The 56647-nt window shown below is 68.5% G+C and carries 56 protein-coding genes and 1 rRNA gene (1 of these 57 cut by a window edge); 37 read left to right on the top strand and 20 right to left on the bottom strand.

Annotation, left to right across the window (positions count from 1 at the left end):
* From GT755_RS37925 to GT755_RS37910, 5 genes are all read left to right on the top strand, one after another.
* On the top strand, window positions 1-342 hold the 3' portion of the coding sequence (locus tag GT755_RS37925; protein WP_161484375.1) for a B3/B4 domain-containing protein. 300 nt of this gene lie to the left of the window's left edge; the window shows 342 of its 642 coding nt (coding positions 301-642); its start codon lies beyond the left edge, outside the window; the stop codon is at window positions 340-342.
* Window positions 343-561: 219 nt separating this feature from the next.
* Entirely contained in the window at window positions 562-4233 is a 3672-nt protein-coding gene (locus GT755_RS37920; RefSeq protein ID WP_161484382.1) for a multifunctional oxoglutarate decarboxylase/oxoglutarate dehydrogenase thiamine pyrophosphate-binding subunit/dihydrolipoyllysine-residue succinyltransferase subunit, read from the top strand.
* Window positions 4234-4297: 64 nt separating this feature from the next.
* On the top strand, window positions 4298-4474 hold the full coding sequence (locus tag GT755_RS39020; protein WP_170990908.1) for a DUF6104 family protein: 177 nt from the start codon (window positions 4298-4300) through the stop codon (window positions 4472-4474).
* Between the two features lie 73 nt (window positions 4475-4547).
* Window positions 4548-5345, top strand: coding sequence for a DUF4097 family beta strand repeat-containing protein (locus GT755_RS37915; RefSeq protein ID WP_161484374.1), 798 nt, complete (start codon window positions 4548-4550; stop codon window positions 5343-5345).
* A complete protein-coding gene (locus GT755_RS37910; RefSeq protein WP_161484373.1) occupies window positions 5342-6100 on the top strand; it encodes a PadR family transcriptional regulator in 759 nt (252 codons plus the stop codon). Before GT755_RS37915 ends, GT755_RS37910 begins: the two co-directional genes overlap by 4 nt.
* 180 nt (window positions 6101-6280) lie before the next feature.
* Here the strand turns inward: GT755_RS37910 and GT755_RS37905 are convergent, their stop codons facing one another.
* Entirely contained in the window at window positions 6281-7243 is a 963-nt protein-coding gene (locus tag GT755_RS37905; RefSeq protein ID WP_161484372.1) for a zinc-binding dehydrogenase, read from the bottom strand.
* A 263-nt stretch (window positions 7244-7506) separates the two neighbouring features.
* Here GT755_RS37905 and GT755_RS37900 point away from each other — a divergent pair, with 263 nt between their 5' ends.
* The 10 genes from GT755_RS37900 (at window position 7507) to GT755_RS37855 (ending at window position 21493) form a co-directional block, all read left to right on the top strand.
* A complete protein-coding gene (locus GT755_RS37900) occupies window positions 7507-8616 on the top strand; it encodes a trypsin-like serine peptidase (RefSeq protein ID WP_161484371.1) in 1110 nt (369 codons plus the stop codon).
* A 226-nt stretch (window positions 8617-8842) separates the two neighbouring features.
* Complete coding sequence (locus tag GT755_RS37895; RefSeq protein WP_161484370.1) at window positions 8843-9955, top strand: trypsin-like serine peptidase; 1113 nt, start codon at window positions 8843-8845, stop codon at window positions 9953-9955.
* Between the two features lie 91 nt (window positions 9956-10046).
* Window positions 10047-11240 (top strand): trypsin-like serine peptidase, encoded by a 1194-nt coding sequence (locus tag GT755_RS37890; protein ID WP_161484369.1) that lies wholly within the window; start codon window positions 10047-10049, stop codon window positions 11238-11240.
* 255 nt (window positions 11241-11495) lie between these two features.
* Window positions 11496-12695: a trypsin-like serine peptidase gene (locus tag GT755_RS37885; RefSeq protein ID WP_161484368.1), complete on the top strand. Its 1200-nt coding sequence runs from the start codon at window positions 11496-11498 to the stop codon at window positions 12693-12695.
* Between the two features lie 367 nt (window positions 12696-13062).
* A complete protein-coding gene (locus GT755_RS39015; protein WP_202611021.1) occupies window positions 13063-14301 on the top strand; it encodes a trypsin-like serine peptidase in 1239 nt (412 codons plus the stop codon).
* A 400-nt stretch (window positions 14302-14701) separates the two neighbouring features.
* On the top strand, window positions 14702-15874 hold the full coding sequence (locus tag GT755_RS37875; protein ID WP_161484367.1) for a trypsin-like serine peptidase: 1173 nt from the start codon (window positions 14702-14704) through the stop codon (window positions 15872-15874).
* A 363-nt stretch (window positions 15875-16237) separates the two neighbouring features.
* A complete protein-coding gene (locus tag GT755_RS37870) occupies window positions 16238-17458 on the top strand; it encodes a trypsin-like serine peptidase (protein ID WP_161484366.1) in 1221 nt (406 codons plus the stop codon).
* 326 nt (window positions 17459-17784) lie between these two features.
* Window positions 17785-18996: a trypsin-like serine peptidase gene (locus GT755_RS37865; protein WP_161484365.1), complete on the top strand. Its 1212-nt coding sequence runs from the start codon at window positions 17785-17787 to the stop codon at window positions 18994-18996.
* Window positions 18997-19160: 164 nt separating this feature from the next.
* Entirely contained in the window at window positions 19161-20246 is a 1086-nt protein-coding gene (locus tag GT755_RS37860; protein WP_161484364.1) for a trypsin-like serine peptidase, read from the top strand.
* A gap of 107 nt (window positions 20247-20353) precedes the next feature.
* Complete coding sequence (locus tag GT755_RS37855; protein WP_161484363.1) at window positions 20354-21493, top strand: trypsin-like serine peptidase; 1140 nt, start codon at window positions 20354-20356, stop codon at window positions 21491-21493.
* Window positions 21494-21551: 58 nt separating this feature from the next.
* Here GT755_RS37855 and GT755_RS37850 read toward each other — a convergent pair whose 3' ends face one another.
* Window positions 21552-22727 carry an NAD(P)-dependent malic enzyme gene (locus tag GT755_RS37850; protein ID WP_161484362.1) on the bottom strand — a complete coding sequence of 392 codons (1176 nt, stop codon included), beginning with the start codon at window positions 22725-22727 and terminating at the stop codon, window positions 21552-21554.
* A gap of 269 nt (window positions 22728-22996) precedes the next feature.
* Between GT755_RS37850 and GT755_RS37845 the strand changes: the two genes are divergently transcribed.
* Window positions 22997-23542, top strand: coding sequence for a CGNR zinc finger domain-containing protein (locus GT755_RS37845; protein ID WP_161484361.1), 546 nt, complete (start codon window positions 22997-22999; stop codon window positions 23540-23542).
* Here the strand turns inward: GT755_RS37845 and GT755_RS37840 are convergent.
* Complete coding sequence (locus GT755_RS37840; RefSeq protein ID WP_161484360.1) at window positions 23497-23811, bottom strand: S24 family peptidase; 315 nt, start codon at window positions 23809-23811, stop codon at window positions 23497-23499. The two genes, GT755_RS37845 and GT755_RS37840, sit on opposite strands and share 46 nt — an antisense overlap.
* A gap of 57 nt (window positions 23812-23868) precedes the next feature.
* Between GT755_RS37840 and sodN the strand changes: the two genes are divergently transcribed.
* The 3 genes from sodN (at window position 23869) to GT755_RS37825 (ending at window position 25629) form a co-directional block, all read left to right on the top strand.
* Window positions 23869-24255, top strand: a complete 387-nt coding sequence (sodN, locus tag GT755_RS37835) for a superoxide dismutase, Ni (protein WP_030456454.1) — start codon at window positions 23869-23871, stop codon at window positions 24253-24255.
* Between the two features lie 157 nt (window positions 24256-24412).
* Window positions 24413-24832 carry an ATP-binding protein gene (locus GT755_RS37830; protein ID WP_030456453.1) on the top strand — a complete coding sequence of 140 codons (420 nt, stop codon included), beginning with the start codon at window positions 24413-24415 and terminating at the stop codon, window positions 24830-24832.
* A gap of 17 nt (window positions 24833-24849) precedes the next feature.
* Complete coding sequence (locus GT755_RS37825) at window positions 24850-25629, top strand: RNA polymerase sigma factor SigF (protein WP_030456452.1); 780 nt, start codon at window positions 24850-24852, stop codon at window positions 25627-25629.
* A 52-nt stretch (window positions 25630-25681) separates the two neighbouring features.
* Here GT755_RS37825 and GT755_RS37820 read toward each other — a convergent pair whose 3' ends face one another.
* On the bottom strand, window positions 25682-26062 hold the full coding sequence (locus tag GT755_RS37820; protein ID WP_328794759.1) for a hypothetical protein: 381 nt from the start codon (window positions 26060-26062) through the stop codon (window positions 25682-25684).
* Window positions 26063-26097: 35 nt separating this feature from the next.
* On the opposite strand from GT755_RS37820, the gene GT755_RS37815 reads away from it, so the two are divergent.
* On the top strand, window positions 26098-27051 hold the full coding sequence (locus GT755_RS37815) for a diacylglycerol/lipid kinase family protein (protein WP_161484358.1): 954 nt from the start codon (window positions 26098-26100) through the stop codon (window positions 27049-27051).
* A gap of 275 nt (window positions 27052-27326) precedes the next feature.
* The gene (locus tag GT755_RS37810; RefSeq protein ID WP_030456449.1) at window positions 27327-27581 is read left to right on the top strand and encodes a WhiB family transcriptional regulator; all 255 of its coding nucleotides are present in this window, start codon (window positions 27327-27329) and stop codon (window positions 27579-27581) included.
* A gap of 53 nt (window positions 27582-27634) precedes the next feature.
* On the opposite strand, the gene GT755_RS37805 is transcribed toward GT755_RS37810, so the two are convergent.
* Window positions 27635-29113, bottom strand: coding sequence for a PAS domain-containing sensor histidine kinase (locus GT755_RS37805; RefSeq protein ID WP_161484357.1), 1479 nt, complete (start codon window positions 29111-29113; stop codon window positions 27635-27637).
* 100 nt (window positions 29114-29213) lie between these two features.
* Here GT755_RS37805 and GT755_RS37800 point away from each other — a divergent pair, with 100 nt between their 5' ends.
* The 5 genes from GT755_RS37800 to GT755_RS37780 all read left to right on the top strand — a co-directional run bounded on the left by GT755_RS37800 (window position 29214) and on the right by GT755_RS37780 (window position 34519).
* Window positions 29214-30365, top strand: coding sequence for an 8-amino-7-oxononanoate synthase (locus tag GT755_RS37800; protein ID WP_161484356.1), 1152 nt, complete (start codon window positions 29214-29216; stop codon window positions 30363-30365).
* Window positions 30362-31087, top strand: coding sequence for a GntR family transcriptional regulator (locus GT755_RS37795; protein WP_030456446.1), 726 nt, complete (start codon window positions 30362-30364; stop codon window positions 31085-31087). The genes GT755_RS37800 and GT755_RS37795 overlap by 4 nt, the downstream gene beginning before the upstream one ends.
* Before the next feature lie 10 nt (window positions 31088-31097).
* Window positions 31098-31820 (top strand): dethiobiotin synthase, encoded by a 723-nt coding sequence (gene bioD, locus GT755_RS37790; RefSeq protein ID WP_161484355.1) that lies wholly within the window; start codon window positions 31098-31100, stop codon window positions 31818-31820.
* On the top strand, window positions 31817-32809 hold the full coding sequence (bioB, locus tag GT755_RS37785) for a biotin synthase BioB (RefSeq protein WP_161484354.1): 993 nt from the start codon (window positions 31817-31819) through the stop codon (window positions 32807-32809). Before bioD ends, bioB begins: the two co-directional genes overlap by 4 nt.
* A 75-nt stretch (window positions 32810-32884) precedes the next feature.
* Entirely contained in the window at window positions 32885-34519 is a 1635-nt protein-coding gene (locus GT755_RS37780) for an acetolactate synthase (protein WP_161484353.1), read from the top strand.
* A 40-nt stretch (window positions 34520-34559) separates the two neighbouring features.
* Here the strand turns inward: GT755_RS37780 and GT755_RS39010 are convergent, their stop codons facing one another.
* Complete coding sequence (locus GT755_RS39010) at window positions 34560-36182, bottom strand: serine/threonine protein kinase (protein WP_202611019.1); 1623 nt, start codon at window positions 36180-36182, stop codon at window positions 34560-34562.
* 139 nt (window positions 36183-36321) lie between these two features.
* Complete coding sequence (gene bsaP, locus GT755_RS41745; protein WP_062357937.1) at window positions 36322-36504, bottom strand: biotin synthase auxiliary protein BsaP; 183 nt, start codon at window positions 36502-36504, stop codon at window positions 36322-36324.
* Between the two features lie 47 nt (window positions 36505-36551).
* On the opposite strand from bsaP, the gene GT755_RS37765 reads away from it, so the two are divergent.
* Window positions 36552-36935: a thioesterase family protein gene (locus tag GT755_RS37765; protein WP_161484351.1), complete on the top strand. Its 384-nt coding sequence runs from the start codon at window positions 36552-36554 to the stop codon at window positions 36933-36935.
* Here the strand turns inward: GT755_RS37765 and GT755_RS37760 are convergent.
* The 7 genes from GT755_RS37760 to GT755_RS37730 all read right to left on the bottom strand — a co-directional run bounded on the left by GT755_RS37760 (window position 36925) and on the right by GT755_RS37730 (window position 43103).
* Window positions 36925-37134 (bottom strand): biotin/lipoyl-binding carrier protein, encoded by a 210-nt coding sequence (locus tag GT755_RS37760; protein ID WP_156046122.1) that lies wholly within the window; start codon window positions 37132-37134, stop codon window positions 36925-36927. The genes GT755_RS37765 and GT755_RS37760 overlap by 11 nt on opposite strands.
* Before the next feature lie 33 nt (window positions 37135-37167).
* Complete coding sequence (locus GT755_RS37755; protein WP_161484350.1) at window positions 37168-38499, bottom strand: acetyl-CoA carboxylase biotin carboxylase subunit; 1332 nt, start codon at window positions 38497-38499, stop codon at window positions 37168-37170.
* 88 nt (window positions 38500-38587) lie between these two features.
* Window positions 38588-39853 (bottom strand): HD-GYP domain-containing protein, encoded by a 1266-nt coding sequence (locus GT755_RS37750; protein ID WP_161484349.1) that lies wholly within the window; start codon window positions 39851-39853, stop codon window positions 38588-38590.
* Entirely contained in the window at window positions 39850-41193 is a 1344-nt protein-coding gene (locus tag GT755_RS37745; protein WP_456319076.1) for an HD-GYP domain-containing protein, read from the bottom strand. Before GT755_RS37745 ends, GT755_RS37750 begins: the two co-directional genes overlap by 4 nt.
* A 122-nt stretch (window positions 41194-41315) precedes the next feature.
* Complete coding sequence (locus GT755_RS37740; protein WP_161484348.1) at window positions 41316-42224, bottom strand: NAD-dependent epimerase/dehydratase family protein; 909 nt, start codon at window positions 42222-42224, stop codon at window positions 41316-41318.
* Between the two features lie 10 nt (window positions 42225-42234).
* Entirely contained in the window at window positions 42235-42501 is a 267-nt protein-coding gene (gene rsrA / locus GT755_RS37735) for a mycothiol system anti-sigma-R factor (RefSeq protein ID WP_030456435.1), read from the bottom strand.
* Window positions 42498-43103 carry a sigma-70 family RNA polymerase sigma factor gene (locus GT755_RS37730; protein WP_061297191.1) on the bottom strand — a complete coding sequence of 202 codons (606 nt, stop codon included), beginning with the start codon at window positions 43101-43103 and terminating at the stop codon, window positions 42498-42500. The genes rsrA and GT755_RS37730 overlap by 4 nt, the downstream gene beginning before the upstream one ends.
* 224 nt (window positions 43104-43327) lie before the next feature.
* On the opposite strand from GT755_RS37730, the gene GT755_RS37725 reads away from it, so the two are divergent.
* The gene (locus GT755_RS37725) at window positions 43328-44071 is read left to right on the top strand and encodes a class I SAM-dependent methyltransferase (protein WP_161484347.1); all 744 of its coding nucleotides are present in this window, start codon (window positions 43328-43330) and stop codon (window positions 44069-44071) included.
* Here GT755_RS37725 and GT755_RS37720 read toward each other — a convergent pair whose 3' ends face one another.
* Both GT755_RS37720 and GT755_RS37715 read right to left on the bottom strand, forming a co-directional pair.
* On the bottom strand, window positions 44072-44377 hold the full coding sequence (locus GT755_RS37720; RefSeq protein WP_285587846.1) for a TraR/DksA family transcriptional regulator: 306 nt from the start codon (window positions 44375-44377) through the stop codon (window positions 44072-44074).
* A 102-nt stretch (window positions 44378-44479) separates the two neighbouring features.
* The gene (locus GT755_RS37715; protein WP_161484346.1) at window positions 44480-45208 is read right to left on the bottom strand and encodes an SOS response-associated peptidase; all 729 of its coding nucleotides are present in this window, start codon (window positions 45206-45208) and stop codon (window positions 44480-44482) included.
* Between the two features lie 32 nt (window positions 45209-45240).
* Between GT755_RS37715 and aroA the strand changes: the two genes are divergently transcribed.
* Both aroA and rsgA read left to right on the top strand, forming a co-directional pair.
* Window positions 45241-46518 carry a 3-phosphoshikimate 1-carboxyvinyltransferase gene (gene aroA / locus GT755_RS37710; RefSeq protein WP_161484345.1) on the top strand — a complete coding sequence of 426 codons (1278 nt, stop codon included), beginning with the start codon at window positions 45241-45243 and terminating at the stop codon, window positions 46516-46518.
* A complete protein-coding gene (rsgA, locus tag GT755_RS37705; RefSeq protein WP_161484380.1) occupies window positions 46515-47522 on the top strand; it encodes a ribosome small subunit-dependent GTPase A in 1008 nt (335 codons plus the stop codon). Before aroA ends, rsgA begins: the two co-directional genes overlap by 4 nt.
* Here rsgA and GT755_RS37700 read toward each other — a convergent pair.
* Complete coding sequence (locus tag GT755_RS37700) at window positions 47519-47965, bottom strand: DUF4442 domain-containing protein (protein ID WP_235968263.1); 447 nt, start codon at window positions 47963-47965, stop codon at window positions 47519-47521. The genes rsgA and GT755_RS37700 overlap by 4 nt on opposite strands.
* Window positions 47966-48047: 82 nt before the next feature.
* On the opposite strand from GT755_RS37700, the gene hisN reads away from it, so the two are divergent.
* On the top strand, window positions 48048-48827 hold the full coding sequence (gene hisN, locus GT755_RS37695; protein ID WP_161484343.1) for a histidinol-phosphatase: 780 nt from the start codon (window positions 48048-48050) through the stop codon (window positions 48825-48827).
* Here the strand turns inward: hisN and GT755_RS37690 are convergent.
* The gene (locus tag GT755_RS37690) at window positions 48824-49099 is read right to left on the bottom strand and encodes a hypothetical protein (RefSeq protein WP_161484342.1); all 276 of its coding nucleotides are present in this window, start codon (window positions 49097-49099) and stop codon (window positions 48824-48826) included. The two genes, hisN and GT755_RS37690, sit on opposite strands and share 4 nt — an antisense overlap.
* Window positions 49100-49253: 154 nt before the next feature.
* On the opposite strand from GT755_RS37690, the gene GT755_RS37685 reads away from it, so the two are divergent.
* The 6 genes from GT755_RS37685 (at window position 49254) to GT755_RS37660 (ending at window position 55186) form a co-directional block, all read left to right on the top strand.
* Window positions 49254-50510, top strand: a complete 1257-nt coding sequence (locus GT755_RS37685; RefSeq protein WP_161484341.1) for a helix-turn-helix domain-containing protein — start codon at window positions 49254-49256, stop codon at window positions 50508-50510.
* 200 nt (window positions 50511-50710) lie between these two features.
* Window positions 50711-51823, top strand: coding sequence for a phosphate ABC transporter substrate-binding protein PstS (gene pstS / locus GT755_RS37680; protein WP_161484340.1), 1113 nt, complete (start codon window positions 50711-50713; stop codon window positions 51821-51823).
* Window positions 51824-51826: 3 nt separating this feature from the next.
* Window positions 51827-52810 carry a phosphate ABC transporter permease subunit PstC gene (gene pstC / locus GT755_RS37675; protein ID WP_161484339.1) on the top strand — a complete coding sequence of 328 codons (984 nt, stop codon included), beginning with the start codon at window positions 51827-51829 and terminating at the stop codon, window positions 52808-52810.
* A gap of 35 nt (window positions 52811-52845) precedes the next feature.
* The gene (gene pstA, locus GT755_RS37670; RefSeq protein WP_161484338.1) at window positions 52846-53694 is read left to right on the top strand and encodes a phosphate ABC transporter permease PstA; all 849 of its coding nucleotides are present in this window, start codon (window positions 52846-52848) and stop codon (window positions 53692-53694) included.
* 5 nt (window positions 53695-53699) lie between these two features.
* Window positions 53700-54476: a phosphate ABC transporter ATP-binding protein PstB gene (pstB, locus tag GT755_RS37665; protein ID WP_161484337.1), complete on the top strand. Its 777-nt coding sequence runs from the start codon at window positions 53700-53702 to the stop codon at window positions 54474-54476.
* Window positions 54477-54499: 23 nt separating this feature from the next.
* The gene (locus GT755_RS37660; protein ID WP_285587826.1) at window positions 54500-55186 is read left to right on the top strand and encodes a response regulator transcription factor; all 687 of its coding nucleotides are present in this window, start codon (window positions 54500-54502) and stop codon (window positions 55184-55186) included.
* Here the strand turns inward: GT755_RS37660 and GT755_RS41490 are convergent.
* Both GT755_RS41490 and rrf read right to left on the bottom strand, forming a co-directional pair.
* The gene (locus tag GT755_RS41490) at window positions 55176-56060 is read right to left on the bottom strand and encodes a serine hydrolase (protein WP_161484336.1); all 885 of its coding nucleotides are present in this window, start codon (window positions 56058-56060) and stop codon (window positions 55176-55178) included. The genes GT755_RS37660 and GT755_RS41490 overlap by 11 nt on opposite strands.
* Before the next feature lie 485 nt (window positions 56061-56545).
* A 5S ribosomal RNA gene (rrf, locus tag GT755_RS37650) occupies window positions 56546-56647 on the bottom strand; the annotation flags it as partial.

Genomic DNA, 56647 nt, shown 5'->3' with positions numbered 1-56647 from the left:
GTACGCCACACACTCCCCATCGGCGGCGAGGACCTGCGCCGCTACGAGGGTCCCGCGCGGCTGGTCCGGGCCGCGGGCGACGAGAAGGCCGACGAGGTGCTGGGCGACCCGGCCCCGGGCGAGGTCGTGTGGCGCGACGACGCGGGAGTGACCTGCCGCCGCTGGAACTGGCGCCAGGGCGTGCGCACCCGGATCACCGAAGACACGGTCGACGCGATTTTCATCCTCGAACGCCTGGCCCCGATGACCATGGAGGAACTGGCCTCGGCCGGCGCCGAACTGGTCACGTTGCTGCAGGTGATCAGCCCTGAGGTCCGAACTTCAACACGCACAATCGGTTAGAATTACGACCAATATGACGAAAAGGGGACCTCGCCCTGACCAGCCGGTGAGGGTGCCTCTACCATCCTGGGGGGCTACCCGTGCGTGACCAGTTCGGACAGTCCTGGGAGCATAAGCGGGAGCCACGCGCCGGACGGCTCTCGTCACCTGGCTGGACGAGTAGCCTTGGACAGGTTCCTTTACATCAACGCCGATCTGCGGAAGAGGGCGATTTCCGCCGTGTCGTCTGAGTCGTCGCGGACAGACCCGCTGGCAAGCTTCGGACAGAACGAATGGCTTGTCGACGAGCTTTACCAAAAGTACCTTCAGGACCCCGAGTCGGTTGACAAGGCCTGGTGGCACTTCTTCGCGGATTACAACGGGCAGGGCAAGGTCGCCCCGCCGGGCGACGCGACGCAGGCCGCCGCTCCCGCACCCGCCGCACCCGCCGCTCCCCCGCAGCCGAAGGCGGAGCCGAAGAAGGCACCTCCTGCCAAGGCTCCCGAGAAGCCGGCCGCCGCCAAGACCGAGGCGCCGAAGCCGCCCGTCGGCGCGGTCGAGGAGAAGCTGCGCGGCGCCGCCGCCCGCACCGCCCTCAACATGGAGGCGTCGCTGGCGATCCCGACCGCGACGAGCGTGCGGGCCGTTCCGGCCAAGCTGCTGATCGACAACCGGATCGTGATCAACAACCACCTCTCCCGCGGGCGCGGTGGCAAGATCTCCTTCACCCACCTCATCGGCTACGCCATCGTGCGGGCTCTTGAGGCCATGCCGGAGATGAACTACGCCTACGGCGAGATCGACGGCAAGCCGGCTCTCGTCCGGCCCGAGCACGTCGGGCTGGGGCTGGCGATCGACGTCCAGAAGAGCGACGGAACGCGCCAATTGCTGGTGCCGTCGATCAAGGCTGCTGAGACGCTCGACTTCCAGCACTTCTGGATGGCCTACGAAGAGATCGTCCGCAAGGCGCGCTCCGGCAAGCTCGGCGTCGACGACTTCCAGGGCACCACGATCTCGCTGACCAACCCCGGCACCATCGGCACGGTCCACTCGGTGCCGCGCCTGATGCCCGGCCAGGGCACGATCATCGGCGTCGGCGCGATGGAATACCCGGCCGAATACCAGGGCGCCTCGGCCGAGACGCTCTCGCGGCTGGCCATCAGCAAGGTGATGACGCTCACCAGCACCTACGACCACCGCATCATCCAGGGTGCGCAGTCGGGTGATTTCCTGCGGCGCATCCACCAGCTGCTGCTGGGCGCCGACGACTTCTACGACGACATCTTCGAGTCGCTGCGGATCCCCTACGAGCCGGTCCGCTGGACCGCCGACGTTTCGGCCTCCCACGACGACGACGTCGCCAAGTCGGCCCGCGTCATCGAGCTGATCCACGCCTACCGCGTGCGCGGCCACCTGATGGCCGACACCGACCCGCTGGAATACCGCCAGCGCAAGCACCCCGACCTCGACATCACCAAGCACGGCCTCACCCTGTGGGACCTGGAGCGCGAGTTCCCGACCGGTGGTTTCGGCGGCCGGGCGCTGATGACGCTGCGCGAGGTCCTCGGCGTGCTGCGCGACTCCTACTGCCGCACCGTCGGCATCGAGTACATGCACATCCAGAACCCCGAAGAGCGGGCCTGGATCCAGGCGCGGGTCGAGAAGCCCCACGCCAAGCCCGACCGCGACGAGCAGCTCCACGTCCTGGCGCGGCTCAACACCGCCGAGGCGTTCGAGACCTTCCTGCAGACGAAGTACGTCGGCCAGAAGCGCTTCTCGCTCGAAGGCGGCGAGTCGCTGATCCCGCTGCTCGACTCGGTGATCGCCGCGGCGGCCGACGAGCAGCTCGACGAGGTCGTCATCGGCATGGCCCACCGCGGCCGTCTCAACGTGCTGGCCAACATCGTCGGCAAGTCCTACGCCCAGGTGTTCGGCGAGTTCGAGGGCAACCTCGACCCGCGCAGCGCCCACGGCTCGGGCGACGTGAAATACCACCTGGGCGCCAACGGCGACTTCGTGTCGCCGTCGGGCAAGCGGATCAAGGCGTCGGTCGTCGCCAACCCGTCCCACCTGGAAGCGGTCGACCCCGTCCTCGAAGGCGTCGTGCGCGCCAAGCAGGACCTGCTGGAGATGGGCCCCGAGGGCTTCACCGTCCTGCCGGTGCTGATCCACGGCGACGCGGCCTTCGCGGGCCAGGGCGTGGTGGCCGAGACGCTGCACCTGTCGCAGCTGCGCGGCTACCGCACCGGCGGCACCGTCCACATCGTGGTCAACAACCAGGTCGGCTTCACCACCAGCCCGGAGGCCTCGCGTTCGTCGGTCTACGCCACCGACGTCGCGCGCATGATCCAGGCGCCGATCTTCCACGTGAACGGCGACGACCCCGAGGCGGTCGTCCGGGTCGGCAAGCTGGCCTACGAATACCGCCAGGCGTTCCGCAAGGACGTCGTGATCGACATGATCTGCTACCGGCGCCGCGGCCACAACGAGGCCGACAACCCGAGCTTCACCCAGCCGCTCATGTACGACCTGATCGACGCCAAGCGCTCCACCCGCAAGCTCTACACCGAGGCCCTGATCGGCCGCGGCGACATCACGGTCGAAGAGGCCGAGCAGGCGCTGCGCGACTACCAGGAGCAGCTGGAGCGGGCCTTCACCGAGACCCGCGAGGCCGCCAAGAAGCCGCTCGAAGAGGGCGCGGTCGTCAAGCCGCCCACCGACGAGCTGATCGTGTGGAGCCACGACGACACCAAGACGGCCATCTCCGAGGAGACCGTCAAGCGGGTCATCGACACGCAGCTCACGCTGCCAGAGGGCTTCACCGTCCACCCGAGGCTCAACCCGGTGCTCCAGCGGCGCGGCGCGATGATCGAGGAGGACGCGATCGACTGGGCGACCGGCGAGACGCTGGCGTTCGGCTCGCTCCTGCTCGACGGCCACCCCGTCCGCCTGGCGGGCCAGGACTCGCGGCGCGGCACCTTCGGCCAGCGCCACGCGGTGCTGGTCGACCGGGTCACCGGCGAAGACCACACCCCGCTGAAGACGTTCAACGAGGGCGTCACGAAGTTCTACGTCTACGACTCGCTGCTGAGCGAGTTCGCGGCGCTGGGCTTCGAATACGGCTACAGCGTGGTCCGGCCCGAGGCGCTGGTCATGTGGGAGGCGCAGTTCGGCGACTTCGTCAACGGCGCCCAGTCGATCATCGACGAGTTCATCTCGTCCGGTGAGCAGAAGTGGGGCCAGCGGTCGTCGGTCGTGCTGCTGCTGCCGCACGGCTACGAGGGTCAGGGTCCCGACCACTCCTCGGCCCGCATCGAGCGCTTCCTGCAGATCTGCGCGCTCGACAACATGACCGTGGCCCAGCCGACGACCCCGGCGAACTACTTCCACCTGCTGCGCTGGCAGGCGCTGTCCGACCGGCGCAAGCCGCTGGTCGTGTTCACGCCCAAGTCGCTGCTGCGCCACAAGGCGGCGGCGTCGGCGACCGCGGAGTTCACCTCCGGCACCTTCCAGCCGGTGCTCGGTGACACCACGGTCGACCCCGCTGGCGTCCGGAAGGTCGTCCTGTGCTCCGGCAAGATCTACTACGATCTGGCCGCCGCACGCGACAAGGGGGGCCACACCGACACGGCGGTCGTCCGGATGGAGCGGCTCTTCCCGTTCCCCGAGCAGCCGCTGAAGGCCGAGCTGGCCCGCTACGCCGACGACGTCGAGCTCGTGTGGGCGCAGGACGAACCGGTCAACATGGGCCCGTGGCCCTACCTGGCGCTGAAGATGACCGAGCGGCCCGAGGTGCTCAACGGCCGGCGGCTGCGGCGGGTCTCGCGGGCGGCGAACTCCTCGCCGGCCGCCGGTTCCCACAGCACCCACGACAACGAACTCCACGCCATCATCACCGAGATCTTCGGTTAGACACGTCACACCCAGCGGGAGGCCCTCCACTGCGGGGGGCCTCTCGCCGTTTCCGGGAGCTTTCATGTACTTCACCGACAGGGGCATCGAGGAACTGGTCGAGCGCCGGGGCGAGGAGGAGGTGCAGATGGTCTGGCTGGCCGAGCGGCTGCGCGAGTTCGTCGACCTCAACCCCGAGTTCGAGACCCCGGTCGAGCGCCTGGCGACCTGGCTGGCCCGGCTCGACGACGACGAGGACTAGAACGCGATACATCTTGACTTTCCACGAACGCGACATATCGTGTTTGTAGGCAGTTCGTGGAAGGGGCGGCGTCATGCCGAGATGGACCATCGACAAACCCGACCAGCTCACGTTCGATCCGGTCGACCGGTTGAGCGTGCGCATCGTGGCCGGCCACCTGGCGGTGCTGGCCAGCGACGGCCCGCCCGGCCTGGAGATCAGCGAGATCGGCAGCGTCCCCCTCGTCGTCGAGCAGGAGGCCGGCCGGCTCACCGTCACCTACGGCGACCTCACCTGGGAGGGCGTGCTCGGCTGGTTGCGCTCGGGGGGCGGGCGCAGCTGCGTGATCACCCTGACGGTCCCGAAGACCTGCCGGGTCGAGGCGGGGGTGATCTCCGCGGGGGCGGTGATCGCCGGCTTCGAGGGTCAGACCCGGGTCCGCAGCGTGACGGGCGACATCATCCTCGACGGCGTGAGCGGCGACGTCCACGCCGAGACCGTCTCGGGGTCGGTCGAGAGCCGCGCCCTCGCCGGCGACCTCGCGTTCACCAGCGTCTCGGGCGAGCTGACCGTCGCCGACGGGGTGCCCAGGCGTCTGCGCGGCAACACCGTCAGCGGCGGCATCACCGCCGACCTGACCCTCGGCCCGACCGGCCACGTGACCCTCAACACGGTCTCGGGCTCGATCTGGGTGCGGCTTCCGCGCGCCACCGACAGCGACGTGACCTTCCGCTCGATGTCGGGCAATCTGGAGTCCGCCTTCCCGGGTCTCACGTACAACGGCCACCCCGGCACCAAGACACTCACCGGCCGCCTCGGCGGTGGCATGGCCACCCTCAGCGCGACCACCGTCTCGGGCGGCGTGACCCTGCTCAGTAAGGAATCAGAATGAGTCCCGTCTTCGGCCACGGCAGGCTCCGGCTCTACCTGCTCAAGCTGCTGGAGGAGAGCCCCCGCCACGGCTACGAGGTCATCCGCCTGCTCCAGGACCGTTTCCTCGGCGTCTACTCCCCCTCGCCCGGCACGATCTACCCGCGCCTGGCGCGGCTGGAGGAGGAGGGCCTGGTCACCCACGAGGTCGTCGACGGCAAGAAGGTCTTCACCCTCACCGACAAGGGCCGCGCCGAGCTGAACGCCCGCCTCGACGAGCTCGCCGACCTGGAACGCGAGATCACCGCCTCGGTCCAGGACATCGCCCGTGAGGTCAAGGAAGACGTGCGCCAGACCGTCCGCTCCCTGCGCCACGAGCTGACCACGATGGCCCGCACCATCAACCAGGAGACGACCGGCTCCGCCCGCGACACCCGCGACGAGTGGAAGCGCCAGCGCGACCGGCAGAAGGCCGAATGGTCGCGCCAGAAGCAGCAGTGGAAGGCCGAGTCGGAGCGCTGGAAGGTCGAATGGCAGCGCATCTGGACCGACACGTGGGCCATGACGGGCTTCCCGACGCCCGCCAACGGCACCACCGACGACGAGCGGGCCACGGCCAACGACGCGGAACTCGGTCAGTATCTGGCCGACTTCGTGGCCGCCGTCCGGTCCGAGGCGGCCGACACCCGGATCGGCGACGACGACCTGGCGGCCTGCAAGGCGGTCCTCGACGACACGGCCACCCGCCTGCGGTCGATCCTCGACCCCGACGGCTGATCACGATGGGTGGCGCTCACCTGTGCGTCGTGTGCGGCCGGTCGCGCCGTTCATGGTCGCTTCTCTGCTTCCGTTACGGCTCCGCCCGGCCGGCCCCGCCCGCCGTCCCCGGACCTCCCCGCGGCCGGCGCCGACCGGCCGCGCCCGAACCGCCCGGCCACGGGGAGTCGGCCGGCCGCCCTAGAGAGTGAAGACGATCTTCCCGAACACCTCGCCCCCGGCCATGGCCGCCACGCCCTCGCGGGCCTCGGTCAGCGGGAGCACACGGTCGACCAGCGGGCGGATGCCCGTCTGCTCCAGGAAGACCGCGAGTCTGGCCAGCTGGTCGCGGGTGCCCATGGTCGAGCCGATGATCTGCTTCTGCAGGAAGAAGACCTGGGCCAGCTTGGTGGGGGCGACCATTCCGCTGGTCGCGCCGCAGATCACCACCCGGCCGCCGGGCCGCAGCGACGAGATCGAGTGGTCCCAGGTCGCCTCCCCCACGCTCTCCATCACGGCGTCCACCCGCTCGGGCAGCCGCCCGCCGGTCTCGAACGCCTGGTCCGCGCCCAGTTCCAGGGCCTTCTCCCGCTTGGCCGCCGATCGGCTCGTCGCCCAGACGCGATAGCCGGCCGCCCGGCCCAGCGTGATCAACGCGGTCGACACGCCCCCGCCCGCGCCCTGGACCAGCACCGTCGATCCCGGTTCAAGACCGGACTTCTCGAACAACATCCGGTAGGCGGTCAGCCAGGCCGTCGGCAGGCAGGCGGCGTGCTCGAACGACAGGGCCGCGGGCTTGGGCACCAGGTTCCGCGTGGGCACCACCACCTTCTCCGCGAAGGTGCCCTGGTGCAGCTCGGAGAGCAGCGTCCGGCGCGGGTCGAGGGTCTCGTCGCCGTTGACCGGCGTTCCGATGACCGAGTGGACGATCACCTCGTTGCCCGCCTCGTCGACCCCGGCCGCGTCCGTGCCGAGCGTCATCGGCAGCCGGTCGGGACCGATGCCGATCCCGCGCAGGGTGAACAGGTCGTGGTGGTTGAGCGATGCGGCCCTGACGGTCACCGTCGTCCAGCCGTCGGGGACGGCGGGCTCGGGCCGCTCGCCCACGGTCAGACCCTTCAGCGGGTCGTTCGGATCGGTCTGCGAAGCCGTGACTGCGATCATGGCAGAACATTACTCTATCCCTGTTACGAGAGTGACAAAAGGGACTGAGACCCGCCGCGAATAATACGTAAACCGAAATGGCAAACCAGGGATCACCTGCGAAGACGCCATTCATAACGGCAGTGCATGAATAACGGTAAGGCCAATTGACCCAGCCCTCTCGTTATATCTGCGGCGTTACCCGTGATCGCGTCATTAACGTTCGGAGCTGTTTCCACGTATTTGGGACGCACCCTCAATTCGTCCCAAGGGAAAGGACTTCGATGATCTCCCGAGCACGACGTCTCTCCATCCCCGTCGCCGGCGCGCTGGTCGCGTTCGGCGTCGTGGGCACCGCCTCGTCGGCCACGGCCACGGCCCCCAGCGACGTGACCCAGAAGGCGGCCCCGACCACGGCCGCCGCCGCGGCGCAGTTCTGGACCCCCGACCGGCTCCGCGCCGCGAAGGACCGCACCGAGGAGCTGGGCAACGCGGTCAAGGGCTCGGGCCGTCCGAGCACCCCCCAGCCCGACGGCAAGGCCGGTGTGGTCCCGCCGATCGGCGGCGAGAAGGCGGGCACCCCCGCCAGCAAGCAGGTCAACCTGCCCAACACGGTCGGCCGGGTGTTCTTCACCCTGCCGGGCAAGAACCCGCTCGACCCCAAGAGCTGGAAGTACTGCTCCGGCACCTCGATCCAGGGCAAGTTCCGCAACGTCGTGGCCACCGCCGGCCACTGCGTGTACGACCCGGCCAGCAACCGGTTCTACGACAACTGGGTGTTCATCCCGTCGTACTGGGACGGCACCCAGGCGTGGAACGGCAAGGCGCCCTACGGCATCTACCCGGCCACCTGGTACCAGGCGCACGACGACTTCGTGGTCAAGGAGGACTACGACTACGACTACGCGTTCGTCAACGTCGCCTCCGGCTACAAGGCCAGCTGGGAGAAGGTCGACGGCAAGTACAAGCTCGTCAAGACCTCCGTCGGCCGCCTCGGCGACAACGTCGGCGGCCAGGGCTTCACCTGGAACCGCAGCACCAAGACCAACGTCTTCTCGTTCGGCTACCCGGCCGGCCCGCACCCCGACGGCGACCGTCCGTTCAGCGGCAAGACGATGAAGTGGTGCTACGGCCAGACCGCCGCCATGCCGGCCGCGCCGAAGTACAACGTCCAGGAGCACGTCGGCATCAAGTGCGGCATGACCGCCGGCGCCAGCGGCGGCCCGCTGATCTGGAACTACAAGAGCAAGACCCGTTCCGGCTACCTCTACGGCGTCAACAGCATCGCCTGGGACACCGACGGCAACGACCGGTACGACCGGCTCTCCTCGCCCTACTTCAACGGGGAGACCTACGACGTCTACAAGGTCGCGGCCAACCGCTGGACCGCGTGACCATCTGCCGCGAGAACCGGTGCCCGGGGGACGTTCATCGTCTCCCGGGCACTTTCCTTTACACGGGCCGTAGCTTCGGCCCGATCTACTCGGACGGGCCAGAGGGCCGTTCGGTTCCCTCGGATTCATAACGAGAAGGCCAAGAACCTGTGCCTGATCACTGGTGATCTGGAAAAATCACCCCTTACGATCGATACCTCCGTCACGAGACCCCCGAGAGGCCCCCATGACCAGGCGGATCACCCTTGCCGCAGGCGGCGTCGCCGCCGCGCTGGGTGCCGCCGCGCTCCTCTCGATCTGGACGCCGACGTCGGCGCCCGCCGTCGCGGCCCCGCCCACGGCGCCCCTGATGGAGGTCTCGGCCAAGGAGGCCGCGCCGCCGGCGGAGCGGCACCTCGGCAAGGGCGTGATGGCCTACCCCCTCGCCGCGACCGGCGCGGACATGCAGAAGGTCGCCGCCTACTGGACGCCCGCGCGGCTGAAGGAGGCCAGCACCTACGTCCCGGCCTCCAAGCCGTCCACCGGGGCGCCGCAGGCCCCCTCGATGGCCGAGCTCTCCCGCGCCGCCGCGGCGACGGGCGCGGCCGGCGCCGTCGCGCCCTCCCAGCAGCCGATGGTCGGCAAGGTCTTCTTCAAGCTGGGCGACAAGGAGTACTGGTGCTCCGGCTCGGTCGTCCACTCCAAGAACCGCAACCTGGTCGCCACGGCCGGCCACTGCGGCTGGTCGCTCGGCCAGAACAAGCCCGTGGAGAACTGGGTCTTCATCCCCTCCTACGCGGGCGGCTCGACCGACGCCGGCGTCTACGTCGGCCACACCCTCTACCTCCACGAGGACTTCTCGGGCGCGGGCGACTACGACCGCGACTACGCCTTCGTGACCGTCTACCGGGGTTTCACCTGGAAGGGCGACCAGAGGGTGCAGGGGGGCCGGCTTGAAGACAAGGTCGGCGCCTTCCAGTTCGCCTCGACCAAGGGCCGCTCCCGCCCGGTGTCGGTGTTCGGCTACCCGGCCGGCGCCCATCCCGACGGCACCCGCCCCTTCGACGGCCAGGTCGTCCGGTCGTGTTCCGGCACGACCAGGGCCACCGCCGCCGCGGCCCCCACCTATCTCCTGGAGAACGGCGTCCTGCTGAACCCGTGCCCCTTCACGGCGGGCGCGAGCGGCGGCCCGTGGGTGCTCGGCTGGGATCCGGCGAAGAAGACCGGGTTCCTCAACGGCGTGACCAGCCTGACGTGGAACATCAACGCCGACGGCAAGCTCGACGCGGCGTCCTCGCCCTACTTCAACGCGGTGACCGCGCGGGTCTACCAGCAGGCCGCCAAGCAGGCGACGAACTGAGCAAGCGCCTTGCAACCGCGGATAAAGCAGGGATAAAGCGCAGAAACCTACCTTCATCACAGCACACCCTCTGCGATGAAGGAGCACCACCATGCGATCCCGAGCGAAGCACCTCGCGCTTCTGGGCGCCACCGCCGGCCTTCTCGGCGCCGCCCTGGCCGTCCCGTCCGCGGCCAGCGCCGCTCCCGACGAGGCGTCCGACCCGCTGGCCGGCAGCGGCATCGCCGCCTGGAACGTCGTCGCCTTCTGGTACGGCCAGTCGAAGGCCAACCTGAACGCCGCCACCCCCTACGACGTCGAGACCAAGGTCGTCGCCAAGCACCTGTCGAAGGGCGGCCCGTCCGCCGACGGCAAGCCCGGTCTCGTCTCCCCGATCGGCGGTGCGGGCTCCACCTCGTCCAAGAACGTCAACCTGCCCCGCACCACCGGCAAGGTCTTCTTCCTGGACGCCGACAAGAACCCCCGCTGGTGCACCGCCACCTCGCTCCAGTCGAAGTACAAGAACCTGGTCGCCACCGCCGGGCACTGCGTCTACGACGTCGAGTCGAACGCCGCCACGCTGAAGTACTGGGTGTTCGTCCCGGCCTACTACCAGGGCAAGACCCCCTACGGCATCTACGTCGGCAAGCAGGCCTTCACCCACTACGACTTCGACGTCTACGAGGACTTCGACCGCAACTACGCCTTCGTCACCGTCTACAACGGCCTGAAGGCCCCGCACGACGGCGGCCCGCTCGACGGCGACTGGAAGAAGGTCTCCAAGAGCGAGTGGGACAAGTACCGCTCCTACGGCACCTACCCGTGGATCGTCAGCAAGTACACGAAGAAGGTCGGCTCGAAGTACTACATCTGGAAGTTCGTCGACGCGGGCCGGCTGGGTGACAACGTGGGCGGCCAGGGCTTCGCGTACAACCAGAAGAGGAACGTGAAGGACTACGTCTTCGGCTACCCGAGCGGGTCACACCCCGACGGCAACCACGCCTACACGGGCCAGACCCAGAAGTGGTGCTACGGGACCACGTTCCCGGCCTCCGCCTCGGCGGTCAAGGGCGAGGAGCTGCTCGGCGTCAAGTGCAGCTTCACCGGCGAGGGCTCGTCGGGCTCGGCCTGGATGTACAAGTACAGCAACACCAGCCGCAAGGGCTACCTGAACGGCGTCACCGCCGCGGTCTCCGACACCGACGGCAACGACCGCATCGACGTCAGCCTCTCGCCCTACTTCGACGGCGAGACCTACGGCATCTACAAGCACGCGGCGAACCTGTGGTCCGGTTCGATCGCCTAGGACGGAGAGGGCCCGGCCGCACTTGGCCGGGCCTTTTTCATGCGTGGAGGAATTAGACGTACATAGCTGGATTTCGGTGCCATCGAAAAATGTGATTCGAGTCACATTCGTTTCAAGATCCGACTGCCGTGAGTCAAGTGCTCACCTGCGGCGATGCGTGCACAACGGCCCCAAAGGCCCGGTGAAGTCGCTTTGGACACGCGGAACATCCCGCATATCGTCCTGACGGTCCCTTTACCAACGCATGGAGCACCCTTGAAGCGCACCCTCGCCCTCTCCGGTGTGGCAGCCGGCCTCCTGGCCTCCGCCCTCGTCGCCCAGCCCGCCTCGGCGGCCGGTGACGTGGCGAGCGACTCCCTGGCCAAGACGTCGCTCGCGGCCAAGAACGTCGTCGCCTACTGGTTCGCCAACCGGTACGCCAACCTGGTCGGCTCGACCCCCTACAACGCCGAGACGACCATCAAGGTCAACAAGCACGTCTCCACCGGCGGCCCCTCGGCCGACGGGAAGGCTGGAACGGTCCCCGCCATCGGCGACGAGGCCAAGTCGGGCGGTTCCTCCAAGAACGTCAACCTCCCCCGCACCACCGGCAAGGTGTTCTTCCGCGGCGGCGACGGCAAGCCCCACTGGTGCACCGCCACCTCGCTGCAGTCGAAGTACAAGAACCTGGTCGCCACCGCCGGAAGCTGCGTCTACGACACGGTGACCAACAAGGCCACCCTCGACTACTGGGTCTTCGTGCCCGGCTACTACCAGGGCAAGACCCCCTGGGGCATCTACGTCGGCAAGACCGCCTACACCCACTACGACTTCGACGTCTACGAGGACGGCGACCGCAACTACGCGTTCGTCACCGTCTACAACGGCCTCAAGGCGCCGGCGTCGGGCCTGCCCGCCAAGGGCAGCGACTTCGTCAAGTGGATGCGGTCGGAGAACACCAAGGAAGTCTCCAAGGCCGAATGGGAGACCTACAGCAAGGCCATCCGCTCGCCCGGCCCGATCAAGGGCAAGTACTACGTCATCCGCTTCACCGACGCCGGCCGCCTCGGCGACAACGTCGGCGGCCAGGGCCTGGCCTACAACCAGAAGGTCGGCCAGAACGTCTACGTCTTCGGCTACCCGAGCGGCTCCCACCCCGACGGCAACCACGCCTACACGGGCCACACGCTCAAGTGGAGCTACGGCAAGACCTTCAAGGCCAAGGCGTCGGCCGTGAAGGCCGAGGAGCTGATCGGCGTGAAGTCGTCGTTCACCGGCCAGGGGTCGCTGGGCTCTGCGTGGCTCTCGCAGTACAAGAGCAGCCGCCGCCTCGGCTACCTGAACGGCCTGACCAGCGGGGTGTCCGACACCGACGGCAACAAGCGCATCGACACGAGTGTCTCGGCCTACTTCGACGGCGAGACCTACGGCGTCTACAAGGCCGCCGCCAACGTGTGGTCGGGTGCGATCGCCTAGTCAAGATCGATTAGTCAAGATCGAACATCTGCGGGGCCCGGCCGATCGGCCGGGCCTTTGCCGTTCGCGCCAGGTTCCATTGATCTCATGTGATTTACATCACATTCCCAGAGTCTTCCCAGACTCCTGTGGTTGGCTACGCCATCCACTCGAAACACCCCTCTGGCGCCAGAGCTGCGCTTCCGTCCCTCCGGCGTCATTGACACCTCTGTCAACGCCGAGTGGACCACATAACGAGGGAATCTCCGTAACCGAGAGTGATCAATCGCCCCTTCAGCCGCAGAAATCACGGCTGTAGGGTCCAGCCATCCCTTTCCTGACGCATGGGACGCAGCTGCGGCCCACGTACAGACCAAGGAGTTCCCCCATGAAGCGCACTCTCGCCCTCGGTGGCGTGGCGGCGGGCCTGCTGGCCTCCGCTATCGTCACCCAGCCGGCTGCCGCCGCCGGTGACGTGGCCAGCACCCCGCTGGCCTCGACCGGCATCGCGGCGAAGAACATCGTCGCCTACTGGTACGCCAACAAGGCCGCCAACCTCGTGGGCGCGACCCCCTACGACGTGGAGACCCAGGTCGTCGGGAAGCACGTCTCGACCGGCGGTCCCACCGCCGACACCAAGCCCGGGATCGTTCCCGCCATTGGTGACGAGAAGAAGGTCACCAGCGTCTCGAAGAACGTCAACCTGCCCAAGACCACGGGCAAGGTGTTCTTCATCGGCGCCGACCACAAGCCGCACTGGTGCACCGCCACCTCCGTGCAGGCCGCGTACAAGAACCTCGTCGCGACCGCCGGTCACTGCGTCTACGACGTCGTGAACAACAAGGCGACCCTCGACAAGTGGGTCTTCGTCCCGGGCTACTACCAGGGCAAGACCCCGTGGGGCATCTACGTGGGTAAGCAGGCCTTCACCCACTACGACTTCGACGTGTACGAGGACGGCGACCGCAACTACGCGTTCGTCACCGTGTACAACGGCCTGAAGGCCCCGCACGACGGCCCCGCTTTCGGTAAGCACGTGCCCAAGGGCTACACCGGCGGCGACGGCTGGGAGGACCTGGGCGGCTGGGTCGAGGTCTCCAAGGACGTCTACGACGACTACTTCGGCTTCGACACCTTCATCGGCGACACGGCCAAGGTCAAGGACTGGAAGGGCAACTGGCACTACTTCGTCTGGAAGTTCGTCGACGCCGGTCGCCTCGGTGACAACGTCGGCGGCCAGGGCCTCGCCTACAACCAGAAGATCGGCCAGTCGGTCTACGTCTTCGGCTACCCGAGCGGCAAGCACCCGGACGGCAACCACGCCTACTCGGGCCACACGCTCAAGTGGAGCTACGGCAAGACCTTCGCGGCGAAGGCCTCGGACATCAAGGCCGAGGAGATCATCGGCATCAAGTCGTCCTTCACCGGTGAGGGCTCGCTCGGTTCCGCGTGGATCGCGCAGTACAAGAGCGCTCGTCGTCTGGGCTACCTGAACGGCGTGACCATCGGCGTCTCCGACACCGACGGCAACAAGCGCTACGACACCTCGGTTTCCCCGTACTTCGACGGTGAGACCTTCGGCGTCTACAAGGCTGCTGCGAACCTGTGGAGCGGCTCGATCGCCTAAGCGGTCACCAGCTCGACGAAAGACCCGATCGTTACGATCGGGTCTTTTGTCGTTTTTGCGCGTTCCAGCAAAGGATGGAGTCACTCGCGGATCGGTTCCATTGATCGCGAGTGATTTACATCACATTCCCAGGATCTTCACAGAACCCTGTGGTTTCCTTCGCGCCCGCAGTAGGCGAGTCAAGGACATTCCGAACTGCGCTTCTGTCCGGGCGTCAATCCTTACAAGCCTGTCAACTTTGAGTAATCCCAGTCACGAAAAGATCTCGGCGACTCAGAAGCCTCCGCGAACCTCAGGTATCGCTACGGACACACCCAAGATCGGCTGTAAGGTCCACTCATCCCTTTCCTGACGCATGGGACGCAAGACGCGGCCCACGTACAGACCAAGGAGTTCCCCCATGAAGCGCACTCTCGCCCTCGGTGGCGTGGCGGCGGGCCTGCTGGCCTCCGCTCTCGTCACCCAGCCGGCTTCCGCCGCCGGTGACGTCGTCAGCACCCCGCTGGCCAACACCGGCATCGCGGCCAAGAACATCGCTGCCTTCTGGTGGGCCGAGAACATGGCCCAGCTGAAGGGCGCGACCCCCTACGACGTGGAGACCCAGGTCGTCGGGAAGCACGTCTCGACTGGTGGCCCGACCGCCGACACCAAGCCGGGCATCGTCCCCGCCATCGGTGACGAGAAGAAGGTCACCAGCACCTCGAAGAACGTCAACCTGCCCAAGACCACGGGCAAGGTGTTCTTCATCGGCGCTGACAAGAAGTCGCACTGGTGCACCGCCACCTCGGTCCAGGCCGCGTACAAGAACCTCGTCGCGACCGCCGGTCACTGCGTCTACGACGTCGTGAACAACAAGGCGACCCTGGACAAGTGGGTCTTCGTCCCCGGTTACTACCAGGGCAAGACCCCGTGGGGCATCTACGTCGGCAAGCAGGCGTTCACGCACTACGACTTCGACGTGTACGAGGACGGCGACCGCAACTACGCGTTCGTCACCGTGTACAACGGCCTGAAGCTGCCCCACGGCGGCCTCAAGGACGTCAAGACCCTCAAGGACCTTGGCGGCCTGGTCGAAGTCTCGAAGGAACTGTGGCTGCAGTACGACATCCGCTTCATCGACGGCGGAAAGTACTACATCTGGAGGTGGAACGACGCTGGTCGCCTGGGCGACAACGTCGGGGGCCAGGGCCTCGCCTACAACCAGAAGGTCGGCCAGAGCGTCTACGTGTTCGGCTACCCGAGCGGCTCGCACCCGGACGGGAACCACGCCTACTCCGGTCACACCCTCAAGTGGACCTACGGCAAGACGTTCGCCGCCAAGGCGTCGGACATCAAGGCCGAGGAGATCATCGGCGTGAAGTCCTCCTTCACCGGTGAGGGCTCGCTGGGCTCCGCGTGGATCTCGCAGTACAAGAGCGCTCGTCGTCTGGGTTACCTGAACGGCGTGACCATCGGCGTCTCCGACACCGACGGCAACAAGCGCTACGACACCTCGGTTTCCCCGTACTTCGACGGTGAGACCTTCGGCGTCTACAAGGCTGCTGCGAACCTGTGGAGCGGCTCGATCGCCTAAGCGGTCACCAGCTCGACGGAAGGCCCGGTCGTTTACGACCGGGCCTTTTGCCGTTCTCGGACATCGGTTCCATTGATCGCGTGTGATTTAAGTCACATTTGTTGACCTATGTCCGACTTCTTCACCATGGGTTAACCATCACCGTCAAGCCCGGCACCCCTGTGGCCGTGGAGTTTCCGCGTCCGCGGGTCATTGACTCGTGACCCGACTGTGAGTCGCCCAGATCACGGGCACATCACGGGCCCCTGAGGTGCCCAGACGCCACTTCAGGCGCGCAAGATCGCAGGAGTAACCTCCGGAACATCCCTTTCCTGACGTATGGGACGCAGGACGCGGCCCACGTACAGACCAAGGAGTTCCCTCATGAAGCGCACCCTCGCCCTCGGTGGCGTGGCGGCCGGCCTGCTGGCCTCCGCCCTCGTCACCCAGCCGGCCGCCGCCGCCGGCGACGTCGCCAGCACCCCGCTGGCCACGACCGGCATCGCGGCCAAGAACATCGCGGCCATGTGGCTGGCGGAGAACGCCGCCAACCTGGTCAACGCGACCCCCTACGACGTGGAGACCCAGGTCGTCTCCAAGCACGTCTCGACCGGCGGCCCGACGGCCGACACCAAGCCGGGTGTCGTCCCCGCCATCGGCGACGAGAAGAAGACGACCAGCACCTCGAAGAACGTCAACCTGCCCAAGACCACCGGCAAGGTGTTCTTCTCCGACGGCTTCGAGAACAAGGGCACCCCCTGGTGGCCGAAGTGGGTCGCCAAGAACCCGCACTGGTGCACCGCCACGTCGGTCCAGTCGAACTACCGCAACCTCGTCGCGACCGCCGGCAGCTGTGTCTACAACACGGAGACCAACAAGGCGACGCTCGAGAACTGGATCTTCGTCCCGGGTTACTACCAGGGCAAGGCTCCGTGGGGCGTGTACGTCGGCAAGCAGGCCTTCACCCACTACGACTACGACGTCTACGAGGACGGCGACCGCAACTACGCGTTCGTCACCGTCTACAACGGCATCTCCCTGCCCGCGAACGGCCTCGCCGACTTCGACAAGTTGTGGCAGCTCCACGGCCTGGCGTCCTTCCAGGAGGTCTCGGAGGCCGTCGCCAAGACCTACAAGTACTACTGGAAGAAGGACGGCAAGTACTACGTCTGGAAGTACACCGACGCCGGTCGCCTCGGCGACAACGTCGGCGGTCAGGGCTTCGCCTACAACCAGAAGGTCGGCCAGAACGTCTACGTGTTCGGCTACCCGAGCGGCCAGCACCCCGACGGGAACCAGGCCTTCACCGGCAAGACCCTGAAGTGGAGCTACGGCAAGACCTTCGCGGCCAAGGCCTCGGCCATCAAGGCCGAGGAGCTCATCGGCGTCAAGTCCTCCTTCACGGGTGAGGGCGCCCTGGGTTCCGCGTGGATCGCGCAGTACAAGAGCGCTCGCCGTCTGGGCTACCTGAACGGCGTGACCATCGGCGTCTCCGACACCGACGGCAACAAGCGCTACGACACCTCGGTTTCCCCGTACTTCGACGGCGAGGCCTACGGCGTCTACAAGGCCGCGGCGAACCTGTGGAGCGGTTCGATCGCGTAGTGGTCGTCCAAGGGAAGGCCCGGCTCCGGCCGGGCCTTTTCGTTTGCCCGTTCCAACGAAGTTCCCTTTGACGCACGGGTTCCCGAATCGGTGCCATCGACTCCATGTGATTTACATCACATCATCACCTGTTGATAACAACCCGACTCCACCTCTGACCTCGGGTCTGACAGGTCACGGAAATGTCACGGGATCCTGAGTGGTTTCGGACGCCCCAGTTTCGCTACCGCGTGTGACGAACAGGCATGTAAGTTCCGGGTTGCCCCTTTACTGACGCATGGGACGCAAGAGGCGGCCCACGTACAGACCAAGAGGAGTTCCCCCTTATGAAGCGCACTCTCGCCCTCGGTGGTGTGGCGGCCGGTCTGCTGGCCTCCGCTCTCGTCACCCAGCCCGCCAGCGCCGCCGGCGACGTCGCCTCGGACCCCCTGGCGACGACGGGCATCGCGGCCAAGAACATCGCCGCCCTCTGGCTGACCGAAGGCGCCGCGAACCTGATCAACGCCACGCCGTACAACGTCGAGACCACGGTCCCGGCGAAGCACGTCTCGTCCGGCGGCCCCTCGGCCGACACCAAGCCGGGCATCGTCCCCGCCATCGGCGACGAGAAGAAGACGACCAGCACCTCGAAGAACGTCAACCTGCCCAAGACCACCGGCAAGGTGTTCTTCGCCGACGACGTCGTGCGCGACCCGCGGACCGGCAAGCTGACCGCGGTCAAGCCGCGCTGGTGCACCGCCACCTCGGTGCAGTCGGCCTACCGCAACCTGGTCGCCACGGCCGGCAGCTGCGTCTACGACACCGAGACCAACAGCGCCACCATGAAGTACTGGGTGTTCGTGCCGGGTTACTACCAGGGCAAGACCCCCTGGGGCGTGTACGTCGGCAAGCAGGCCTTCACCCACTACGACTACGACGTCTACGAGGACGGCGACCGCAACTACGCGTTCGTCAACGTGTACAACGGCATCGCGCTCGGCCAGGGTGCGCCCGCCGAGATCACGAAGGCCGAGTACGACGCGTACCAGAAGAACGGTGGCGGCTTCCTCACCCGGACGAAGACCGAGAAGGTCGACGGCAAGGACGTCACGAAGTACTTCGTGTGGAAGTTCAAGGACGCCGGTCGCCTCGGTGACAACGTCGGCGGCCAGGGCTTCGCGTACAACCAGAAGGTCGGCCAGTCGGTCTACGTCTTCGGCTACCCGAGCGGCTCGCACCCGGACGGCAACGCCGCCTACAGCGGCAAGACCCTCAAGTGGAGCTACGGCAAGACCTTCGCCGCCAAGGCCTCGGCCATCAAGGGCGAGGAGCTGCTGGGCGTCAAGTCGTCCTTCACCGGCCAGGGCTCGCTCGGCTCGGCGTGGCTGGCGCAGTACAAGAACACCCGCCGTCTCGGCTACCTGAACGGCGTGACCATCGGCGTCTCCGACTCCGACGGCAACAAGCGCATCGACACCTCGCTCTCGTCCTACTTCGACGGTGAGACCTACGGTGTCTACAAGGCCGCCGCGAACCTGTGGACCGGCTCGATCGCCTAGTCGATCCGCTTGACCAATGAGAAAGCCCGGCAACCAGCCGGGCTTTTTCGTTTTTTATGTGTTCTTTAGCGGAGTTGCCAGAGTCATGTAAGTTTCTGGCTATCCCTTTCTGGCGCATGAGACGCAAGAGGCGTCTCACGCCAATCGCAAGGAGCGAACCCCCTGTGAAGCGCATCCTCCTTCCCGTCGGCGTGGCCGGCCTCGTGGCCGCCTCCTTAGCGGTACCGGCGCACGCGGCCCCCAAGGTGGGCCAGTCCGCCAAGATGGCGACGCCCGCAGCGGCCGCCGACACCCTGGAGTTCTGGACCGCCGACGGCGGCAAGAACCTCAAGGCCGCCGCCCCCTACGGCCTGGAGCACGCCAAGGTCCCCAAGCACGTCTCCACCGGCGGTCCGGCCGCCGACGGCAAGCCGGGTGTGGTGCCCGCCATCGGCGACGAGGCCAAGCCCACGACGACGACCAAGAACGTCAACCTGCCCAAGAGCGCCGGCCGCGTGTTCTTCACCGTCGGAGACTCCCTCTACTCGTGTTCTGCGTCGTCGATCCAGTCGGCGTACAAGAACCTCGTGGCGACCGCCGGGCACTGCGCCTACGACCTGGAGGGCAACGCCTCCGTCCTCGGCCACTGGGTGTTCATCCCGGGCTACTACCAGGGCAAGGCCCCCTGGGGTGTGTACGTCGGCAAGACGGCCTACACCCACCACGACTTCAGCGTCTACGAGGACATCGACCGCGACTTCGCCTTCGTGACCGTCTACAACGGCATCACGTGGTCGGAGGGCAAGTGGAAGGACCTCGGGCGCCTGGGCGACAACGTCGGCGGGCTGGGCTTCGCGTACAACCAGAAGGTCGGCCAGAACGTCTTCGTGTTCGGCTACCCGACCGCGGCCCACCCCGACGGCGACTACACCTACACCGGTTCCACCATGAAGTGGTGCTATGGCAAGCCGGTCTACCCCGTCGCGGAGAAGAGCGTGAAGGCCGAGGAGCACCAGGCCATCCGCTGCTCGATGACCGGCGGCTCCTCCGGCGGCCCGTGGATCATCAAGTACAGCAGCACGGCTCGCAAGGGCTACCTGAACGGCGTGAGCAGCCTCGGCGGCGACACCGACGGCAACAACCGCAGCGACCTGATCACCTCGCCCTACTTCGACGGCGAGACCTACGCGGTCTACAAGACCGCGGCCCCGCTGTGGTCGGGCTCGATCGTCAAGAAGGACGGCACGCTCGGGCTCACGGAAACCAAGTAGTTCCTGTGTGACTTAGGTCACATTCCTTTTCCTCCCGTTTGTTTTCGGTCTCACGGTTAGTCATCTGCGAGATCCACATCCGCAACGGGAGGAAAAGGAGGGTTCACGTGGACAAGCGCGCACGTCTGGGTCTCGTGACCGCCGGCATAGCCGGATCCGCCGTTCTGGTGGCGTTACCGGCGAACGCCTCGCCCGCCGACGGACCCACGGTCTCCGTGGCAGACGCCGACAACATCGCGGGCTTCTGGTTCCGCAGCAACAGCAAGGCGCTCAAGGCGGCCACCCAGTGGGGCCCCGACGCCGAGACGGTCGCGAAGGTGGCCAAGCTCTCCTCCAAGGGCGGCCCGTCGGCCGACGGCAAGGCGGGCACCGTCTCCCCGACCGGGCCGGGCGGCCAGGCGGGCAAGTCGAAGAACATCAACATCCCCAAGACGCTGGGCAAGGTCTTCTTCCGCAAGAACGGCAAGACCTACTGGTGCTCGGCGAGCTCCATCCAGGCCAAGTACAAGAACCTGGTCGCCACCGCGGGGCACTGCGTCTTCGACACCGACGACAACGACCACATGCTCGACCAGTGGATCTTCGTCCCCGGCTACTACCAGGGCAAGGCCCCCTGGGGTGTGTACGTCGCCAAGCAGGGCTTCACCCACTACGACTTCGACGTCTACGAGGACTACGACCGCGACTACGCCTTCGTCACGGTCTACAACGGCGTGAAGTTCGAGGCGACCAGGGCCGTCTCCGAGAAGCAGTACAAGGCCCACGGCGGCGTCAAGTGGCGCGACAAGGGCAAGTGGTGGATCCTCACCGTCAAGGACGCCGGCCGCCTCGGCGACAACGTCGGCGGCCAGGGCCTGGCCTACAACCAGAAGGTCGGCGCCGGCGCGGTGTACGCCTTCGGCTACCCCGCCGCCCGTCACCCCGACGGCAACAAGGCGTTCACCGGAGTCACTCCGAAGTGGTGCTACGGCAAGCCGAACCGTGAGGTCACCGACGCGGGGCTCAAGATCGAGGAGCAGATCGCGATCACCTGCTCGATGACGCCGGGCGCCGACGGCGGCCCGTGGTTGCTGAAGTACAGCAACGCCCGCCGTCTGGGCTACGTCAACGGCGTGACCAGCGCCTTCGCCGACTCCAACGGCAACGACCGCATCGACAAGATCACCTCGCCCTACTTCGACGGCGAGACGTACGACGTCTACAAGGCCGCGGCCGGCAACTGGTCCGGCAGCATAGTCAAGAAGTGACACATGGACGGAAGGGTCCGGTCTCGGGGGGAGGCCGGGCCCTTCGGCGTCTGCACGGTTACCGGCGGGCCACGCCGTCCTTGCGGGCCTGGTCGGCCACCGCCCGGGTGACGGCCGGGGCGACCCGGTCGTCGAACGGCGACGGGATGATGTAGTCGGCCCGCACCTCGTCGCCCACGACCCCGGCCAGCGCCGCCGCCGCGGCGATCTTCATGTTCTCGGTGATCGTGGTCGCCCGAACGTCGAGCGCCCCCCGGAACACGCCGGGGAAGGCGAGCACGTTGTTGATCTGGTTGGGGAAGTCGGACCGCCCGGTCGCCACCACGGCGGCGTGCCTGGCGGCGACCTGGGGGTGGACCTCGGGCGTCGGGTTCGACAGCGCGAACACGACGGCGTCCTGCGACATCGACGCGATGGCCTGCTCGGAGATGGTCGCGCCCGACAGGCCGATGAAGACGTCGGCCCCGGCGAGGGCCGCCTCGGTCGAGCCGGTCAGCCCGGCCCGGTTGGTCTCCCTGGCCAAGGCGTCCTTGTAAGGGTTCATCCCGGCCCGGCCCTCGAAGATCAGGCCCTTGCTGTCGGAGACCGCGATGTCGCCGATGCCGGCGTTGAGGAGCATGCGGGTCACCGCGACCCCGGACGCCCCGGCCCCGGCCACCACGGCCCGGAGCTCGCCGAGCGGGCGGCCGATCAGCCGGGCGGCGTTGGTCAGCGCGGCGGTGGCGACGATCGCCGTGCCGTGCTGGTCGTCGTGGAAGACCGGGATGGACAGGCGCTCGCGGAGCCGGTCTTCGATCTCGAAGCACCGCGGGGCGCTGATGTCCTCCAGGTTGATGCCGCCGAAGGACGGCGCGAGCCGGACGACGGTCTCGACGATCTCGTCGACCCCCGTGCAGTCGAGGCAGATCGGCACCGAGTCGACCCCGCCGAACTCCTTGAAGAGCAGCGACTTGCCCTCCATGACGGGCATCGCCCCGGCGGGGCCGATGTCGCCGAGCCCCAGTACGGCGGTGCCGTCGGTGACGACGGCGACCACGTTGGAGACCCAGGTGTACTCGTTGGCGAGCTCGGGCGAATCGGCGATGGCCGAGCAGACGCGGGCCACGCCGGGCGTGTAGGCGAGCGACAGATCGTCGGCGTTTCGGACCGGGATGGTGGCTCTGACCTCTAGCTTTCCGCCGCGGTGCAGCGCGAAGGCCGGATCGAGGTCGAGGGCTTCGAGGGAAGCAGTCATTACGCTGACCCCTGATGTCTGGTGACGGACACAACACAGACCGTTACGAGACGAGGGCCCGCGGCATGGATAGACACCGGAACCGTCGTCGTTGACGGCCGTCTCGGGCACGGGGGTCACCCGTTGCCCTAGTGTGCCACATGCTGAGACGACCCCTCGCGGCCAGATACGTCGCAGCCGGTCGGCCTTTAATGCACTGTCAATCTCTTTGGAACTTTCCGTCCCTGTGTAATACTCAATGTCCAGAGTCACCTATTACAGGGTTCCCCGTGGACTTGACCTCCTATGCCGAACTGGCCGTCCTCCTCGTCAACCGCCGGGATGATCTGAAGACCCTCGACGGCCTGCGCGCCCTGCTCGCCGAGACCGGCCGGACCGAGGCCGCCGGGCGGGTGACCCGGCGCGACCTCGACCACGTCATCGAACTGCGCGACGAGCTGACCGAGGTGTTCGAGTCGGCCGCGGAAGGCGACGAGGAAGACGTGGTCCAGCGCCTGAACGGCCTGCTGGTGCGCCATCCCGTCCACCCCCAGATCGCCGGGCACGACGGCCAGCCCTGGCACATGCACCTGACCGAGGGCGGCCGGGTCGGCGACACCGTCGCGGTGGGGTCGGTGATGGGCCTGGCCGGCGTGGTCACCGGCCTCGGCGCCGACCGGCTCGGCATCTGCCAGGCCGCGCCCTGCCGCAACGCCTACCTCGACACCTCGTCGAACAGGTCGCGGCGCTACTGCTCCGAGCGCTGCGCCAGCCGGGCCAACGTGGCCGCCTACCGGGCCAGGAAACGCGGCCCCAAGGCGAGTGACGGCCAGTAGCGGCCGACCACCTTCCCGACGATCCGGTCCTGGGGAATCGCGCCGAAGTCCCACGAGTCCCTGCGGCCGGGCGCCTGCTGGTTGTCGCTCTCCAGCCACCAGCCCTCGTCGGTCCACCGGAACACCCTTTTGACGATCAGGTTCCCGGGTATGCGAGCGATCACGACGTCTCCGGGACGGATCTTCGCGGTGCGGCGGACCAACAGGCAGTCGCCGGGCCGCAGCGCCGGAAGCATGGAATCCCCGGACACCCGGACGCTGGTGAACATGATCCACCTCGGAGCAGTAATGTCGGAACCGCAGCCACTCTGACGAAAGGAAACCCGATGCTTGCCAAGCACGTGGCATCGGCCCATTGTGACCTGCCGTGCGGCGTCTACGACCCCGCCCAGGCTCGCATCGAGGCCGAATCGGTCAAGGCGATCATGCAGAAGTACGCCGACAACGACGACCCGGTGTTCCGCTCGCGGGCCCTCACGATCAAGGAGGAGCGGGCCGAACTGGTCAAGCACCACCTGTGGGTGCTCTGGACCGACTACTTCAAGCCCCCGCACCTTGAGGCCCACCCGCAGCTCCACCAGCTCTTCTGGGACGCCACCAAGCTGGCCGGCGCCGCCGGCGCCAAGGGCACCGTCGACGTCGCCAAGGCCGACGACCTCCTGGGCAAGATCGACGAGATCGCGAAGATCTTCTGGGAGACGAAGGCCGCGTAGCCTTCCGCCCCGGACCCCGCACGTATCCTTGGACCTTTCCGTGCGGGGTCCGCGCATTTCCGGCATCGGCGCGTCCAAGCCGAGCAATCGCGGTCGAGTGGCGGTAGGTTGCAAACATGCGGCCCCGCGAGATGTGGCCGGCAGGGCAAGGAGGATCGTGACCGACGCAACTGATGTCACAGGGGATCTGGCCGGGATCCGCGACGCCGTGAGCGTACGGCTTCCGGCGGCCAGCGCCTACCTGTCCGTGTTGCGGACCGCGACGGCAGGTCTGGCGGCACGGCTCGACTTCACCATCGACGAGATGGAAGATCTGCGGATCGCCGTCGACGAGGCGTGCGCGATGTTGCTGCGCCACGCCGTCCCCGGCACCGACCTGATCGCGGAGTTCGAGCTGACCGGGCAGGAGATGTCGATCCGGGTCGAGGTCACCACCGTCGGGATCGCCGAGCCCAAACGCGATGACTTCGCCTGGATGGTGCTCACCGCGCTCGCCGACGACGTCGATGCCGTGTCCTCCCCCGATCACATGGCGATCGTGCTGCGCAAGCGGCGAGGCGCGGCGAGGCCGGCGTGACGGAAAGGACCCGTGCCATGGCCACCAGCGACTCCGGAGTCCCGGATCGGGTGCGCGCCCGCACCCTCTTCGGGGAGCTCGCTGAGCTGCCGGCCGACGACCCGCGCCGCCAGCGCATCCGCGACGAGCTCGTGGAGCTGCACCTTCCGCTGGTGGAATACCTGGCCCGCCGGTTCCGCAACCGCGGCGAATGGCTCGACGACCTGACCCAGGTCGCCACGATCGGCCTGATCAAGTCGATCGACCGGTTCGACCTGGCCCGGGGCGTGGAGTTCTCGACCTACGCCACCCCGACCATCGTCGGTGAGATCAAGCGCCACTTCCGCGACAAGGGCTGGGCGGTCCGCGTGCCGCGCCGCCTGCAGGAGCTGAAGCTGTCGCTGACCAAGGCGATCAGCGAGCTTTCACAGCGTGAGGGGCGCGCGCCCACGGTGGCCGAGCTGGCCGCCCATCTCCAGATGACCGAGGAAGAGGTGCTGGAGGGCCTCGAGTCGGCCAACGCCTACTCGACGGTCTCGCTCGACGCGCCCGACTCGGGCGACGACGACGCCCCGGCGGTCTCCGACTCGCTCGGCATCGTCGACGAGTCGCTGGAGGGCGTCGAATACCGCGAGTCGCTCAAGCCGCTGCTGGAGCGCCTGCCCCCGCGGGAGAAGCGCATCCTGCTGCTGCGGTTCTTCGGCAACATGACCCAGTCGCAGATCGCCACCGAACTGGGCATCTCGCAGATGCACGTGTCCCGTCTGCTGGCCCGGACCCTCGCGCAACTACGCGAAGGCCTGACAGCGGAAGACTGACGAACGAATTCGGCCGGCGCCGTGAGACGCCGGCCGAATCCTTTTCCAGCCCTCAGCCGTCGCCCATGAGGGCGTGGGTCGTGGGCGGCGCGAGAAGAGTGACGAGAATCACCGCGGCCGCGACGATCAGCGGCACCCCCCAGGCGAGTTGCCCCGCCTGGATCAGGCTGATCGCCAGAGGGATGGCGAAGATCTGGGTGACCACGGCGGGCCCCCGGCTCCAGCGCATCAGCTGGAGGATGCCCCACGCGACCCACACGAGCCCGGCGCCCACGGCCAGCGCGAACCCGGCCAGCACGAGTGAGCTCATGATGTCGTCGGCCGCGCCGATCAGGGTCTCGTAGGCGACCCAGCCGCCGATCGCGACGGCGGTCAGTCCCTCGATCGCGACGGCGACCGCCGCGACGAGGAGGGTGAAGGGACGGTTCTGCACAGTTGGTGAGACTACCCGTCGCATAACCTTCAGGCATGCGGGCACTTCTGCTGGTCAACCCCAAGGCGACCTCGACCAACCGGCGCACGCTCGACGTCCTGCTGCGGGCGCTCGGAGCGGCGGTCGACCTGGAGGTCGCCGAGACCGGATACCGGGGGCACGCGTCGGTCCTGGCCTCCCACGCCAAGGAGAAGGGCTTCGACGCGGTGGCCGTCCTCGGCGGCGACGGAACCGTCAACGAGGTGGCCAACGGGCTGATGGCGGCCGAAGAGCGGGCCAAGATGATCATCATTCCGGGGGGCAGCGCCAACGTGCTGGCGCGGGCGCTCGGGCTGCCGAACAACCCGGTCGAGGCCACCGGCGCGATCCTGGAGGCGCTGCGCGAGGGCCGGTCACGCACGATCAGTCTCGGACTTGCCGAATGGGATGTTAGAGATTCCGGCACCGGGGCAGTGGCAGAGTCTCGCTACTTCACATTCTGTGCCGACCTGGGCTGGGACGCCGAGGTCATCAGGGCGGTCGAAGGCCTGCGCAGCGCCGGTTACCGGGCTTCGCCGACGCTGTACGTGCAGACGGCCCTGCGGCACTACCTCATGACCGACCGGCGGCATCCGGCGATGACCTTGAGCCGGCCGGGGCAGCGCGACGTACCGGGGATCTTCCTGGCGATCGTCTCCAACACCGCGCCCTGGACGTTCGTCGGAAGCCGGCCGGTCAACCCGACGCCGTGGGCCGGGTTCGACACCGGCCTCGATCTGCTGGCGATGACGAAACTGCGGTTGCCGGCCGTGGTGAACCTGCTCCGCCAGATCGTCGGCGACCCTCAGGGATTGCCGACGGGTAAACACCTCGTTCAAGCACATGACGAGAGTGTTTTCACCATCGAGGCGGTTCGGCCCGTCGCACTCCAGCTTGACGGCGACTACCTGGGAGAACGGGAAAGGGTGACATTTCGCTCTATCCCGGACGCGTTACAAGTTCTGGTCTAGACAGTTACAAGCGGTCATAGTGTGACGCATCCGACAGCTAGGACCCGCAAAACCTTCCCCCAAACCTCTTGTGTGCTGTAGGAGTGGCTGAAAAGCTGAACGCGACGTCGGAACGTAGGACCTTTACGAGAGCCACAGCTCACGCCAAGGTTCCCGGCGATCGTCATCGCGAATCTCGTCCCTCAACTTTTCGGGCGGCCGTTCGCGTCAGCTAGTGAATCTGTTCACAAAGGTGCAGGAGCCGCCCAGGCTCCACTTACGAAGGAGTGGAACGCATGGACTGGCGCCACCGCGCTGCCTGCCGTGACGTGGACCCCGAGCTGTTCTTCCCGATCGGCAACACCGGGCCCGCGTTGATGCAGATTGAAGAGGCCAAGCAGGTCTGCCGCCAGTGCACGGTCAGTGAACTGTGCCTGAAGTGGGCTCTGGAGTCGGCTCAGGACGCCGGCGTCTGGGGCGGCCTCAGCGAGGACGAGCGTCGCGCACTGAAGCGCCGCACCGCCCGGGCCCGTGCCCGTGCCAACGTCTGAATTCATACAACCGAATTAGAGCGTGCCCGCATTGCGCGATTGTTGCGCACGGGTCAAATCCGGTGAATGTCGTTGGTGGGAACGTTCACCGGAATGCTGAGGACGACTTCCGTGCCGCCGCCTTCTCGCGGGGCGATGTCAAGGCGCCCGGACAGTTCTCCCACGACGAGGGTCCGCACGATCTGCAGGCCCAGATTGCTGTTCGTCTCGATGTCGAATCCGGGCGGCAGCCCCTGACCCTCGTCGGCGATCACCATTTCGAGCGTGTCCTGATGGCGCTCCACCCGGACCTGCACGTTGCCGGGCCGCCCGTCGAGCCCGTGTTCCACGGCGTTCTGCAGCAACTCGGTGAGCACCATCGCGATCGGCGTGGCCACCGCCGCCGGCAGGATGCCGAACGTGCCCGCGCGCCGCAGCGCGACCTGGGCCACCGACACCTCGGCCGTCATCTGGATCACCCGGTCGGCGATCTCGTCGAAGGCGACCAGCTCCTCGGGCATCTGCGCCAGGGTCTCGTGCACGATCGCGATTGATCCGACCCTTCGCACCGCCTCGTCGAGCGCGGCCCGTCCCTCGGGCACCCGCAGGCGGCGCGACTGGAGCCGCAGCAGCGCGGCCACCGTCTGGAGGTTGTTCTTGACCCGGTGGTGGATCTCCCTGATCGTGGCGTCCTTCGTCAGCAGCTCGCGCTCCCGGCGGCGCAGCTCGGTCACGTCACGCACCAGCACCAGCGCGCCTATCCGGCCCCCGGAGATGATCAGCGGGATGGCCCGGAGCTGGACGACCGTCCCGCCGCGCTCCACCTCGGTCTCCCTCGGCACCTTGCCGCTGGCGACCAGCATCAGGTCTTCGTTGATCGGCTCGTCGCGGTAGCAGAGGTCGGCCGTCGTCTTCCCGAGCTCCGAGCCGACGAGGTCGGCGTGCAGCCCGAGGCGGCGGTAGGCGCTCAGCGCGTTGGGCGAGGCGTAGGTCACCCGCCCGGCCCGGTCGAGCCGCAGCAGCCCGTCGCCCACACGCGGCGACCGGACCAGCATCGGCTCGTCGCCGTGGAAGGGGAACCGGCCCTCGGCGACCATCTGGGCCAGGTCGGAGGCGCTCTGGAGATAGGTCAGCTCCAGCCGCGAGGGCGTACGCGCCGAAGAGAGGTTGGTCGAGCGCTGGATGACCCCGATGAGCGGCCCGTCGAGGGCGCGGCGGACCGGGATGGTCTCCTCGCGGACCGGCACCCCGGTCGACCAGTCGGGGTCGCCCTCGCGGCAGATCCGCCGCTCCTGCCAGGCCGTCTCGATCAGCGGCCGCTCGTTGCGGGCCACGAAGGAACCGACGACGTCGTCGTGGTAGACCGTCGGGCCGGTCGTCGGCCGCATCTGGGCGACCGCGATCCAGCCCTCTTCGGCGGGGATCCACAGGATGAGGTCGGCGAAGGACAGGTCGGCCAGCAACTGCCAGTCGGAGACCAGCGAATGCACCCATTCGAGGTCGGCGGAGGACAGATCGGTGTGCTTGGCCACCAGGTCGCTGAGAGTCGGCACCACTGCATCATGCGTGCTGAGCAGGCCCGAACGCCAATCGGGACCCCGTGCGGCACACGGGGGCGTCGTCTCGGGACATCGCACCTGGCATCATCTCTCCATGCATGGGCCGATCGATCGACTTCGCCAGGCCGCCGAGCGCCGCGCCGCCGCCGGCCTGACCCGGGCGCTGCGTCCGCGCTCGCCCGACTTCGACGGGCTGCTCGACCTGGCCTCCAACGACTATCTGGGGCTCTGCCGCGATCCCCGGCTGACCGAGGCGGCCGTGGCGGCGACCCGCGAGTGGGGCACCGGCGCGACCGGCTCGCGACTGGTCACCGGGAGCACCCGGCTCCACCACGAACTGGAGGAGGCCCTCGCGGCCTTCACCCACTCCCCCGGCGCGCTGGTGTTCTCCTCCGGCTATCTCGCCAACCTCGCCGCCGTGGCGACGCTCGGCAGGAACGGGCTGGTCGTCTCCGACGCGGGCAACCACGCCTCGATCGTCGACGCGTGCCGGCTCGCCCGCGCCCGCGTCGTGGTGACCCCCCACGGTGACGTCGGCGCCGTCGAGCGGGCGCTGGCCGGCCGCGCGGAGGAGAACGCCGTGGTGGTCACCGACGCGGTGTTCTCCGTCGACGGCGACCTCGCGCCGCTGGGGGCGCTCTCGGAGGTGGCCGTACGGAATGGAGCGCTCCTGGTCGTCGACGAGGCGCACGCCCTCGGCGTCGTCGGGGAATCCGGCCGCGGGGCGGTTCACGAAGCCGGACTTGCGGGGAATGTTCACATTGTGAGAACCGTCACGTTGTCGAAGTCGCTCGGCTCCCAGGGCGGCGCCGTGCTGGGCGCGCCGGAGGTGATCGACACCCTCGTCGACACCGGCCGGTCGTTCATCTTCGACACCGGTCTCGCCCCCGCGAGCGCCGCAGCGGCCCTCACCGCGCTGCACATCCTCGAAGAGGAGCCTGACCTGCCGAAACGAGCCCGTGAAATCGCCCTCGCACTGGCCTCGGCCGCCCGTGAACTCGGGTTCGAGACCACCGAGCCGGCCGCCGCCGTGGTGCCGGTGGTGCTGGGCGACCCCCACCGGGCCCTGGCCGCCGCCGCGACCTGCGCGGACCACGGTGTGAAGGTCGGCTGCTTCCGACCCCCTTCGGTTCCCGATGGGCGGTCTTGTCTAAGGTTGACCGCTCGGGCCAATCTGGGGTCCGAAGATCTCGCGGTGATCGGGCGCGCGCTCGCAGCCGTGGCCGGAACGAAGGTGACCGCGTGACCGAAGACACTCCCCGGGTGCCGAAGTACTACGACGTCAAACGTAGCCTGCTCGAGCTCACCAAGAGCCTGCCCGCCGGGAGTGCCCTGCCCCCCGAGCGCACCCTCGCGGTGCGCTTCGAGACCTCGCGCACGACGGTACGCCAGGCGCTGACCGAACTCGTCGTCGAGGGCCGCCTGATCCGCATCCAGGGCAAGGGCACCTTCGTCGCCCAGCCCAAGGTCGCCCAGGTGCTCCAGCTCACCTCCTACGTCCAGGACCTGCGGACCGTCGGCCTCGAACCCGACACCAAGATCCTCGACATCTCCTACATCACCGCCGACGAGGCCCTCGGCCGGCGGCTGGCCATCAACCCCGGCGGCCGGGTGCTGCGCATCCACCGCCTCCGCCTGGCCAACGGCGAACCGATGTCGATCGACACCACCCATCTCTCGGCGCGGCGATTCCCACGGCTGCGGCGCGAGCTGGAGGGCCACCCCTCGCTGTACGAGACGCTCCACAACGCCTACAGCGTCCGGCTCTCCGACGCCGAGGAGATCATCGAGACGGTCCTGGCCACGCCCTACGACTCGCAGGTGCTCGGGGTCGACATCGGCCTGCCGATGCTGATGCTGACCCGCCACGCCTTCGACGCCGACGGCAACCCGGTCGAGTGGGCGCAGTCCCTCTATCGGGGCGACCGCTACAAGTTCGTCACGCGGCTGCGGCGTCCGACTCCGTAATCTTGGCCGGATGAGCGTTCTTGTGGTGACCGGCACCGACACCGGTGTCGGGAAGACCGTGGTCACGGCCGCCGTCACGGCCCTGGCGATCGAGCGGGGCGGCCCCGTCGCGGTGGTCAAACCGGCCCAGACCGGCGTCGGGAAGGACGAGCCGGGCGACCTCGACGAGGTGATCCGGCTCTCCGGCGCGACGAACACCTTCGAGTTCGCCCGCTACCCCGACCCGCTGAGCCCGGCCGCCGCCGCGCGGGTGTCGGGGCTGCCCGCGCTCGACCTGGCCGAGACGGCCAGGCGCGTCACCGAACTCGCCGAGTCCCACCCGCTCGTCGTGGTCGAGGGCGCCGGTGGTCTTCTCGTACGTTTCGACGAAGAAGGCGCCACCCTGGCCGACCTGGCCCACACGCTGAAGGCGCAGGTGCTGGTCGTGGCGCGGGCCGGGCTGGGCACGCTGAACCACACGGCGCTGACGCTGGAGGCGATGGCCAACCACGGGCTCGACCTGGCCGGAGTGGTCATCGGGTCGTGGCCGGCGGAGCCGGGGCTGGCCGAACGGTGCAACGTCGCCGACCTGGAGATGCTGGCGGCCAGGCCGCTGGCGGGGGCCGTACCGGAGAATGCCGGGCTGCTGAAGAGGCAGGCGTTCGGCCGGGTCGCGCGGGCCTCGCTGGGGGCGCCGCTGGGCGGCGCGTTCGACCCGTCGGCTTTCCGGACCGCCCTTAGGATTCACCAATGACCATCCTGGAGATCGCCAGAACGCAGGTGCTCGACGAGGGCAGGGGCTTGACGCGGGAGCAGGCGCTCGAATGCCTGAACCTGCCCGACGAGAGCCTGCCCGACCTCCTCGCCCTCGCCCACGAGGTGCGGATGAAGTGGTGCGGCCCGGAGGTCGAGGTCGAGGGGATCATCTCCCTGAAGACCGGCGGCTGCCCGGAGGACTGCCACTTCTGCTCGCAGTCGGGCCAGTTCACCTCTCCCGTGCGCTCCGTGTGGCTGGACATCGACGAGCTGGTGAAGGCCGCCGTCGAGACCGCCCAGACCGGCGCCACCGAGTTCTGCATCGTCGCGGCCGTGCGCGGGCCCGACAAGCGCCTGATGGACCAGGTCCGCGAGGGCGTCAAGGCCATCAAGGAGGCCGTCGACATCAACGTCGCCTGCTCGCTGGGCATGCTGACCCAGGCCCAGGTCGACGAACTGGCCGAGATGGGCGTCCACCGCTACAACCACAACCTGGAGACCTGCAGGTCCCACTTCGGGAACGTGGTCACCACCCACACGTGGGAGGAGCGCTGGGACACCTGCCTGATGGTGCGCGAGGCCGGCATGGAGTTGTGCTGCGGCGGCCTCATCGGCATGGGCGAGTCGATCGAGCAGCGCGCGGAGTTCGCCGCCCAGCTCGGCGAGCTCCAGCCCGACGAGGTCCCGCTCAACTTCCTCAATCCCCGTCCCGGCACGCCCTTCGCCGACTACCCGGTCGTCGAGGGCGCCGAGGCCCTGAAGACAATCGCGACCTTCCGCCTCGCACTGCCGCGAACCATCCTCCGGTACGCCGGCGGACGTGAGCTGACCCTTGGCGACCTGGGCACTCGTGCGGGCATGATGGGTGGCATCAACGCGATCATCGTGGGCAACTACCTGACCACCCTCGGCCGCCCCCCAGCCGAAGATCTGGCTCTGCTGACCGACCTGAAGATGCCGATCAAGGCCCTGTCCCAGACGCTTTAGACCAGGAGGGTTCGTTCGCCCGCGGCCAGGGCAGCTCGTAGGGTCCACTAGTTAACCGACTGGTAGGTTTCACGAATGAGCAAGCACGCGGGCGACGTCGCTGTCGGCGTCTCCAAGGCCTACGGCGTCGAGACGATGTTCACCCTCTCGGGTGGCCACGTCTTCCCCCTCTACGACGGCGCCGTCCACGAAGACATGCGCATCCTCGACGTACGCCATGAGCAGAGCGCCGTTTTCGCCGCCGAGGCGACGGCGCGGCTCACTCGCAAACCGGGCCTGGCGGTGCTCACGGCCGGGCCCGGCATCACCAACGGGGTGTCGGGCGTGGCGACCGCCCACTTCAACGGCAGCCCGGTCGTGATCCTCGGCGGCCGGGCCCCGCAGTCACGCTGGGGCTCGGGCGCGCTGCAGGAGATGGACCACCCGCCCCTGTTCGACTCGATCACCAAGCTGGCCTTCACCGGTTCCGGCGCCGACTCGATCGGCCAGGACGTCGAGATGGCCTACCGCACCGCGCTCGCCCCCCATCGCGGCCCGGTGTTCCTCGACTTCTACATGGACCACCTGTTCGCGCCCTCCCCCGCGGTCGAGACCGAGACGCTCGCGCCCTCGCCGCTGGAGCCCGACACCGACCACCTGGCCGCCATCGCCGCGCTGATCGCCGAGGCCGAGCGGCCGATGCTGGTCGTCGGCTCCGACGTGTGGATGGACCGCGCCGAAGAGGCCGCGCGCGACTTCGCCGAGGAGTTCCGCCTGCCGGTGGTGCCCAACGGCCAGGGCCGCGGCATCCTGCCCTCGGGCCACGAACTCCTGGTCACCCGCGCCCGCGGCCTCGCGTTCTCGCAGGCGGACCTGGTCATCGTGGCGGGCACCCCGCTCGACTTCCGGCTCAACTACGGCTGGTTCGGCGGCAAGGAGGGGGCTCCGCTGGCCCGGGTCGTCCACCTCGCCGACGCGCCCTCCCAGCTGGCCACCCACACCGGTCTGTCCGGTTCGGCGGCGGGCGACCTGTCGCTGCTCTTCTGGGGCCTGGCGGCGGCGTGCCGGACCGCGAGCGTGAAGCCGCGCGACGAATGGACCACCAAGCTCGCCGAGGCGGCCAAGGCGGCCATCGCCGAAGACGCCGAACTGCTCGCCTCCGACAGCGACCCGATCCACCCGATGCGCATCTACGGCGAGCTCAACCGGCAGCTCGCCGACGACGCCGTCGTCATCGGCGACGGCGGCGACTTCGTCTCCTACGCCGGCAAGTACGTCGAGCCCAAGCGCCCCGGCCACTGGCTCGACCCCGGTCCCTACGGTTGCCTGGGCACCGGCCTCGGCTACTCCATCGCCGCCCGGCTGGCCCGCCCGTCGTCGCAGGTCGTGCTCCTGCTCGGCGACGGCGCCGCCGGCTTCTCGCTGATGGACGTCGACACGCTGGTCCGCCACAAGCTGCCGGTCGTCATGATCTGCGGCAACAATGGCATGTGGGGCCTGGAGAAACACCCCATGCAGATGTTGTACGGCTACGACGTCGCCGCCGACCTCCAGCCCCAGTGCCGCTACGACCAGGTCGTGACCGCGCTCGGCGGGGGCGGCGAACTCGTCACCAAGCCCTCCGAGATCGGCCCGGCGCTGAAGCGGGCGTTCGAGTCGGGCGTGCCCTACATGGTGAACATCGCGACCGACCCCGACATCGCCTACCCGCGCAACACGACCGGCGTCTGACGACATGGCGGTGACGGGCCTCCCGTCACCGCCCCCTTCGTCAGGGGCTCGTGGCCGCGCCCGACGACGTCGCGGTGGGCGTCGGCGACGGCGACGGGGAGGCCGCCGGGCAGGCGATCCGCCGCACGAAGACGGTCACCGTCGAACCGACCGGCGCCTGCGTCGAGGCCTTGGGGTTCTGCGAGTAGACCTCCGTGCAGCCCAGACCGGTGTCGCCCTTGGTCTGGAACGAGCCCTGGAAGCCTTGCTTGAGCAGCGCCGCCTCGGCCGCGTCGGCCGACAACTTCCAGAGCGTCGGCACGGCCCGCATCTCCTTGGTCGGACTCGGCGACGGCTTCGGGGTCGGCTTCGGCGAGGGACTGGGTGAGGGGCTCGGCGAGGGCTCCTCGGAGGGCTCCTCCGACGGTTCCTCGGTCACCGGCGGCTTGGTGGTCGGCGTGGGCCTAGGGGTCTTGCGAGTCCTGCTCGGGCTGGGACTCGGTGCGGAGCTCGTCGCCTCTGCCGCGACGTGCTGCGACCCCGGTGACTCCCCAGGCGCTTCGCCGGGGTTGTTGATGATGTTCACGCCCGCCCAGCCGATGCCCACCGACGCGAACACCGCCGCCACGACGGCGACGATCGTCAGGCCGCGCTTGCTCTTGTTCTGCTTGCGCCGCCCGCCCTGACCGGCCGACGGCGTCTCGGGCGTCGCCGCGGTCGTGCGGAAGCTGCCGGTCGCCGGGTAGGCGCCCGTCGCGGCGTAGGCGCCGGTCGCCGGGGGTTCGTACCAGTCGCCCGTCTTCGGGAACACGCCGGAGTTGGGCTGGGCCGCGTTGGGCTGGGTCAGCGACGCGCCGGGGTTGGCGGCCTGGCGGGCGGCCTGGCTCATCGCGGCCGCCGTCGGCCACCGCTCGGCCGGCGACTTCAGCAGGGCACGCTCCACCACGTGGCGGATGTGCGGCGGGATGTCGGCCGGCAGCGGCGGCGGCTGCTCGCGGATGTGCTTGAGCGCGATCGTGACCGGGGTGTCGCCGTCGAAGGGGCGGCGACCGGCCAGGCACTCGTAGGCGACCACGCCGAGCGCGTAGATGTCGACGGCCGGGGTCACCGGCTCGCCCTCGGCCTGCTCGGGCGCGCAGTAGGCGGCGGTGCCGAGCACCATGCCGGCGTCGGTCAGCCGGCTCGCCGCGTCGGAGCGGGCGATGCCGAAGTCGGTGAGGACGAGGGTGCCGTCGGCCTGCACGAGCAGGTTGCCCGGCTTCACGTCGCGGTGCACGATGCCCCGGTCGTGGACGGCCTGGATCGCCGCTGCGGCCTGCCCGATGAGCTCCATGACCGCTTCGGGGCGGATGCGCCCTATCCGGAGCAGCAGCCGGTCGAGCGGCTCGCCGTCGACGAACTTCATCACCAGGTAGGCGGTCGGGCCGTCACCCGGGACGTCGGTCACCCCGTAGTCGTAGACGTCGACCACGCCGGGGTGGTTGATGAGGGCCATGGCGCGCGCCTCGCCCTGGAAGCGCGCACCGAAACCGGGGTCGTCGAGACGGCCCGGGAGCAGTACCTTGACGGCGACCGTACGCGCGAGGACCGTGTCTTCCCCGCGCCAGACCTCGCCCATTCCGCCAGCGCCGATGCGCTGGTCCAATCGGTAGCGCCCGGCCAGCGTCGTCCCTTGGGCAACCATGCCCCCGGATACCCCCTATGTCACTGACCACTGTCGTGCCGGAAGTCTAGCGGGCACCGGCAAAATCGGCCGGTAAGCCCAGATCTCCCAGGAATCCCTCACCATAACGGTCAGAACACAGGTTTGGTTCAGGTTGTGTTCAGGCTGCGGTGAGCCCGTGTTGCGAACAACGCGCCGACCAGCCCGTCGGCGTCACCTGGACGGTCATCCGGCGGCGGCACTTGGCGCAGTAGCGAGGCGGCTCCATCTCACGGGCGCCCTGACAGGCCCCGTGGTCGCCGTCGTCCGAAAGGCCCCCGCAGTGGTCGCAGTAAAGGTCCACGTCACACCTTTCGATCAGTTGGAGGGTCGAACTACTAGCATCCCACCATGGCGCTCACGCCCGGACTGCGGGCCAATCGGTTGATCATGGTGGAGAAGAGTGACACCGCGGAGAGGCTCGGCAGCGGCGACGTGCCCGTGCTGGGCACGCCGAGGCTGCTGGCCCTCGCCGAGGGCCTGACCTGCGAGGCGATCGGCGGGCAGCTCACGCCGGAGCAGACGTCGGTCGGGACGCGGGTCGAGTTGAAGCACCTCGCGGCGAGCGGGCTGGGCGCCCACGTCGAGATCTCGGCCGAGCTGACCGAGGTCGAGGGGCGCCGCCTGGTCTTCGCCTTCACCGCGGCCCACCTCGACGGCTCGGTCGTCGCCACCGGCGTGATCGAGCGGGTCGTGGTCGACCGCGAGAAGTTCCTCTCACGCGCTACTCGATGACGGCGATCAGGTCGCCTTCCTGCACGACGTCGCCCTCGGACACCTTGATCGCGACCACGCCGTCGTCTTCGGCGATGACCGGGATCTCCATCTTCATGGATTCCAGGATGACCAGGGTGTCTCCGTCGGACACCGTCTCACCTTCGGCGACGACGACCTTCCAGACGTTCGCCACCATCTCCGCGCGTACCTCAGCCACCGCTGTCTCCCATCAAACCTCTGTCGTTCCGGATCACGATCTCATGCGGGACACCAGACCGGTGTCATAGTCGCCGCTGACGAACTCGGGGTGGTCGAGGAGTTCGGCGCAGAACGGCAGGTTGTGCTTCGGCCCGGAGATCGTGAAAGCCGCGACGGCCGCCCTGCCGCGCTCGATCGCCTCGGCGCGGGTGGCGCCGTAGACGCAGAGCTTGGCCATCAGCGGGTCGTAGAAGGGGGTGACCGTGTTGCCGGCCTCGTAGCCGGAGTCGACGCGCACGCCCTCACCCGACGGCTCCACCCACTGGGTGACGTGGCCGGGCCCGGGCAGGAAGCGCTTGGGGTCTTCGGCGTACACGCGGAACTCGATGGCGTGGCCGCGCGGGGTGGCGTCGATGTCGACGTCCTCGCCGGCGGCGATGCGGAGCTGCGCGGCGACCAGGTCGACGCCGGTGACCAGCTCGGTGACCGGGTGTTCGACCTGGAGGCGGGTGTTCATCTCCAGGAACACGAAGTCCTGCGCGTCGGCGTCGACGAGGCATTCGACGGTGCCGGCGCCCCGGTAGTTGACCGCCGCGCCCGCGCGGGCCGCCGCCGCGAGCATGCGCTCGCGCAGCTCGGGGGTGATGCCCGGGGACGGCGACTCCTCGACGACCTTCTGGTGGCGGCGCTGCACCGAGCAGTCGCGCTCGCCGAGGGCCAGCACGCGGCCGTCGTTGAGGCCGAGGATCTGCACCTCGACGTGGCGGGCGCGCTCGATGTAACGCTCGAGCAGGATCGCGGGCGTGCCGCCGAAGCGGGCTGCCGCGCGGGAGGCCTGGTCGAAGGCCTTGGCGAGGGTGCCCTCGTCGTGGGCGACGCCCATGCCGATGCCGCCGCCGCCACCGGCGGTCTTCACCATGACCGGGTAGCCGATCTTCGCGGCGGCCTTGGTGGCCTCCTCGATCGTGGTGACCGGTTCACGGGTGCCCGCGGCGACCGGCACACCGGCGGTCTCCATGAGGTTGCGGGCGTTGATCTTGTCGCCCATCTGGACGATGGCCTCGGGCGAGGGGCCGATCCACGTCAGCCCGGCGGCCATGACGGCGCGGGCGAACTCGGCGTTCTCGGAGAAGAAGCCGTAGCCGGGGTGGATCGCCTGCGCGCCGGTGGCGCGTGCGGCGGCCAGGACCTGGGCCTGGTCGAGGTAACTCTGCGCCGGATTGGCCGGGCCGATGTTCACCGACTCGACGGCCTCACGAACGAAGGGCAGGTCGGCGTCGGCCTCGGAGTGGACGGCGATCGATCTGATCCCCATCTCGTTGAGGGTCCGGATGATCCTGCGGGCGATTTCGCCGCGATTGGCGACCAAGACTGACTCGAACACGCAGCCAACCTTACGGCCCGGATCATCCCGCGCCGTGCACTCTTGAGCACTGATCGTTACGCCTCAAACTGTAGGAAGCCCACAATTGTCAGAGCCTGTTGACCGGAACGAGCCGGTCGATGACGGTCGCCATCGCCTCGACCACATCCGGGTCGTATTGGGTTCCGCCGTCGAGCCGCATGCGTTCGAGCGCGGCCGCCGCGCGGTCGCGGTTGGTGGAACCGCTCACCAGGTCGTCGTAGGCGTTGGCGGCCCTGATGATGCGGCTGGCCAGCGGCGGACGCTCCTCAAGGGGGTCGCACTGGCGGCGCACGATGTCGGCGACCTGGTTGAGCACGCCCGTCTTGCGGATGACCTCGGCGCCCAGTTCGGCGATGCGGCGGGCCTGCTCGGGATCGGTCAGCACGGTCGCGCCGCCGGGGATCGGGTCGGTCAGGCTGAGTTGTCCGATGTCGTGCATGAGGGCGGCGTACTCGAGTTCGAGCAGTTCGGGTTCGGCCATGCCGAGGTCGCGGCCGATGGCGACGGCCAGGCGGCTGACTCGGCGCGAGTGGCCCGGTTCGACGTAGCCGCCGACCTCGGTGACCCGGGCGAGCGCCCTGATGGTCTGCAGGTACGTCGCCCGGATGCCCGCGTACTTGCGGAAGGCGACCTGGGTGACGAGCAGCGGCGCGGCGAAGGCCAGCAGGGCGGTCAGCTCCATGCTGTGCAGGGCGAGCGCGAGCAGGATGCCGCTGGCCGACACGGCGGCGCCGAGCGGCGCGGCCATGCGCGCCTCGTCGCGTACGGCGACCGAGAACGCGGTGCGGACCTGTTCGGCGCGCAGCAGTCCGGCCACCACGACGTCGACGGCCAGCGCCACCCCGATGAGCAGCACCATCACCAGCAGCGCCACCCACCACGCCCCGCCCGGCGGCGGGCGCAGCACGTCGGCGAACGGCCGGAACGCGAAGGCCAGCAGCGAGCCGCAGATGAGCCGCCGCGCGATCGCGTCGAGCCGGGGCGCCCGGCCGACGGCCAGGTGCGGCAGCCCACCGGCGATCATGCCGACGGCCATGACGGCGACGACCTGCAGCGCCGAGTGGGCGGCCCGGTCTCCGCCGACGTACAGCAGCAGCGCGTAGCCGAACGCGGCGGCGGTGCTGATCGGCGCCACCTCGCGGTTGCCCGGCATGGTCAGCCGGGCCAGCTCGCCGCAGGCGATCAGCGCGCCGAACCCGATCGCCACCTGGGAGTCGACCAGCCCGACGGCGGCCGTGTGGGAGATCCCGGCGACCGCGAGCATGCCCCCGGCGCAGATCAGCAGGAGTTGCCCCGAGTCGAGGCCCTGGATGCCCCGGGTCTCGCTCGTCATCGGTCGGACACCACCTGGATCGGCGTGGTCGGGTCGTCGTGGTCTTTGGCGGCGGTCACCACCGGCATGCCGCTGGGCGCGGGCACGCTCGCGGGCGGGTTCCAGCCGTCGCGGTCGAGCGCCCGGATGAACGCTCCCACCATGATCGGGTCGAACTGGGTGCCCGACCACTTCCGCAGCTCGGCCACCGCCTCCTCCTGCGGTTTGGCCTTGCGGTAGGAGCGGTCGGAGGTCATCGAGTCGAACGCGTCGGCGACGCAGATGATGCGCGCGAACTCGGGGATCTCCGACCCGGCCAGGCCCATCGGATAACCCCGGCCGTCGTATCGCTCGTGGTGGTGCATGATCCCGGCGAACGCCTCGTCGAGGAAGCCGATGCCGCGCACGATCTCCAGGCCCCGCATGGGGTGGAGCTGGATGGCGGCGAACTCCTCTTCGGTGAGCACGCCCTCCTTCTGCAGGACCTTGGTCGGCACGCCGAGCTTGCCGACGTCGTGGAGCATGCCGGCGTAGCGGATGGCGTGGAGGCGCTCGGTGCCCATGCCGATCTCCTCGGCGATCATCGACGCGGCGGCCGACACGCGGGTGCAGTGGCCCCGCGTGTACCAGTCCTTGGTCTCCACGGCCTGGCAGAGGGCGGCGATGGTGGCCTCGTAGGAGCGGTGCTGCGCGTGGTACTGGCCGAACGCCCAGCGCGCCACGAACAGCGGCAGCAGGACCAGCACAGCCGAGATCGACTGGACGGTGGCCCACAACCCGGCGATGAGGAGGCCGAAGGTGGCGTACCCGAGGTAGGAGAGCAGGAACTGCGCCACGTCGGGCACCGGCACCTGGCGTTTGCCCACGCCCTCGGCCAGCGCCAGGATCAGCGCCGTCAGCACGAAGTTGAGCGCCACGAACACGAAGGTCGCGGCGCCGTAGGGCAGGATGATCTCGGGGAAGTCGGTGCGCCTGGGCAGGCCCGGCACCCCGCCGGCCAGGGTGTAGACCCACCCGGCGGCGTAGCCGGAGATGAGGAACTGCGCCCCGTTGAACAGGCGCTTGTGGGTGGGCAGCCCCGGACGTACCGAGAAGACCGCCGTGGCGGCGACGAGGGCCGCGCCCTCCGGACCGACCAGCACCACCGCGGCGAGCGCGGCCGAGAAGCTGACCGAGATCGCCGCCTGCCGCACGCTCAGCTGGGTCGGCACCGACTCGCAGACGAGGAAGAGCAGCGCGAGGACCAGCGTCGACGACCAGTCGAGCCCGTCATAGGCCTGCCCGCTACGGACGAGCAGAATTCCGGCCGCCCCGATGCACAGGACGAAGTAGATCTTCGCCGGCCACGGCATTTCGCGCAAAGCGGCCATCCCTCAAAGAAGGCGCGTCTGTCAACCTGCGCCGCCTCCACATTGATGTGCACGGTCAGGCTACCCAGCGGACAGCCACTTCACTGGGTTGTCGCCAAACCGTAATCAACTCATCACTGTGAGTTGCGGACCCAATCCACGGTGAGTTTGAGCGCGGAGGCGAGGTCGTGTTCCGGCCGCCAGCCCAGCCCGTCGAAGGCGGGCCGCGGGTCGACCGCCATCGCGGGCAGGTCGCCCAGCCGGGCGGGCGCGAGGGAGGGCTCGTCGGGCACCCCGGCCGCGGCGGCGATGAGGGAGTGCAGCGCGCGGTCGGAGGTCTGCGCGCCGGTGCCGATGTTGAAGGTCCCGCCGTCGCCCCGGGGGCCGCAGGCGCGGGCGAAGGCGTCGACCACGTCGTCGACGTAGACGTAGTCGCGGGTCTGGGAGCCGTCGCCGTAGAGGACGGTCGGCCGGCCGCCGAGCAGGGCGTCGGTGAAGATGGCGACCACACCCGCTTCGCCGCCGGGCGACTGACGCGGCCCGAAGACGTTCGAGAGCACCAGCGTGGTGTATTCGATGCCGTAGAGCGCCCGGTAGGCCGACAGATAGGCCTCGGCGCTCACCTTCGAGGCGGCGTAGGGCGACATCGGCTGGGCCGGGGTGTTCCCGGGCACCGGAATGGTCTGGGGACGCCCGTAGCGGGCCACCGACGACGCGAAGACGACCTTGCGGACCTTGTTGACGCGGGCCGCTTCGAGGACGTTGAGGGTGCCCTCGACGTTGACGCGCGCGTCGGTGAGCGGATCGGCGACGCTGGCGCGGACCGAGATCTGCGCGGCCAGGTGGCAGATCACCTCGGCGCCGCCGGCGGCCTCGGCCAGGGCCGGGTCGCGGACGTCGAGCTGGTGGAACTCCGCCCGCGGGGCCCGGTTGGACCCCGAAGAGAGGTCGTCGGCCACGACGACCTCGTGGCCGTCGGCGAGCAGCCGATCGACGAGGTTGGACCCGATGAAACCCGCACCGCCCGTGACCAGAATCCGCATGGCCAGCAGGCTATTCCACCAGTTCGGTTCGCACCTGTTCGATCCGCAGCCGGATCTTGGCCCGCAGGTCGTCGGGCACCGGGTCACACCCGCAGTGTTTGGCCACGAGTTGCTTCACGACCTTGTCGAGCCCGTATTCCCGCAGGCAGGGGTCGCACTCGTCGAGGTGCTGCCGGATGTCTCCACACTTGTCCTCGTCGAGCTCACCGTCGAGAAAGCTGTAGACCCGGTCGAGCACCTCACTACAGTCGGTGTCGTGGTGGTCACCACAGCTCATGCGCCCTCCTCCGATCGCACAAGCCCGCGCTCGCGCGCGTAGTCCTCAAGCTGCGAACGCAGTTGCCTGCGGCCGCGGTGGAGGCGCGACATCACGGTTCCGATGGGGGTCCCCATGATGTCGGCGATCTCCTTGTAGGGGAACCCCTCGACGTCGGCCAGGTAGACCGCGATCCGGAATTCCTCGGGGAGCGCCGCGAGAGCGTCTTTCACGTCGCTGTCGGGGAGGTGTTCGAGCGCCTCCAGCTCGGCCGACTTGAGCCCACTCGACGTGTGGGACTCGGCGCGGGCGAGCTGCCAGTCTTCGATCTCCTCGGTGCCGGCCTGCTTCGGTTCGCGCTGCTTCTTGCGGTAGCTGTTGATGAAGGTGTTGGTCAGGATGCGGTAGAGCCAGGCCTTCAGGTTGGTGCCCACCTGGAACTGGTGGAACGACGCGAAGGCCTTCGCGAAGGTCTCCTGGAGGAGGTCTTCGGCGTCGGCGGGGTTGCGGGTCATCCGGAGCGCGGCGGAGTAGAGCTGGTCGATGTAGGGCATGACATCCCGCTCGAACCGCTCACTGCGCTGCTCCAGAGTCTCCTCGGCAGTCTTGGAGACCGGACCCACCCCCTCATAGATGCGTATCGCATCAGAGGATACCGGGACGGCATAGGCCGGGGTTTCCGGCCTCACCAGCAACGCGTTCATGCCCATCGTCAACCGCGGCGGCGTAGAGTCTGTTCCCGGACAAGGTACGCAATGCCTTATCCGGGGAAAAAGCTACGTACCGGCCGGTAGCGACACCGTCGCCACCATGCCCTTCTGAGATCGTCAACGTCCAGGAGCCGCTCGTGCTGCCCATTCCGGCCAATGAACTCAACGGCACAGGAAATCTCGGGCCTTACTGGACCTTCTACCACGCCGTCGTCGCCGAGCAGCTGCGCCGCTGGCTGCCCGAGAAGCCCTCTCTGCTGCTGGATCTGTCCGGTGGACGGGGGCGCTGGCCCGCCCAGGCCGCCCGCGCCGGGCACCGCGTGGTGGAGGTGCTCGACTTCCGCCGCCCCGCCGCCGAGCCGTGGCTCAGGGAGGCCTCCGACCGCATCCACAAGGTGCGCAGCGACGACCTGGCGTTCCTGGCCGACGAGAGCGTCGACGCCGTGGTCGCCGAGGAACGCGCCCTGTCGGTCGAGATCATGGCCGAGTCGGCGCTGGCCGACGTGACCCGGGTGCTCAAGCCGGGCGGCCGGGTGCTGGTCTGCGTCGACTCCCTGGTGCTGGGCATGGCGATCCTGGCCGAGCAGAACTACTGGGCCCACCTGTGCCAGACGGGCGAGGTCATGCTGGTGCCCTGGCCCGACGGCAGCATCACCCGCTGCTTCTCGGCCGCCCAGCTCCGCGACCTGCTGACGGGCGCGGGCCTGGAGGTCGAGTGGGTGCGCCCGCGCACCGTCCTGTCGCCCTCGACGGTCGACCACGTGCTGGGCAGCGACCAGCGCTCGTTGTCGTGGCTGGTCAGGACGGAGCTCGACGCCCACCCCGACGACGACGACACGGTCGGCATCCACCTGGTGGCGAGCGGGCGCAAGCCCCTCTGACTAGCGGCGTCTCTCCCGCCTCGACTGGCACCCGATGCAGCGGGCCGCCTCGGGGCGGGCCTCCAACCTGCCGTCGGGCACCACGACGCCGCAGTCGACGCAGCGGCCGTAGGTCCCGGCGTCGAGCCGCGACAGCGCGGCCACCACCGCCTGACGCTGCCGGCTCGCCGCCTCGATCATCGCTCGGTTCCGGTCGGCGTCGCTGAGGGTGATTTCGGCTGACGGGGCGGTCGTCAGGACTCCGATGGACCGGTCCAGGTCGTCGAGCATCATCTCCAGGCGCATACGCGCGGCCGCAGATTCCACGAATCCGCACCTCCGGGAATGGGGGGACACCGCCGGGAGTCCCCGGTCTCCCGGCTTTCTCAGCGGATGCCCGCTGGCCGCACTCCTTACACCCAGGGACATTCAGAACAGCTGATTGGTGTCACCACTGTCCTGAAGTGGGACGATGAGCTGCTCTCCGTTGTTGCGGACGTTCCCCACCGCCGGATCGACCGGATAGGCCACCAGCCCCGCCGTAGTGGCCGGAACCAGAAGTTCGGACGCATCCGAAACCGCCGGGTCGAGCCACTCCGCCCACTTGTCCCGGGCGATCAGCATGGGCATGCGGTCGTGGATGTGGCCCAAGCGGTCTTCGGCGTCCTGGGTGATCACCGTGCAGGTGCAGATCCACTCGCCTTCCGGGTCCTTCCAGAACTCGTACAGGCCGGCCATCGCCAGCACGCCGCCGTCTTCGGGGCGGATGAAGAAGGGCTGCTTGCGCCTGTCGTCGGTCGGCATCCACTCGTAGTAGCCGTCGGCGGGCAGCAGGCAGCGGCGGGTGGCGAAGGCCTTGCGGAAGGCGGGCTTCTCGGCGACCGTCTCGATCCTGGCGTTGATCATGCGGGAGCCGATCGACGGGTCCTTGGCCCAGCTCGGGACAAGGCCCCAGCGGACCACGCGGAGCTGCCGGACCGGCCTGGTCGCGCCCTCGACGTGGGGAACGCGGCTCATGACCGCGTACACGTCCTTGGTGGGGGCGACGTTGTAGTCGGGGGCGAGCTCCTCCCCTGTCTCGTCCACGGTGTCGAGCTCGACCTCGAACTCCTCAAGCAGTTCGTGGCGCTTGCGCGCCGACGCGTATCTTCCACACATCCCTCCAGACTGCCACCGATAGGCTTGGGGGCATGTCCGCTCCCTTGTGGCCCGCGCCCGTCGCGTCCGGCCCGGTGGTCGCCACGGTGGCGCTGCCCGGCTCCAAGTCCGTGACCAACCGCGCCCTGCCGCTGGCCGCGCTCGCCGACGGTCCGGGGCGGGTACGACTGGCGCTGCGCAGCCGCGACGCCGACCTGATGGCCGAGGGCCTGCGGAAGCTGGGCACCCGGATGGTCCCGAGCAACGAGAGCGTCTCCTCCTCCGACTGGGAGATGACGCCCGGACCGGTCACCGGCGGCGGCCACATCGAGTGCGGCCTGGCCGGCACCGTCATGCGCTTCCTGCCGCCGATCGCGGCGCTGGCCGACGGCGAGGTCTCCTTCGACGGCGACCCCCACGCCCGCAAGCGCCCGATGGGCACCATCCTCGACGCGCTGCGCGCCCTGGGCGCCCACGTCGACGGCGACCGGCTGCCGTTCACCATCCGGGGGCCGCTCTCGGGCGGCGAGGTGACCGTCGACGCGTCCGGGTCGTCGCAGTTCGTCTCCGGGCTGATGCTGGCGGCGGCGCGGTTCCCGAAGGGCGTCACGGTGCGCCACGTCGGGCCGCCGGTGCCGTCGATGCCGCACATCGCGATGACCGTCCAGATGCTGCGGGCGCGGGGGGTCGAGGTCGACGACTCCGAGAGACACGTGTGGCGGGTGCTGCCCGGTCCCATCGCGGCCACCGACTTCACGGTCGAGCCCGACCTGTCGAACGCGGCGCCGTTCTTCGCCGCGGCGATGGTCACCGGGGGTTCGGTGACGATCCCCCACTGGCCGGCCGAGACCACCCAGCCGGGCGACCGGCTGCGCGAGCTGCTGACCGGCATGGGCGCGCGGGTCGAGCTGACCGCCGAGGGCCTGACCGTCCACGGCGGCGGCCTCCACGGCATCGACGTCGACCTGCGTGACGAGGCCGAGCTGACGCCGACGATCGTGGCGCTGGCCGCGCTGGCCGACTCGCCGACCCGCGTCCGGGGCGTGGCCCACATCCGGGGCCACGAGACCGACCGCATCACCGCGCTGGCCACCGAGGTCAACCGCCTGGGCGGCGACGCCCGCGAGACCGACGACGGCCTGGAGATCTTCCCGAAGAAGCTCCACGAGGGCGTCTTCCACTCCTACGACGACCACCGCATGGCCACCGCGGGCGCCGTCATCGGCCTGGCCGTGCCCGGCGTCGAGGTGGAGAACATCGCCACGACCGCCAAGACCCTGCCCGAGTTCGCCACGATGTGGGCGGCGATGCTGCGGGGAGACGCGTCCTGAGACGGCGCGAATACGACGAAGACGACGTCAGGGTCCGGCCGGGCAAGGGTTCCCGGCCGCGGACCCGGCTCCGGCCTGCCCACGAGGCGGCGGTGCCGGGGTTCGTCGTCGCCGTCGACCGGGGCCGCTACACGGTGCTGACCGGACGCGGCATCCACGACAGCGGCCCGTCGATCGTGATCACCGCCATGAAGGCCCGCGAGCTCGGCCGCAAGGGCATCGTGGTCGGCGACGAGGTCGCGCTCGTCGGCGACACGTCGGGCAGACCCGACTCCCTGGCCCGGATCGTCCGCCGCGAGGAGCGCCGCTCGATGTTGCGGCGCAGCGCCGAAGACTACGACGAGGTCGAGCGTCCGGTCGTGGCCAACGCCGACCAGCTCGTCATCGTGACGGCGCTGGCTGACCCGCCGCCGCGTCCGCGCATGATCGACCGCCTGCTGGTGGCCGCCTTCGACGCCGACATCGACCCGCTGCTCTGCCTGACCAAGGCCGACCTGGCCGCGCCCGACGAGCTGATCGCGCTCTACGAGCCGCTCGGCGTCAGGCACATCACCGTCCAGCGGGGCGGCGACCTGTCGGAGCTGCGCGACCATCTGACCGACCGGGTGAGCGTGCTGGTCGGCCACTCGGGCGTGGGCAAGTCGACGCTGGTCAACGCGCTGGTGCCGACGGCGGGCCGGGCTGTGTCCCACGTCAACGCGGTAACCGGCCGGGGCCGCCACACCTCCACCTCCGCCGTCGCGCTGGAGTTGCCCGACGGCGGCTGGATCATCGACACGCCGGGGGTGCGCAGCTTCGGGCTCGGCCACGTCGAGATCGACAACGTGCTGGTCGCCTTCCCCGACTTCAACGAGGCCGCCGTCGACTGCCCCAAGGGCTGCACCCACCTGGGCGACGGCTGCGCCCTCGACCGGTTCGTGGCCGAGGGCCACGGCGACCCCGCCCGCCTGGTGTCACTGCGGCGGCTGCTGTCGAGCCGCGAAGGCGCTCCTGACGACGACTAGCGGTTGGGCCGCAGCGTCCACTCCACGGTGACCTCGGCGACCGTCACACCCTCTGAGTTGCGTACCGTCACCTCGACCGTGAACTCGGGCCGGTTTCCGGCGGTGAGTTCGGCGAGCACGGCGTCGCGCTCGGCTTTCACGACCGCCTCGGCGGTCAGGTCTCCAAGAGCCAGTTTCCGGTACGCCACCCGCCCCACCGTGGCCAGCGGCGTCGCCCGGTCGAGGGTGTCGCCGAACAGCGAGAGCATGGCCGCCCCGGAGGCCGACTCGGCCAGGGAGAACACCACTCCGGCATGGGGGCCGCCGACGTGGTTGTGCAGGTCGGGACGGTCGGCGAGACGGGCGACAGCCGTACCGGAGTCGACGGAGTCGAAGGACACGCCGAGGGTGCGCGCGAAGGGAACACTCTGCAGGAACAGAGCCCCCGTGTCGAAAGTGGTCATGGACGGCATGTTACTCATTGGTAGGATCTGGAGCGGTCCCGGGTCTGATGGAAATACGGCCGAAACCGCTAGCGTGTGATCCGTGACGGCTTACAGCGATGATCTGCGGCTCGCGCACGTGATGGCCGACGCGGCCGACGACCTCACGATGCGCCGGTTCAAGGCCGTGGATCTGAAGGTCGAGACCAAGCCCGACCTGACCCCGGTCAGCGACGCCGACCGGGCGGTCGAGGAGGCGATCAGGGGCACCCTTCGCCGGGCTCGCCCCCGCGACGCCGTCATCGGCGAGGAGTTCGGCAAGACGGGCTACGGCATGCGTTCCTGGATCGTCGACCCCATCGACGGGACCAAGAACTTCGTGCGTGGCGTGCCCGTGTGGGCGACCCTGATCGCGCTCATGGAGGAGGGCAAGGTCGTCGTCGGATGTGTCTCCGCGCCCGCGCTCAACCGGCGCTGGTGGGCGGCCCGTGACGGCGGTGCGTTCACCGGCCGCAGTCTGACCAAGGCCACCCGGTGCCAGGTGTCGTCGGTCGCCAAACTGGAGGACGCGTCCTTCTCCTACTCCAGCCTGAGCGGCTGGGAGAAGGAGGGGAAGCTCGACAACATCCTCGATCTGACGCGCAGTGTGTGGCGGACGCGGGCCTACGGCGACTTCTGGTCCCACATGATGGTGGCCGAGGGTGCGGTGGACGTCTCGGCCGAACCGGAACTGTCGCCATGGGACATGGCCGCGCTCACCGTGATCGTCGAAGAGGCCGGCGGTGCGTGCACCGGCGTGGGCGGGAATCCGCCGCTCGACAGCGGGAGCATGGTGTGCTCGAACGGGCTTCTGCACTCAGAGGTGCTCAAAAAGCTCGCTTAATAGACTTTTCCGGAGAAAAGGTCGGCCCACATCTGTTCGGCGCGTGAGGACACCATGCGTTCGGTCTCCTCGGTGAGTTGCGTCTGCAATGTCGTACGGCGAATGAAGTACTGACCCGCGGCGCCGACGAATTCGTAGACCACTCCGCGGCACGAGCACGAGTGCGCCCTGACCCGCTCACGGTCGGTCCACCTCGCGCCAGGACGCCAGGTCAGCCGCCTGGCGTCCGGATCGGGATGGCTCGGCACGTGCGGGCCGTGATAGGTGGTCATGACCTTTCCACGTGGAACTGTCTTGGTGGGGGCGTCCATGCCGTGATACTCACGACCTGGAGTGACTCCGGGGAATACACCATGCGGATCAGAAATCGCGATATTCGTCCGGCGAATTCCTGCGTGACGTCGCGAATGGGCGTAACTTACCGTCATGGGTCATGACGGAAACGGTCTGCCGCCGGACTTCTGGGCCCGGCCGCCGGTCGTCAGCGCGCTCGCCGAGTGTGACATGGCGACGATTCTCGATCAGGTCCGATCCGCTCGCGGATGGACGCAGGGCCAGCTCGCCGACTTCCTCGGATACTCCCAGAGCTGGGTGTCGAAAGTGCTCAGAGGGCGCCAGTCACTCACCGTCGACCAGATCCGCGACCTCGCGCGCCAGGTCGGCATCCCGCAGTACCTGCTGCGCATCGGCGACGTCGGGGGTGAGGACCCCACGAAACGCCGCGACTTCAGCAAGATAGCCTTCCTCGCCGCGATGCCCGTGGCGCCGTCCATCTCCTACCGGTCGGCCGACGAGACGACCGCGTCGTCCCTCGCCGCGATCACCGGCGCCCAGCGCCGGCTGGAGGCCGAGACCCCCGCCCGGGAGCTCGCCCGTGGCGCCGTCGCCCACGTCGAGCTCACCAAGAGGGCCCTGGCCCGGTCGGCCGAGACGCCGTTCGCGGTGGAGGTCTGCCCGACCGTCAGCGAGGCCGCCGGGTTCGCCGCCTGGTTACACGCCGACATGCAGGACATCGGCACCGCCCGCATGTTCTACCGGTTCGCGGTCGACTCGGCCCGTCGCGCCGAGCATCCGCTGCTGGAGGCCTACATGCTGGGCAGCCTGGCCGCCTTCGAGATCGACCACGACGACCCCCAGCTCGGGCTGACGATGGTCGCCCAGGCCAGGGCGCAGGCCGGGAGCAACCCGCCGGCCACCGCGCGGGCGTGGCTGGCGTGCATCGAGGCGCTTGGCCACGCGGGCAGACGCGACGTGATGGCCGCGCTCAACTGCCTGCGCGAGGCGGAGATCGCCGTCGCCCAGAGCGAACGGGCGTCGTCGCCGCCGTGGCCGTGGGTCTTCCCCTTCGACCCCGGCAAACTGGCCGGATACCGCGCCCTGGTGATGGTCCGCCTGGGCCGCCCCCACGACGCCGTCTCGGCCTTCGCCGAGTCCCTCGTCTCCGTACGCCCCGCCGCCAAGCAGCAGGCGCTGCTCATGCTGGAGATCGCCACGGCCCGCCGGATGGCCGGGGAGGTCGACGAGGCCTTCACCCTCGCAGGTGAGGCGCTCAAGGCGGGGGTCGTCTACTCGTCCGAGAGGGTGCTCCACCGGGTGCGGCGGTTCCGTCGCGACTACGAGGGCCCGCCGTCTCTGCTGGTCCGCGATTTCGACGACAGACTGCGTGCGACCAGCACTTTCTGAATCGGTCCAGCGGCCCCGCTCCCCATCGGAGCGGGGCTTTCATTAACGCCGCGATACGCCTGTGACCTGGTCGTTATCTGTTGAGACCTACACGAAGGGGACCGGACCCGTTCATTCTTCGTTCACCTTCGTCCAGTCGTCAGGTCACCTTCGATCCCTAGCCTCCCGGTTGTTGAAGAAACAATCAGGAGGATTCAGCCGTGAAGTATGCAGGCCGGCTCGCCGTAGCCGCCATCGCCGGCGTGCTGTCGCTCGCCGCGTGTGGTACTGACGACAACACCACCCCTTCCACCGCGACCGACACGGGCACCGCCGCCGCTCCCGCGGCCTCGGGCGACGCCCAGCTCAGCGGCACCATCAACGCCGCCGGCTCCTCGGCTCAGGCCAACGCCGTCGACGAGTGGAAGAAGGCGTTCCAGAGCGCCAACCCCGGTGTGAGCATCAACTACCAGCCGAGCGGCTCGGGCGCCGGTGTCCAGGCGTTCATCGCCGGCACCGTCGCGTTCGCCGGTTCCGACTCGGCGCTGAAGGAAGACGAGCCGGCTCAGGCCGACGCCCGCTGCGCCACCGGCAAGGCCATCAACCTGCCGATGGTCGTGGGTCCGGTCGCCGTGGTCTACAACCTCCCCGGTGTCGACGGCCTGCAGCTTTCGCCGAAGACCATCGGTGGCATCTTCAACAGCCAGATCACCAAGTGGGACGACCCCGCGATCAAGGCTGACAACCCCGACGCCCAGCTGCCCTCGACCGACATCCAGGCGTTCCACCGCTCGGACGAGTCGGGCACCAGCGACAACTTCACCAAGTTCCTGGCCGCCACCGCCGAGTGGCCGTACGAGCCGGGCAAGGCGTGGCCGGCCGAGGCCAAGGGCCAGGGCGCCAAGGGCTCCGACCAGATCGCCGCGTCGGTCAAGTCGACCGAGGGTGCCATCTCCTACGTCGAGCTCTCCTTCGCCGAGAACTCCGGCCTGCAGAAGTCCAAGGTCGCCAACGGCTCCGGCGAGTTCGTCGAGCTGACCCCGGAGAGCGCCGGCAAGACCGTCGAGGCCGCCACCATCGAGGGCACCGGCAACGACCTCAAGATGAAGATCGACTACGCCACGTCGGCCGCGGGCGCCTACCCGATCGTCCTGGTGACCTACGAGATCACCTGCGAGAAGGGCCTCTCCGCCGAGGAGCTCCCGCTCGTCAAGTCCTTCCTCACCTACACCGCCTCGGACGAGGGCCAGCAGTTGCTGACCAACCTCGGCTACGCGCCGCTCCCCGCGTCGCTGCTGACCAAGGTCCGCTCCTCGGTTGAGGCCATCTCCTAGCCAATGGCGACCTCGACGCAGACGCGCGAAGGCGGGTCGGCTCCCCTGAGCCGGTCCGCCTTCCGGCGCAGCCGTGGCGACGGCCCCTTCCGTTACGCATCGACCGGTGCGGGCATCCTGCTGCTCGTGATCATGGCGGCCATCGCCGTGTTCCTGATCGCGCGAGCCATCCCCGCACTCCAGGCGAACACCGCGTCGTTCCTCACGGAGCTGACGTGGAACGCCAACGCCTCAGAGCCGAAGTTCGGCATCGGCGCGCTCGCGTTCGGCACGGTCATCAGCTCCTTCCTCGCGCTGATCATCGCCACGCCGATCGCGATCGGGGTCGCGCTCTTCATCTCCCACTACGCACCCCGCCGCCTGGCCTCGTTCCTGGGCTACGTCATCGACCTGCTCGCGGCGGTGCCCTCGGTCGTGTACGGCCTGTGGGGCATCATCTTCCTGGTCCCGTTCATGCGCGGGCCCTCGCAGTTCCTGAACGACTACCTCGGCTGGATCCCGATCTTCGGCGGCGACCAGGTCGTCGGCCGCTCGATGCTCGTCGGCTCGCTGGTGCTGGCCATCATGATCCTGCCGATCATCGCCGCGATCTCCCGTGAGGTCTTCCTGCAGGCCCCCAAGATGCAGGAGGAGGCGGCCCTCGCCCTCGGCGCGACCCGCTGGGAGATGATCCGGATGGCCGTGTTGCCGTTCGGGCGTCCCGGTGTCATCAGCGCCGCCATGCTCGGCCTCGGCCGCGCCATGGGCGAGACCATCGCGGTGGCCCTGATCTTCCCGGCCACCTTCACGATCAGCTTCGAAATCCTCAGCGCCAACGGCAACAGCATCGCGGCCAACATCGCCAACGGCTTCGGCGAGGCCAACGACATCGGCCGGGGCGCGCTCATCGCGTCCGGTCTGGTGCTGTTCATCATCACCCTGCTGGTGAACATGGCCGCCCGCTGGGTCATCTCCCGCCGCAAGGAATACGCGAGGGTCGCCGCGTGAGTGCCGTCACTCCAGAAATCCAGCGAATCTCCGGCATGCGCCGGTTCAAGGACAAGGGCGTTCAGGCCCTTGTCTATCTGGCGTTCGCCATCGCGGTCGTTCCGCTGATCTCCGTCCTGTGGATGGTGATCGCGAACGGCCTTGCCCGCTTCGACATGGAGTTCCTGACCCACTCGATGCGCAACATCGGGGCCAGGGACGCCGGCGGCGGCGCCTACCACGCCATCATCGGCACCCTGGAGCAGGTCGCGCTGGCCTCGCTCATCTCCGTGCCGATTGGCCTGCTCACCGCCGTCTACCTGGTCGAATACGGCGCCAACGGGCGCCTCAAGCGCTACATCAGCTTCTTCGTCGACATCATGACCGGTGTCCCGTCGGTCGTCGCCGGTCTGTTCATCCTGGCGTTCTGGATCCTGATCCTGGGCATGCCGTTCTCCGGCTTCGCCGGCGCGATGGCGCTGTCGATCCTGATGTTGCCCACGGTCGTCCGGGCCGCCGAGGAGATGCTGCTGCTGGTGCCCAACGACCTGCGCGAGGCCTCCTACGCGCTGGGCGTCTCCAAGTGGCGCACCATCGTCAAGGTCGTGCTGCCCACCGCCTTCACCGGCATCGTGACCGGCGTCATGCTGGCCGTCGCCCGTGTCGCCGGTGAGACGGCGCCGCTACTGCTGACGGTCTTCTTCACCGACTCCATCAACAACGACCCGTTCAACGGGCCGCAGATGGGTCTTCCTCTGTACGTGTTCGACCAGGCCGCCCGGCCCAACGACACCGCGATCGACCGCGCCTGGGCCGCCGCGCTCACGCTGATCATCATCATCATGCTGCTCAACCTGGCCGCGCGTCTCATCACGTACTGGCGCTCGCCCGCAAGGAAGAGGTAATAGCCATGGCCAAACAGATCGAGGTCACGGACGTCGACGCCTACTACAGTGGCCACAAGGCCATCGAAGGCATCTCGATGACCATCGACGCGCGCGCCGTCACCGCCTTCATCGGCCCGTCGGGCTGCGGCAAGTCGACCTTCCTCCGCACCCTCAACCGCATGCACGAGGTCATCCCGGGCGCCACCGTCACGGGCAAGATCCGCATGGAGGAGCAGGACCTCTACGGCGCCGGCGTCGACCCGGTGTCGGTCCGCCGCACCATCGGCATGGTGTTCCAGCGCCCCAACCCGTTCCCCACGATGTCGATCTACGACAACGTGGCCGCGGGCCTGCGCCTGAACCACCGCTACTCCAAGAGCGAGCTCGACGGCATCGTCGAGGACTCCCTCAAGGGCGCCAACCTGTGGAACGAGGTCAAGGACCGGCTGGCCAAGCCCGGTTCCGGCCTGTCGGGCGGACAGCAGCAGCGTCTGTGCATCGCCCGCGCCATCGCGGTCCGGCCGCAGGTCCTGCTGATGGACGAGCCCTGCTCGGCGCTCGACCCCATCTCGACGCTGGCGATCGAAGACCTGATCGCCAAGCTCAAGCAGGAGTTCACGATCGTCATCGTCACCCACAACATGCAGCAGGCCGCACGCGTGAGTGACAAGACGGCGTTCTTCAACCTGGCCGCCCAGGGGCAACCGGGCAAGCTGATCGAGATGGACGAGACCACCAAGATCTTCACGAGCCCGTCCCAGAAAGCCACCGAAGACTACATCACCGGGCGTTTCGGCTGATCCGACACATTGGGGAGGACCGGGTGGACGGGGAAACTCGATCCGCGCCGACGCTGTTGGTCGCCGACCCCGACAGCGCCCTGGTCGAGAACCTGACACACGAACTCGGGTCCGAGGGAATCGACGTCACCGGCGTGTTCGACGGCGCCCAGGCGCTGCTCCAGGCGGGAGCACTGCGCCCGGACGCCGTCCTGATCAGCGCGTCGCTGCCCATCATCGGACCGGTCGACTTCGTGCGGGCGGTACGCCTGGCACGGGCCGTACCGGTCCTGCTGGGCGTCGGCGAGGGATTCGCGGAACAGGCCATGGAGGCGCTGGCGGCCGGCGCGACGGCATGCGTCGCCCGGCCGTACCGCGTCCCCGAGCTGCTGCCGCTCGTGCACGCGGCGTTCCGCCGGCAGGGCATCCAGCGGACCGTCCTGACCATCGGCGACGTCGCCCTCGACGTCACGGCCTATCAGGTGAAGGTGGGCGGCCGCGTCGTCCACCTCCCCCTGCGCGAGTTCGAGCTGCTGCACTACCTCATGCGCAACGCCGACCGCACCGTGACCCGCGAGCAGATCATGCGGCACGTCTGGCACTCCTCGGACGCGATGTCCACCAACACCATCGCCGTCCATGTGAAACGCCTGCGCGCCCGGCTCGGCGACGAGGACGACAAACTCATCCAGACCGTGAGGGGGGTCGGCTACCGCCTCGTCACCCCTTAGGGCAACTGCGGAACCCGTCGAGCACCCTCTCGACGAGCCTCTCGACCTTGGCGATCCCGGCCTCGCTGGTGGCATTGTCCTCAGTGAGCACGGCCACCGCGTACCGATCCCCGATGAGCCCCACGCTCGTGATCGCCCAAAGGTCGTTGGCCACATGCTTCAACCAGCCGTTCTTGAGCGCGACCCGCTCCCCCGCACAGGCCCCCGCACTCACCCCCCACCTCTGTTCCGGTACGACCCGGCGCATCAGCCGCCGGACGACACCTCCGTCGCGCAGCCTCGGCAGATACTTCAGCAACCGGACCTGGTCGTCGGTGGTGGTCCGGGTGATCCCCCAGCAGTAGAGGTCGACGCACCTCCCGGGCACCGCGGTCGTCGCCTTCAGCCCGAACTTCCTGTTCGCCCGGTCGAGCCCGCCCTCGCGGCCGATCCGCTCCCAGAGCCGATCGGCCGCTTTGTTGTCGGAGTACCGGATCATGATCTCGGCGTCCCTCTGCACGGCCTCGGGCAGCCGATCCCAGCGCTCCTTCCGCAGCAGGGCCATGAGGATGTCGACCTTCGCGACACTGGCCGTGGGAAGCACTACCTTCCCGCCGAACCGGAAGACCCGCCCGGTGTGCAGATCCTCGACGGTGATCGAGGCCCGACCGGGCCGACTCTTGAGCAGCGCCTTCACCGCTCTGGTGACCTTGCGTCTGTCGACGGGAGGATCGGTGGGTTCCGGCTTCGGTACGAACTGGGGGTCCGCCCGCACCGGCTCGGCCTTGACCGCGACGGCCCTGACCGGTAGCCGGGCCGGCTCGGACTTCAGGGTGAGGTCAGGCGAGACGGCACTGGCGGCCAGGGCCAGCGCTGCGAGGAGAGGGAGAATCACACGACGGGGGGACATCGTGGGCATCAATGTAGCCCTCGAAGGAACTCTCGACCATTCCCCCTGACCCGGCTGCGGAGATGCTCCTGCGAAACCGCAGGCGGGCTTTCACTTCTGAAATGGCCGGGCTACACAACACACCCCGGAACATGAGTCTCCCGCAGCCTGACCACCGCGGCCACGCTTCAACAGCTGGTGTGTGAAATGGCGAAAGCCCGACCGCGTGGCCGGGCTGCCCTCGAAACACCACGCCGGCCGACGTGGACAACCCCTTCCGCCAACAACGACAACCCGGCTGGTCTCGAATGATGCCCGAGCCATCCCCCGACGGGGGCCGGCCGACGTGGCCGAACCCCGCAAACAACGGCCGCGGTCACGCCTCATCGATCAGCGGGTGAAACGCAGAAAGCCCGGCCGAATGGCCGGGCACCGTCCCGTGAAACGCCGAAGGCCCCGATCAAATGATCGGGGCCTCCGGTATAAAGATTGTCCGGCGGTGTCCTACTCTCCCACACCGTCCCCGGTGCAGTACCATCGGCGCTGGAGGGCTTAACTTCCGGGTTCGGAATGTAACCGGGTGTTTCCCCTCC

Origin of the sequence: Herbidospora solisilvae (genome assembly GCF_009901565.1) — a bacterium.
Taxonomy (GTDB): Bacteria; Actinomycetota; Actinomycetes; order Streptosporangiales; family Streptosporangiaceae; genus Herbidospora; species Herbidospora solisilvae.
This window is presented reverse-complemented; position numbering and strand designations above follow the sequence as displayed.

Excerpts from the sequence above, each read along its gene's own strand:
- GT755_RS39020 (WP_170990908.1), top strand. The coding sequence starts at position 4,298 with ATGTACTTCACCGACAGGGGCATCGAGGAACTGGTCGAGCGCCGGGGC.
- GT755_RS37915 (WP_161484374.1), top strand. The coding sequence starts at position 4,548 with ATGCCGAGATGGACCATCGACAAACCCGACCAGCTCACGTTCGATCCG.
- GT755_RS37910 (WP_161484373.1), top strand. The coding sequence starts at position 5,342 with ATGAGTCCCGTCTTCGGCCACGGCAGGCTCCGGCTCTACCTGCTCAAG.
- GT755_RS37905 (WP_161484372.1), bottom strand. The coding sequence starts at position 7,243 with ATGATCGCAGTCACGGCTTCGCAGACCGATCCGAACGACCCGCTGAAG.
- GT755_RS37900 (WP_161484371.1), top strand. The coding sequence starts at position 7,507 with ATGATCTCCCGAGCACGACGTCTCTCCATCCCCGTCGCCGGCGCGCTG.
- GT755_RS37895 (WP_161484370.1), top strand. The coding sequence starts at position 8,843 with ATGACCAGGCGGATCACCCTTGCCGCAGGCGGCGTCGCCGCCGCGCTG.
- GT755_RS37890 (WP_161484369.1), top strand. The coding sequence starts at position 10,047 with ATGCGATCCCGAGCGAAGCACCTCGCGCTTCTGGGCGCCACCGCCGGC.
- GT755_RS39015 (WP_202611021.1), top strand. The coding sequence starts at position 13,063 with ATGAAGCGCACTCTCGCCCTCGGTGGCGTGGCGGCGGGCCTGCTGGCC.
- GT755_RS37875 (WP_161484367.1), top strand. The coding sequence starts at position 14,702 with ATGAAGCGCACTCTCGCCCTCGGTGGCGTGGCGGCGGGCCTGCTGGCC.
- GT755_RS37870 (WP_161484366.1), top strand. The coding sequence starts at position 16,238 with ATGAAGCGCACCCTCGCCCTCGGTGGCGTGGCGGCCGGCCTGCTGGCC.
- GT755_RS37865 (WP_161484365.1), top strand. The coding sequence starts at position 17,785 with ATGAAGCGCACTCTCGCCCTCGGTGGTGTGGCGGCCGGTCTGCTGGCC.
- GT755_RS37850 (WP_161484362.1), bottom strand. The coding sequence starts at position 22,727 with ATGACTGCTTCCCTCGAAGCCCTCGACCTCGATCCGGCCTTCGCGCTG.
- GT755_RS37840 (WP_161484360.1), bottom strand. The coding sequence starts at position 23,811 with ATGTTCACCAGCGTCCGGGTGTCCGGGGATTCCATGCTTCCGGCGCTG.
- sodN (WP_030456454.1), top strand. The coding sequence starts at position 23,869 with ATGCTTGCCAAGCACGTGGCATCGGCCCATTGTGACCTGCCGTGCGGC.
- GT755_RS37825 (WP_030456452.1), top strand. The coding sequence starts at position 24,850 with ATGGCCACCAGCGACTCCGGAGTCCCGGATCGGGTGCGCGCCCGCACC.
- GT755_RS37815 (WP_161484358.1), top strand. The coding sequence starts at position 26,098 with ATGCGGGCACTTCTGCTGGTCAACCCCAAGGCGACCTCGACCAACCGG.
- GT755_RS37810 (WP_030456449.1), top strand. The coding sequence starts at position 27,327 with ATGGACTGGCGCCACCGCGCTGCCTGCCGTGACGTGGACCCCGAGCTG.
- GT755_RS37800 (WP_161484356.1), top strand. The coding sequence starts at position 29,214 with ATGCATGGGCCGATCGATCGACTTCGCCAGGCCGCCGAGCGCCGCGCC.
- bioD (WP_161484355.1), top strand. The coding sequence starts at position 31,098 with ATGAGCGTTCTTGTGGTGACCGGCACCGACACCGGTGTCGGGAAGACC.
- bioB (WP_161484354.1), top strand. The coding sequence starts at position 31,817 with ATGACCATCCTGGAGATCGCCAGAACGCAGGTGCTCGACGAGGGCAGG.
- GT755_RS37780 (WP_161484353.1), top strand. The coding sequence starts at position 32,885 with ATGAGCAAGCACGCGGGCGACGTCGCTGTCGGCGTCTCCAAGGCCTAC.
- GT755_RS39010 (WP_202611019.1), bottom strand. The coding sequence starts at position 36,182 with ATGGTTGCCCAAGGGACGACGCTGGCCGGGCGCTACCGATTGGACCAG.
- GT755_RS37765 (WP_161484351.1), top strand. The coding sequence starts at position 36,552 with ATGGCGCTCACGCCCGGACTGCGGGCCAATCGGTTGATCATGGTGGAG.
- GT755_RS37750 (WP_161484349.1), bottom strand. The coding sequence starts at position 39,853 with ATGACGAGCGAGACCCGGGGCATCCAGGGCCTCGACTCGGGGCAACTC.
- GT755_RS37740 (WP_161484348.1), bottom strand. The coding sequence starts at position 42,224 with ATGCGGATTCTGGTCACGGGCGGTGCGGGTTTCATCGGGTCCAACCTC.
- rsrA (WP_030456435.1), bottom strand. The coding sequence starts at position 42,501 with ATGAGCTGTGGTGACCACCACGACACCGACTGTAGTGAGGTGCTCGAC.
- GT755_RS37715 (WP_161484346.1), bottom strand. The coding sequence starts at position 45,208 with ATGTGTGGAAGATACGCGTCGGCGCGCAAGCGCCACGAACTGCTTGAG.
- aroA (WP_161484345.1), top strand. The coding sequence starts at position 45,241 with ATGTCCGCTCCCTTGTGGCCCGCGCCCGTCGCGTCCGGCCCGGTGGTC.
- GT755_RS37700 (WP_235968263.1), bottom strand. The coding sequence starts at position 47,965 with ATGACCACTTTCGACACGGGGGCTCTGTTCCTGCAGAGTGTTCCCTTC.
- GT755_RS37690 (WP_161484342.1), bottom strand. The coding sequence starts at position 49,099 with ATGACCACCTATCACGGCCCGCACGTGCCGAGCCATCCCGATCCGGAC.
- GT755_RS37685 (WP_161484341.1), top strand. The coding sequence starts at position 49,254 with ATGGGTCATGACGGAAACGGTCTGCCGCCGGACTTCTGGGCCCGGCCG.
- pstC (WP_161484339.1), top strand. The coding sequence starts at position 51,827 with ATGGCGACCTCGACGCAGACGCGCGAAGGCGGGTCGGCTCCCCTGAGC.
- pstA (WP_161484338.1), top strand. The coding sequence starts at position 52,846 with ATGCGCCGGTTCAAGGACAAGGGCGTTCAGGCCCTTGTCTATCTGGCG.
- pstB (WP_161484337.1), top strand. The coding sequence starts at position 53,700 with ATGGCCAAACAGATCGAGGTCACGGACGTCGACGCCTACTACAGTGGC.